The sequence below is a fragment of the Massilia brevitalea genome (assembly GCF_030711405.1).
Taxonomy (GTDB): Bacteria; Pseudomonadota; Gammaproteobacteria; order Burkholderiales; family Burkholderiaceae_D; genus Telluria; species Telluria brevitalea.
The window spans coordinates 1-55701 of the sequence record NZ_JAULSI010000017.1; the positions used below are offsets into that span (position 1 = coordinate 1).

Genomic DNA, 55701 nt, shown 5'->3' on the forward strand with positions numbered 1-55701 from the left:
GGTGGAGTCCATCACATTAGGGTGGGCACTCCGTGCCCACGCGGTGCGCACATATCCGCATTCGCTTGCCGTGATGATCCGCTCGAAACGCCTATGACGGACATCCACGGATGAGGGACCACGCCTGGCTCCACGTTACGAGCGACATTTCACCGTCAACGCAAAACGCATGCGCACGAAACCGCGTGGGCACGGAGTGCCCACCCTACGTCAGCGCCGACGCAGCGAACACGTGAGCGTCGGCTCGAACAGTCGAGTTATCCCCATTCCCTCCCCGCCCTCTTCCGCTATGCAACAAGCCGATACCGTATAATCAGACTTTCACCCCGGATTCACGGGCGAGCATGGCACTCTGGAACCAATGAAGGTATTTCGCGGACTTCCCAATGACCAGGCGCGCGCACCCTGCGCCCTCACGATCGGCAACTTCGACGGTGTCCACCGCGGACACCAGGCGTTGCTCGCGCGCGTGCGGGCGGCTGCCGACGCGCTCGGCCTGGAAGCGGCCGTGATGACCTTCGAGCCGCATCCGCGCGAATACTTCGCGCGCCGCAGCGGCGACCTGAGCCGCGCCCCGGCGCGCATCGCCAACCTGCGCGACAAGCTCGAAGCGCTGGAACACGGCGGCATCGACCGCGTCATCGTCGAGCACTTCAACGAACATTTCGCCGCCATGTCGCCGCAGGAATTCACCGAGCGCGTGCTGGTCGAAGGGCTGCACGTGAAATGGCTGATGGTCGGCGACGACTTTTGCTATGGCGCCAGGCGCGCCGGGAATGTGGCGATGCTGGTCGAAGCGGGCAAACGCTACGGCTTCCAGGTCGAGACCCTGCCCACCGTGCTCGAGGGCGAACAGCGCATCTCGTCCTCGGCGGTGCGCACGACCCTGGCTGCCGGCGACCTCGTGGCAACCGGCGGCCTGCTCGGTCACCCCTACTCGATCTCGGGCCACGTGATCCATGGCGCCAAGCTTGGCCGCACGCTGGGCTTCCCGACCCTGAATTTGCGCGTGATGCACCGCCCGGCCCTGCAAGGCATCTTCGTGGTGCAGGTGCATGGACTGACCGATGCACCGCTGCCTGCGGTCGCCAGCCTGGGCGTGCGCCCGACCGTCGAGGACGCCGGCCGCATGCTGCTGGAAGTGCACATTTTCGACTACGCCCAGTCCTGCTACGGCAAGCTGGTGCGCGTGGAATTCCTGCACAAGCTGCGCGACGAAGAAAAATACGTCGACCTGCCGACCCTCACCGCCGCCATCGACCGCGACGCCGAACAGGCGCGCGCCTGGTTCGCGCGCCGCGCTGCGCGAGGCCAGCAGCTTGGCGGCAGCGAAGCGGCGCGCGCCGGCGCCCTCACCGCCACCGACCGAATTTGACGCGCAAGCTTCCGCTTTGCGCGGCGCGCCGCCAGCCATAACAGCAGCGGCGCAGCCAACACGAATACTCCCTCTGAAAAAGCATATGTCCGAAAACAGCAAACCCGTCCAGAAGCCAGCCCAGGCCGCGCCCGCCCAAAAAGGCGGCAAGAAGCCTGAGAGCAAATACCCGGTCAACATGACCGACACCCCCTTCCCGATGCGCGGCGACCTTGCCAAGCGCGAACCGGGCTGGGTGCAGCAATGGCAAGAGAAAAAGCTCTATCACCGCATCCGCAAGGCGGCCGCCGGCCGTCCGAAGTTCATCCTGCACGACGGTCCGCCGTATGCCAACGGCGACATCCACCTCGGCCACGCCGTGAACAAGATCCTGAAGGACATGGTCGTCAAATCGCGCACCATGGCCGGCTTCGACGCGCCCTATGTGCCGGGCTGGGATTGCCACGGCATGCCGATCGAGATCCAGATCGAAAAGCTGTACGGCAAGAACCTGCCGACCGCCGAAGTCCTGCAAAAGGCCCGTGCCTATGCGCTCGAACAGATCGACCGCCAGCGCGCCGGCTTCATCCGCCTGGGCGTGCTCGGCGAATGGGAAAATCCCTACATGACCATGGCTTACGGTAACGAGGCCGACGAACTGCGCGCCCTCGGCAAGCTGCTGGATAAAGGCTATGTGTACCGCGGCCTGAAGCCGGTCAACTGGTGCTTCGATTGCGGCTCGGCCCTGGCCGAAGCGGAAGTCGAATACCAGGACAAGCGCGACCCGGCGATCGACGTCGGCTTCCCGTTCGCGCAAGGCGACAAACTCGCCGCTGCCTTCGGCCTGCCGCAACTGCCGACCATGAACGGCTTCATCGTGATCTGGACCACGACGCCCTGGACCATCCCGTCGAACCAGGCGCTGAACGTGAACCCGGAAGTCACCTACGCGCTGGTGCAAAGCGAGCGTGACGGCCAGCCGCTGCTGCTGATCCTGGCGCAAGACCTGGTCGCTTCGAACCTGGAGCGCTACAAGCTCGAAGGCACCGTGATTGCCACGACCACGGGCGACAAGCTGGAAGGCATCCGCTTCAAGCACCCGCTGCACGCGCAAGACGCCTTCTACGACCGTACTTCGCCGGTCTACCTGGCCGACTACGTGACGACCGACAGCGGCACCGGCGTGGTCCACTCGGCGCCTGCCTATGGCCTGGAAGACTTTATCTCGTGCAAAGCGCACGGCATGAAGGACGACGAGATCCTGACCCCGGTGATGGGCGACGGCCGCTTCGCCAGCAGCCTGCCGCTGTTCGGCGGCATGACCATCTGGGAAGCCAGTAAACCGATCTGCGACGCCCTGCGCGGCGCCGGCGCCCTGTTCGAACTGAAAATGTTCGACCACAGCTACATGCACTGCTGGCGCCATAAGACCCCGATCGTCTACCGCGCCACCAACCAGTGGTTCGCCGGCATGGACATCACGCCGAAAGACGGCGGCGCTACCTTGCGCGAAACCGCGCTGGCCGGCATCGAGCAAACCCGGTTCTTCCCGGACTGGGGCCAGGCGCGCCTGCACGGCATGATCGAGAACCGTCCGGACTGGACCCTGTCGCGCCAGCGCCAGTGGGGCGTGCCGATGGCGTTCTTCATCCATAAGGAAACCGGCGCCCTGCATCCGCGCACACCGGAACTGCTGGAGCAGGTCGCCAAGCTGATCGAACAGAACGGCATCGACGCCTGGCAGGCGCTGGATGCGCGCGAACTGCTGGGCGATGACGCCGACCTCTACGAGAAGAACAAGGACACGCTGGACGTCTGGTTCGACTCCGGCGCCACCCACCAGACCGTGCTGCGCGGCTCGCACCAGGAGCAGTCCGCCTTCCCGGCCGATTTGTACCTGGAAGGCTCGGACCAGCACCGCGGCTGGTTCCACTCGTCGCTGCTGACTTCGTCGATGCTGAACGGTGTGCCGCCCTACAAGGCGCTGCTGACCCACGGCTTCACGGTCGACGAAAACGGCAAGAAGATGTCCAAGTCGCTGGGCAACACCATGGCGCCGCAAAAAATCTCGGATACCCTCGGCGCCGACATCCTGCGCCTGTGGGTGGCCTCGACCGACTACACCGGCGAACTGTCGATCGGCGAAGAAATCCTCAAGCGCGTGACGGAATCCTACCGCCGCATCCGCAACACCCTGCGCTTCCTGCTGGCGAATACCTCGGACTTCGACCCGGCGGTGAATGCCGTGCCGGTGGCCGAGCTGTTCGAGATCGACCGCTACGCGATTGCCTCGATGGCCCAGCTGCAGGCGGATATCGCCGCCCACTTCGAGCGCTACGAATTCCACCCGGTCGTGTCTCGCCTGCAGAACTACTGCTCGGAAGACCTGGGCGGCTTCTACCTCGACATCCTGAAGGACCGCCTGTACACCACCGGCGTGGATTCGGTCGCGCGCCGCTCGGCCCAGACCGCGCTGTGGCACATCGCCCATTCGCTCTTACGCGTGATGGCGCCGATCCTCTCCTTCACCGCCGAGGAAGCCTGGGCCGTGTTCGCCGGCCAGCAAGCGTTTGCCGAGAGCGACGAGACCATCTTTACGCAGACGCTGTGGACCTTCCCGGAACAGGCGGACGCCGAGGCATTGCTGGTCAAGTATGCGCAACTGCGCGCCGTGCGTGCCGACGTGACCAAGCAGCTGGAAGAACTGCGTGCTTCGGGCGCCATCGGTTCCTCGCTGCAGGCCGAGCTGACCATCAAGGCCGCCGGCGAGAAGCACGACTTGCTGGCCAGCCTGGACGACGACCTGAAGTTCGTCTTCATCACCTCGCAGGCGACCGTCGAACAGGCCGCGAACGAGGAAGAGGAAAGCGTGCAGGTCACGCCATCGGACGCGCAGAAGTGCGAGCGCTGCTGGCACTACCGCCGCGACGTCGGCGTCGACCACGCCCATACCGGCCTGTGCGGCCGCTGTGTGGCGAACCTGTTCGGCAACGGCGAAGCACGCCGTTTCGCGTAAGCTGTCGTCAAGCAACCGCCATGTCATACCCGGCATGGCGGTTTTTTTACATCTGATTCGTTAATCTTTGGCAAACAAGCCCATGGCAACCAAGAAGAAACCAGGCATTTCCACGATCCACAAATCCGGCGCCGGCATGACCCCATGGCTGGGCATCGCTTTCCTCGTCGTGCTGGTCGACCAGCTGACCAAGATCACGATTTCGAAACTCTTCGTCTACGGCGAGACCCTGCCGGTGACGAGCTTCTTCAACCTGGTGCTGGTGTATAACCCGGGTGCGGCGTTTTCCTTCCTGGGCGACCAGGGCGGCTGGCAGCGCTGGTTCTTCACCGCGATTGCGATTGGCGCCATCGGCTTCATCTTGTATCTGCTCAAGCGCAACGCCGGCCAGCGCCTGTTCTGCTGGTCGCTGGCCCTGATCCTGGGCGGCGCCGTGGGCAACGTGATCGACCGCGTCGCATATGGCCACGTGATCGACTTCCTGGATTTCTACTGGCGCGGCTGGGGCCACTTCCCGGCCTTTAACGTCGCCGACATCGGTATCTCGATCGGCGCCGCCCTGTTCATCCTGGACGAACTGCGCCGCGTGAATAAAAACTGATTCAACACAGAAGGAGGCTGACATGAGCATGGACTTGCAAGGCAAGAAAATCGTCCTCGGCCTGTCCGGAGGCGTGGCCTGCTACAAGGCGGCCGAACTGTGCCGCGCACTGGTCAAGCAAGGTGCGAAGGTCCAGGTCGTGATGACCGAGGCCGCGACCCACTTCATCGGCACCGTCACCATGCAGGCGCTCTCGGGCGCCACGGTCTGGACCGACCAATGGGACCCGCGCATGCCGAACAACATGGCGCACATCGACCTCACGCGCGGCGCCGACGCCGTGCTGATCGCGCCCTGCTCGGCCGACTTCATCCGCAAGCTCGCCCACGGCGCCTGCGACGATCTGCTCTCCACCCTGTGCCTGGCGCGTCCACACGGCGTGCCTTTGCTGGTGGCGCCGGCGATGAACGTCGAGATGTGGCAGAACCCGGCAACGCAGCGGAATGTCGCCACCCTGCAAGACGATGGCGTCTGCATCTTCGGCCCGGCCGCCGGCGAGCAGGCCTGCGGTGAAGTCGGCCTTGGCCGCATGCTGGAACCCGAGCAATTGCTTGAAGAATTGGTCGCTTCTTTCCAGCAGAAAGTCCTGGCCGGCAAGCGCGTGCTGATCACGGCTGGACCGACCTTCGAGGCCATCGACCCGGTGCGCGGCATCACCAACCTGTCCTCGGGCAAGATGGGCTATGCCATCGCCCGCGCGGCGCGCGAAGCCGGCGCCGAAGTGACCCTGGTGTCGGGTCCGACGGCACTGGCCACCCCGCATGGCGTGCGCCGCATCGACGTGCTGTCGGCTGCGCAGATGCACGACGCGGTGATGGCGGGCGTGGAAGGCCAGCATGTGTTCATCGGCGTGGCGGCGGTGGCCGACTGGCGCGTGGTGAATGCCAGCGAACAGAAGCTGAAAAAGCAGGAAGGCGGCGCCCCGCCCCAGCTCGAATTCGCGCAGAACCCGGATATCCTGGCCGCGGTCGCTGCGACCACCTCGCTGTCGGGCTGGCCCTACTGCGTCGGCTTTGCCGCGGAGTCGGAAAACCTGGTTGCCTACGGCGCCGCCAAGCGCGAAAAGAAGGGGATTCCCCTGCTGGTCGGCAACATCGGCCACCATACCTTCGGGCAGGATGACAACGCCATCGTCCTGTTCGACGACAGCGGCCACACCGTGCTGCCGCGTGCCGACAAGCTGACGCTGGCGCGCCAGCTCATTTCCGAAATCGGCAAGCGCCTCGAACAGCGCTCGCTGCTGACCTGATCCACCCTGATCCACGAAGTAGAAGAATGAAAACCATCGACGTCAAAATCCTCGACCCGCGCATGCAGGAACTGCTGCCGGCCTATGCAACCCCCGGCAGCGCCGGCCTCGACCTGCGCGCCTGCATCGATGCGCCGCTCGTCATCGAGCCGGGCCAGACCGTGTTGATCCCGACCGGCCTGGCAATCCATGTCGCCGATCCGGGCTATGCGGCAATGATCCTGCCGCGCAGTGGGCTCGGCCATAAGAACGGCATTGTTCTGGGCAATCTGGTAGGCTTGATCGACTCCGACTACCAGGGCCAGCTCATGGTGTCGACCTGGAACCGCGGCAATGCCAGCTTCACGCTGCAGCCGCTCGACCGTCTGGCCCAGCTGGTGATCGTGCCTGTCCTGCAGGTTGGCTTCAACGTGGTAGAGGAGTTCGCATCCAGCGAACGGGGCGCCGGCGGGTTCGGCAGCACCGGAAAACAATAACCCGAGGAGGACCATGATCCGCATCCATCGCCTGCGCCCTGCGGCGCTGGCCGTTACCGTCGCCGCGCTATTGAGCGCTTGCGCCACGCCAGGCCCCGGTGGCCAGACCGGCGGCTTCCCGAACGCCGCCACCGAATCTCCGCAGGCCCAGCCGCTCACCCCACAAATGGCCGCCGCAGCCGACACGCTGACCAAGATGGCGGCGCTGCAGGACCGCCTGTACCGCGTGGCCGCGCCGCTGCTCATCGACAATGCCGAACTGTGCACCCGCCACGCGCGCAACCTGCTCGGCTTCACGGCCAAGAACCGCTACTCCTACCCGGGCGAATACAACGAGGCCGCGCACGTGGCCTTCGGTATGGATGAACGCCTGCAGGTAACCGGCGTGCTGGCCGGCAGCGGCGCGGCGAAAGCCGGCCTGCGCCTGGGCGACGGCCTGGTGTCGGCCGGCGGCAAGCCGCTGCCGACCGGGCCGACCGCGCCGAGCACCGTCGGCGCCGTGTTCGGCCCGCTGGTGGCGGCGCAGACGAACCTGCCGTTCACGATCGAGCGCGACGGCCGTACGCGCGACCTGACCATCCCGGTCACGCGCGCCTGCAGCTTCGCCATCGAACTGGGCAATGCCGACAACGTGAATGCCTACGCCGACGGCGGCCGCGTGATGGTCACGCGCGGCATGATCGCCGTGGCGAAAAGCGACGACGAACTGGCCTACGTGCTGGCGCGCACCATGGCGCACAACATGCTGGGCCATCCAGCGGCGCAGCGCAATTCGGCGACCATCGACAGCGTGATCACGAATCTCACGCGGGTGACGCCGGACCTGTCGATGCTGAACGGTTCCGCCGGCATCAAGGCCATGCCGGCCGGATCGGACGCGGCGGCGGACCGCCTGGCGATTTACCTGCTGGCGCGCGCCGGCTACAACATCGAGGGTGTATCGGCGTTCTGGAAGCGTTTCGCAGCGGCCTACCCGGCGGGCGTGGCGAACGGGCATACCGCCAACCATCCGGGCATGGCGGCGCGTCTTGCAGCGATCGATGCGGCGGTGGCGGATGTGAAGGCGAAACGGGCGGCGAAGAGGACGATTGCGCCTTGATGTGAAGGCCGCGTGGCCTTCTATTGGATGCTGCCGGGTCTTCATCTGGCAGCGTCCAAACGCCGCCAACATGACGCATCGTTCCGCGTGGGCACCCCGTGCCCACGCGGACATCCGCATCACGTTGGCCCCATTCCGGCCGCAAAATAATCGGCCCGCCAGCGTCTCCAGATGCACACCCGCAACGCCCATCCTCCCCGCCGACATCCCATCCGCTTTTTTTGTATGATTGTCATCCATACCCCACCAGCGCCAGCACCCTGAACCATGGACAGCCTCGACCTCGACGTACTGAAAACCGCCGCCAGCTGGATCGCCGCGGGCCACCGCTGCGAACTGGTCACGGTGATCAAGACCTGGGGCTCGAGCCCGCGCCCGATCGGCGCGACGCTGGCCGTGCGCGACGATGGCCGCGTGATCGGTTCGGTCTCCGGCGGCTGCATCGAGGACGACCTGATCGAGAACGTGCGCGCGAAAGGCATCTCGCCCGACCTCAAACCGCACATCGTCAGCTACGGCATCAGCGCCGACGACGCCCACCGCTTCGGCCTGCCCTGCGGCGGCACGATCGAACTGGCCATCGAACCCTTGACGGTTGCCAGCGGCATCGGCGAGCTGCTGCACCGTCTCGAAGGCGGCGAACTGCTGGAACGCCGCATCGACCTGAACAGCGGCGTGGTCACGCTGAGTCAGGCCGCCCCGAATGCCGTCCTGCGCGTCGAGCACGAAGCCCTGGTCACCGTGCACGGCCCGCGCTGGCGCCTGTTCATCATCGGCGCCGGTCCCTTGTCGCGCTTCCTGGCGCAAGTGGCCAGCGGCATGGATTACCGCGTCATCGTGTGCGACCCGCGCGAGGAATACCGCGCCGACTGGAACGTGCCCGGCGTGGAACTGGTGCACGCCATGCCCGACGACCTGGTCATCGAATCGCGCCTCGATGCCCGCTGCGCCGTGGTGGCGCTGACCCACGACCCGAAACTCGACGACCTGGCCCTGATGGAAGCGCTGAAGTCCGACGCCTTTTATGTCGGCGCGATCGGCTCGCGCCTGAACAATGCGCGCCGCCGCGAGCGCCTGAAGCTGTTCGACCTCGACGACGAACAGCTCGACCGACTGCACGGCCCGATCGGCCTCTACATCGGCAGCAAGACACCGGCCGAGATCGCGATTGCCATCCTCGCCGAAATGACCGCCATCAAGAACGGCGTGCCACAGGCGATGCTGGTGCCGCACGCGGCCGCGCCGCAACCAGCCAGCACCGACATCTGCGTCAGCTAATTCAAGCAGCTACAATTCGAGAGCAATAACAGGGATGCGCGGCCACGGCAACGCGCGTCACGATGCGCCTTTGCCCTCGCCTTTGCCGACAAGAAGAACATGAACACCTCGAATTTCCTGCGTCTCCTGCTGCTCGCCGCCATCTGGGGCGGCTCCTTCCTCTTCTTGCGTATCGGCGCTCCTGTGCTCGGGCCCGCCGTGCTGATCGAATACCGGGTGCTGTTCGCCGCCCTGTTCCTGGCCCTGGTCGGCCTGGTCTTGCGCAAGCGCCTCGACATCCGCGCCAACTGGAAGCATTACCTGATGCTGGGCTTCTTCAATTCGGCCCTGCCCTTCCTGCTGTTCGCCTGGGGCGCGCGCACCCTGAGCGCCTCGGTACTGTCGGTGCTGAACGCCACCGCGCCGATGTGGGGCGCCCTGCTCGGCGCGCTCTGGGGACGTGGTGCCATCACGGCGCGCACCGGCCTCGGCCTGGTGCTGGGCACGGCGGGGGTGGCCCTGCTGGTCGGCTTCGACGATGTATCGAGCCGACCTGGCGCGGCGCTGGCCGTCGCGGCGGCGCTGGCGGCGGCGCTGTGCTACGGCATCGCCAGCCTGTATGCCAAGTCGGCCAGGAGCGTCGATCCGTTCGCGAATGCCCATGGGACCATGTGGGCCGCGGCCCTGTTCGTGCTGCCGGCGCTGCCCTTCTTTCCGGCGCCGGCCACGCCCACGCCGGGTGTCTGGGCGGCAGTGCTGGCGCTGGGTGTCGTGTGCAGCGGCATCGCCTACCTGATCTATTTCAAGCTGATCGAGGATGTCGGGCCGACCTCGGCGCTGACGGTGACTTTCCTGAACCCGGTGTTCGGCATCCTGTGGGGCGCGCTGTTCCTGGGTGAAACTGTGGGCTGGCATACGCTGGCCGGGTCCGGCATCGTGCTGGTGGGGACGGCCCTGGTGACCGGCTTCGTACCGCGCCTGGGGCGAGCCGCAGTCGCCGGCGCGGGCAAGTAATGACTGCGCAGACCTTGCTCTTGAGGCTGCCGCCAGGGTACCGGGTGGACGAGGTACTGGCATTCCATGCGCGCGATGCCGAAGGTGTGGCGGAACAGGTGAATGGTCAAACGCTGCGCAAGGCGGTGCTGCTGGGTGGGGTGCCGGTCCTGTTCGCCGTGGACTTTGTGGATGGCGAGGCGCGCTGCAGTGTCGAAGCGGATGGCGAGCTCGATGCAGCCACGCGCGCCCTGGCCGACGAGGCGCTGCGCAGCATGCTGGCCCTGCGCATCGATCCGGCGCCGTTTGCCGATTTCGTGCGCGGCGATGCCTTTTTCGGTCCGCTGGTCGCGCGCCTGCCGGGCTTGCGCATCGTGCAGTCGGCCACGGTGTTCGAGGCGCTGACCTGGGCCATCATCGGCCAGCAGATCAACCTGCCGTTTGCCATCAGCCTGCGCCGCAGCTTCATCGGGCAGGCGGGGCGGCCGCACAGCAGCGGGCTGTGGTGCTATCCGGAAGCTGCGGACGTTGCCCGGCTTGAGCTCGATACGCTTACCAGCCGCAAGTTTTCGCGCGCGAAGGCGGAGACGCTGTTGCGGGTGGCGCGGATGGCGAACGATGGCGAACTCGACCTGCGCTTGAATGACGATCCGCAAAGGAGCGCGGCGCAATTGCTGGCGATCAAGGGTGTCGGGCCCTGGACCGTGAACTACACGCTGCTGCGTGGCTATGGCTATGCGGACTGCTCGCTCGAAGGCGATGTGGCGGTGCGCAGCGCCATCGGACGGGCGCTGGGCATGGCGGAGAAGCCGTCGATTGCGCAGGCGCAGGGCTGGCTGGCGGCGTATGCGCCGCAGCGGACCATGGCGGCGGCGTATTTGTGGGCGAGTTTGTAGGGTGGATGTGTTCGCCGTGCATACGCAGGCCAATTCCAGCACCTATCCGCGGGGACGAGTCCCCACACCACACCAGCCGCATCGTTGTTCAACCGATGAGACCGCGTGGGCACAAGGGCCTTACGCGGCCCGGCCCACCCTACAGCAAAAGCCGACAGACACCTCAGTTCCTCAGCACCAGCGCGGCAGGCCTTCGAGGTGCTGGGCGCCTTCTCCCGAGAACCGGATCAATTGCGACAAGGGTACCGTGGCCAGGTTTTCGCGGCCGTAGTGCCCGCCGAGCGCGCTGGGGATCTTGAGGCAGTAGGTGCGGTCTTCGGTGAGCGGGCCGAGCGTGGACTCGGCGAGGTCCACCAGTTCCGGCATGTACCAGTCGTTCAGGAAATCCTGGTTATAGGACAGGGCGTCGAACGCGGCGCGGTCTTCGGCTACCGGTTCGCAGCACAGGTCTTGCGGGCGCAGGCGCCAGTAGCTGCCGTCGGCGTCGCGGATGATCAAATTGCCGAAGGCGTTGGCGCCCAGCACTTCGACGGCGGTCAGCCCCACCCAGCCCCAGGCCTCGTTGATGTCGTCAACAGTAATCATGGTCGAGTCCGTTGTTTGCTCCAATTAGCATGGAATCACCGGCACGCGCTGCGCTTCTACAGCCGAGCCAGTCTCCAGTTCGACAGTACCGGGCTCGGCAAGTGCCGTGGAAACGCAGGGGGTTTGATCTACATCGAGTGTTTTCCGGCCGGAAAACGAAAAAGCCGCTGATTCCAAGGAATCAACGGCTTCGAATTTGGTTGCGGGGACAGGATTTGAACCTGTGACCTTCGGGTTATGAGCCCGACGAGCTGCCAGACTGCTCCACCCCGCGTCTGTTGGAATGAATTATACGCGGCTCCGGCCGTTTAGGCAAATCCAATGCTGCGCCAATGTGCGATTGCAGCACACAGCGCGTGTTCCATGGCCGGATGCCCCGCCGCTGCCGGGGTGCGCACGCGGCACAGCCGGGCGATTCGGGTGTAAAGTAGGCGCACGTTCATTTTCGTCACTATCTATGAAATTCTGTTCCGAGTGCGCCCACCCGGTCGCGCTGGCCATCCCCGAGGGCGACAACCGGCCGCGCCATGTGTGCTCGCAGTGCGGCACCATCCATTACCAGAACCCGAAGAACGTGATCGGCACCATTCCCGTCTGGGAGCATGAGGGGCAACTCCAGCTCCTGCTGTGCCGGCGCGCCATCGAGCCGCGCTATGGCTACTGGACGCTGCCGGCCGGCTTCATGGAAAACGGCGAAACCACCGGCGAAGCCGCCGCGCGCGAAACCGAGGAAGAAGCCGGCGCCAACATCGAGCTCGGCCCGCTGTTCGCCCTGCTGAACGTGGCGCATGTGCACCAGGTCCATATGTTCTATCTGGCGCGCCTGGTCGACCTCGATTTCCATCCCGGCGAGGAAAGCCTGGAAGTGCAATTGTTCACCGAAGCCGAGATCCCCTGGGACGACCTGGCCTTCCCGACGATCCGCAAGACGCTGGAACTGTTCTTTGCCGACCGCGTCAAAATGCGCGAGGGCGGGGAGAAAGTGGGCCATGGCGTCCACACGCACGACATCGTTCGCCCGATGATCGCACCACGCGAACCCGACTGAGCAGCGAGGCCGCATGATTCCCTGGCTCGAGGCGCATACGCCCTTCCCCGATGTGTCCGAGGCGCTCACCATCGATGCGCCCGGCCTGCTCGCGGCCGGCGCCGACTTGTCTCCGCAGCGCCTGCTGCAAGCCTACCGCAACGGCATCTTTCCCTGGTTTTCCGAAGGCCAGCCCATCCTCTGGTGGAGCACCGATCCGCGCATGGTGCTCTACACCGACCACTTCAAGGTCAGCGACAGCCTGAAGAAAACCCTGCGCCGCGTCGAGCGCAGCCGCACGGGCGGCGGCCCCTGGCAGGTGCGCTTCGACAGCGACTTCGAGGCCGTGATGCGCGCCTGCGCCGCCCCGCGCAAGGACGGGCCCGGCACCTGGATTTCCGAGGACATCATCGCCGGCTATGGCGGCCTGCACGAGATGGGCCATGCGCACTCGGCGGAAGTCTGGCTCGATGGCGAACTGGTCGGCGGCGCGTATGGCGTGTGCATCGGCCGCATGTTCTATGGCGAATCGATGTTCGCGCGCGTCACCGACGCCTCGAAGGTCGCGCTGGCCTACCTGGTGGCCTTCCTGCGCGCGCACGGCGTGCGCATGATCGACTGCCAGCAGGAGACCGGCCACCTGGCCTCGCTGGGCGCGGCGCCGATCGCGCGCAGCGCCTTCTTGCAGCACCTGCGTTCGGCAATCCGCGAACCGGCGATCGAACACTGGGACGTGGCGCCACCGCTGGGCGCATGAGCGCACGGTTGACTGCTTAACCGTGCGCGCCTGCGCTTTCGTTAGAATAGGTCCATCACGCCGTTCCGAGAGTCTTGCATGACGCACCTAAACGACCTGCCCTTCTCCACGCTGCAGTTCTACACGACCGCACCCTATCCGTGCAGCTACCTCGACGCACGCCAGGCGCGCTCGCAAGTGGCCACGCCTTCGCACCTGATCAATGCCGACGTGTACTCCGAACTCGTGAAGAACGGCTTTCGCCGCAGCGGCATCTTCACCTACCGCCCCTACTGCGACGGCTGCCAGGCCTGCATCCCGGTGCGCGTGCGCTGCGCCGAGTTCGCCCCCAGCCGCACCCAACGCCGCGCCTGGAAGCGCCATGGCGACCTGAGCGCGATGGTCGCGAATCTCGCCTTCTCCGACGAGCACTACGCGCTCTACCTGCGCTACCAGACCACGCGCCACGTCGGCGGCGGCATGGATCAGGACAGCCGCGACCAGTACGCCCAGTTCCTGCTGCAAAGCCGGGTCAACACGCGCCTGGTGGAATTCCGCGAGCCCGACGGCACCTTGCGCATGGTGTCGATCATCGATGTGCTGTCTGATGGGCTGTCGTCGGTGTACACCTTCTTCGACCCGGACGTCGTGGGCGCGTCCTTTGGCACCTACAACGTGATGTGGCAGGTCGGCCAGGCGCGCGAGCTGGGACTGCCCTTCGTCTATCTCGGCTACTGGATCGAGCAGAGTCCGAAGATGGCCTACAAGACCAACTTCCGGCCGCTGGAAGCGCGCATCGGCGGTAAATGGGGCTTATTGGAACGTTAAAACATGGTGTTGGCCGATGATATCGTAGGGTGGGCGCCCCGTGCCCACGCGTGAACGGTGAACGGACGCGGCGCCAATCAAGGCCAACACGGCGCATGCTTCACTACGTACGCAACTGCCGCGTGGCGTAATGCAGCCATGTCCGTTCATCGCCTGTAACGCCCTACGATTGTCGGTACGCCCACGGTACAATGCTTGCGACCCTTTCTACGAGCGTTCCATGTCCGACAAACTCCTGTACACCCTCGCCCGTCCCCTGCTGTTCACGCTGCCAGCTGAAACTGCCCACAACCTGACCCTGCCGGCCCTGCGCCGCGCGGCCGAGCGCGGCATGACGGGGATGTTCAAGAAACCCGCGCCCGATCCGCGCACCGTCATGGGGATCGCCTTCCCGAACCCGGTCGGCCTGGCCGCCGGCCTGGACAAGGATGGCGCCTACATCGACGGCCTGGCCGCCCTCGGCTTCGGCTCGATCGAGATCGGCACCGTGACGCCACGCGCCCAGGCCGGCAACCCGAAGCCGCGCATGTTCCGCCTGCCGGCCGCGCAAGGCATCATCAACCGCATGGGGTTCAATAACGGCGGCGTCGACGCCTTCGTGGCCAATGTCCAGGCCTCGAAGTTCCACCAGGAGAAACAGGGCGTGCTCGGCCTGAACATCGGCAAGAACGCCGACACGCCGATCGAGCGCGCGGCCGAGGATTACCTGCACTGCCTGCGCAAGGTCTACCCGTACGCGAGCTATGTCACGGTGAACATCTCCTCGCCGAACACCAAGAACCTGCGCCAGCTGCAGGGTGCTTCCGAACTCGACGATTTGCTGGCCCAGCTGAAGGCCGAGCAGACGCGCCTGGCCGACGAGACTGGCCGCTACGTGCCGCTGGCCCTGAAAATCGCCCCGGACATCGACGCCGACCAGATCCAGAACATCGCCGGCGCCCTCTTGCGCCACAAGATAGACGGCGTGATCGCCACCAACACCACGCTCAGCCGCAACCATGTGGTCGGCCTGCGCCATGGCCAGGAGACCGGCGGCTTGTCGGGCATGCCGGTGTTCGATTTGTCGAACATCGTGGTGCGCGCGATGAAGAAGGAACTGGGCGACGCCATTCCCATCATCGGCGTGGGCGGCATCCTGTCGGGCGCGGACGCCAGGGCGAAGATGGACGCCGGCGCCCAGCTGGTGCAGCTGTACAGCGGCCTGATCTACCGCGGCCCTGCGCTGGTGCGCGAGTGCGCGGATGCCTTGAGGGGATAAACAATGGAACGCAACCGGCTGGGACGCAGCGATCTGAACGTATCGAAGGTCTGCCTGGGCACGATGACCTTCGGCGAACAGAATACCGAGCGCGATGCGCACGCGCAGCTTGACTATGCGGTGGAGCGTGGGATCAACTTCATCGATACCGCGGAGATGTATCCGGTCATGGGCCGCGCGGAAACGCAGGGCTCCACCGAGCGCTTCATCGGCAGCTGGCTGAAGGGGCGCGGGCGGCGCGACGACGTGGTCATCGCCTCGAAGATCGCCGGGCCGAATGCGAACATGGCGTGGATCCGCGGCGCCTCGCACGACCTCGATGCGGCCAACGTGCGCGCGGCGGTGGAGACCAGCTTGCAGCGCCTGCAAACGGATTACATCGACCTCTACCAGGTGCACTGGCCAAGCCGGAACGTGCCGATCTTCGGCTCGAACAGTTTCAACCCGAAGCGCGAACGGCGCAGCGTGCCGATCGAAGAAACCCTGGGTGCGCTGGACGATCTGGTCAAGGCCGGCAAGATCCGCCACATCGGCGTGTCGAACGAAAGCCCTTGGGGTGTGAGCGAGTGGATCAAGCAGGCGGAGATGAAGGGTCTGCCGCGCATCGCCACGATCCAGAATCTGTACAACCTGACGGCGCGTGCTTTCGAGACCACGCTGCTGGACGAGACCTGCTTCCGCGAAGAGGTGAGTTTGCTGGCCTACAGCCCGCTGGCGTTCGGGCAGCTGACCGCCAAGTACATCGACGATCCGAAGGCGCACGGGCGGCTGACGATTTTCCCGCCGAACTGGAGCCCGCGCTATGTGCGGCCCGCCGTGCTGGAAGCGACGCGCGCGTATGCGGCGCTGGCGCGGGCGAATGGCTTGACCCCGGCGCAGATGGCGCTGGCGTGGTGTTATTCGAGGTGGTTCGTGGGAGCGACCATCATCGGGGCGACCAATCTGGCGCAGCTGAAGGAAAACATCGATGCAGCTGAAACCACCTTGTCGCGCGAGGTAACGGACGCCATCGATGCGATCCACGCGAGTATCACGAATCCCGGGCAGTGATCAGGTAGGGTGGGCTCTCGAGCCCACGCGGTACAACACACGCATCCCGACATGCAACCGTACGACCGCGTGGGCACAAGTGCCCACCCTACGAACTCCGCCGCTAACGTAATCAGCTTGCTTCGACTTCCACCTGCAAGGTCCGCTCGATATCCGAGCGCGTAAACCCCGGCGCAAAGCGCTCGATGAAGTGGTAGGCATACGCCCGCAAATAGGCCCCGCGCCGCACGGCGAGGCGCGTCACGTTCGGCGCAAACAGGTGCGATGACTCCACCGCCCGCAGTCCCTTGTCGCGCCCATGGTCGAACGCCATCGAGGCGATGATGCCGACGCCCATCCCCAGCGACACGTACTGCTTGATGACGTCCGAATCCATGGCCGTCAGCACGATGTCCGGCGACAGTCCGGCCGTGCGGAAGGCTTCGTCGATATGGCTGCGCCCCGTGTAGCCGACGTCGTAGGTAATCAAGGGATAATTCGCCAAATCTTCCAGCCGCAATGGGGTACTCGACAGCAGCGGATGCCCATCCGGCGCCACCACCACGTGGCTCCAGCGGTAGCACGGAAAAGACACCAGGTCGGGAAACGCCGACAAGCCCTCGGTGGCGATGCCGATATCGGCCCGCCCCGACAGCACGTATTCGGCGATGTGCTCCGGCGCGCTTTGCTGCAGGGCGATGCGCACGTTCGGGAAGGCGCTGCGGAAGGACTGCACCACCTGCGGCAGCGCATAGCGCGCCTGGGTGTGGGTGACGGCAATCGTCAGCGTGCCGCTGTCTTTTTCCGCATATTCCTGGCTGGCCTGCGCCAGGTTTTCCGCCTCCACCAGCAGGCGCTCGACGATCTTCAGAATTCCCTTGCCCGGTGCGGTGAGCCCGGTCAGGCGCTTGCCGTTGCGCTCGAAGATGACGACGCCGAGTTCTTCCTCGAGTTCGCGGATCTGGCGCGACACGCCCGGCTGCGACGTGAACAGGGCATTGGCCACGTCGGTGAGGTTGAAGTTGCGGCGCGCCGCTTCGCGCACCGAGCGCAGCTGCTGGAAGTTCATATGCCGCCTCCCTGGTCGACGAATACCTCGATGCGGCGCGGACGCACGACCAGGGTCTCGCCTTCCTTCAGGCCCAGGCGCGCAAAGCGCTCGTTCGGAATCACGGCTTCGATCAGCTGGGCATTGTCTTCGCGTTCCAGGTCGAGCTGGGCCAGCGGGCCGATGGCGTGCGCGCGGCGCAGCTTGACCACGATGCCTTCCTGGCCCGGCGTGTAGCGCTCGACGTCCAGGTCGTGCGGACGCACGTAGCCGATGCCGTCGGCATTGCTCACGCCATTCAGTTGCGGCGCGTCGAACAGGGCGTCGCCGCTGGCCAGCACGCCGTCGTGCACGCGGCCATGGAACAGGTTCACATTGCCCAGGAAGCTGTAGACAAAGGGCGAGCTTGGGGCGTTGTACACGCTTTCCGGCGTGCCGAGCTGCTCGATGCGGCCCTTGTTCATGACCACCACCTGGTCGGCCACTTCCAGCGCTTCTTCCTGGTCGTGGGTGACGAAAATCGAGGTCACGTGCAGCTCGTCGTGCAGGCGGCGCAGCCAGCGGCGCAGTTCCTTGCGCACCTTGGCATCCAATGCGCCAAAGGGTTCGTCGAGCAGCAGCACGCGCGGTTCCACGGCCAGCGCGCGCGCCAGGGCGATGCGCTGGCGCTGCCCGCCCGACAGCTGCGGCGGATAGCGGTCGGCGATCCAGTCGAGCTGCACCAGTTCCAGCAGCTTCTTCACCTTGTCGCGGATCTGCGCTTCGCTCGGGCGCTCCTTGCGCGGCTTGACACGCAGGCCGAAGGCCACGTTCTCGAACACGGTCATGTGCTTGAACAGCGCGTAGTGCTGGAACACGAAACCGACCTGGCGCTCGCGCACATGGCGGTGCGAGGCATCCTGGCCGTCGAGCAGCACCGAACCCGAATCCGGATGTTCGAGGCCGGCGATGCAGCGCAGGAGCGTGGTCTTGCCGCAGCCCGAAGGGCCGAGCAAGGCGGTCAATTGGCCGTCGGGGAATTGCAGCGAAACGTCGTCGAGCGCCGTGAACTGGCCGAACTGCTTGCGGATGTGTTGGACTTCGATCGTCATTGCGTGCGCTCCGTGGTGCCGGTGTCTGCACTGCGGGACTGGTGCAGACGCCATTCGATAAAGGACTTGACGGCCAGCGTCACCAGCGCGAGCAGCGCCAGCAAGGATGCGATCGCAAAGGCGGCCGTGAAGTTGTATTCGTTGTAGAGGATTTCGACCTGCAGCGGCATGGTGTTGGTCTCGCCGCGGATGTGGCCCGACACGACGGACACCGCGCCGAACTCGCCCATCGCGCGGGCGTTACACAGGATCACGCCGTACAGCAGGCCCCACTTGATGTTCGGCAGCGTCACACGCCAGAAGGTTTGCCAGCCCGAGGCGCCCAGCACCAGCGCCGCCTCTTCTTCCTCGGTGCCCTGCTGCTGCATCAGCGGAATCAGCTCGCGCGCGACAAACGGGAAGGTAATGAACACGGTCGCCAGCACGATGCCCGGCGCCGCGAACAAAATCTTGATGTCGTGTTCGGCGAGCCATTCGCCGAACCAGCCCTGGGCGCCGAACAGCAGCACGTAGATCAAACCGGCGATCACCGGCGACACCGAGAACGGCAAATCGATCAGGGTCAGCAGCACGCTCTTGCCGCGGAAATCGAACTTGGCGATCGCCCACGACGCCGCCACGCCGAACACCAGGTTCAGCGGCACGGCGATACCGGCCGCGATCAGGGTCAGCTTGATGGCGGAAATCGCATCCGGGTCGATAATGGCTTCGATGTAGGTGTCCCAGCCGCGTTTCAGGGCTTCGGTGAACACGGCCACCAGCGGCACGAACAGGAACAGGGTCAGGAAGGCGAGCGCGATGGCGATCAGCGTCCAGCGCACCCAGCGCGGCTCGAAGGTATTCGTTTGCGGGGCACGCGCGAGACTGCGCGGCGCGACCACGGTTGGCTTGTCCAAGGTGGACGTATCGAATGCGGCGCTCATTTCTTCCCTGCCCGTTTGCGCGTCCATGCCTGGAGCAGATTGATGGTGAGGAGCAGGATGAACGAGAAGATCAGCATCACGACCGCAATCGCAGTGGCGCCGGCGTAATCGTACTGCTCCAGTTTGGTGATGATGAAGAGTGGCGTGATCTCGGACACCATCGGCAGGTTACCGGCGATGAAGATCACCGAGCCGTATTCGCCGGTGGCGCGCGCAAAGGCCAGCGCAAAGCCGGTCAGCAGCGCCGGCACGATGCCCGGCAATACCACGCGAATGAAGGTTTGCAGCGGGCTGGCGCCCAGGCTGGCCGAGGCTTCCTCGAGCTCGCGCTCGGCTTCTTCCAGCACCGGCTGCACCGTGCGCACCACGAAAGGCAGGCCGATGAAGGTCAGCGCTACCACCACGCCCAGCGGCGTAAAGGCCACCTTGATGCCGACTTTATCGAGATACTGGCCGATCCAGCCGTTGGCCGAATACAGGGACGTCAAGGTAATGCCGGCCACGGCGGTCGGCAGCGCGAACGGCAGATCGACCAGGGCGTCGACGAATCGCTTGCCCGGAAAGCGGTAGCGCACCAGCACCCAGGCCACGATGCCGCCGAAGACGACGTTGAAGCTGGCCGCGATCAGCGAGGCGCCGAAGCTGAGTTTGTAGGAAGCGATCACGCGTTCTGAGGTGACGGCGCGCCAGAACGCTTCCCAGCTCATGGTGAAGGTGTTCAGGAACACGGCGGACAGCGGGATCAGCACGATCAATGCGAGATAAAAGATCGTGAACCCGAGCGAGAGCCCGAAGCCGGGAATGACCCGGCCAGGTGCGCGTGTCTGCGAGAAAGTCATGGATGCCTTATTACATTTTCTTCTAATAGGCGTCCATATTCGCACTTGCTACTCATAAAACAAACGAAAGAAACGTCATTTGCATAGATGAATACGCTATTAACCGGGCGCCAACGATTGGGCGCTACCTCGCAAATGTGCTTGCTCTTTGATTATCCAACCAGAAAAATGCCACATGGAAATTAACTTTTTACAACAGAATCAGATTACCCACTTTACTTAATAACAATTTCTTGTATACTTATAGTAAGTGGGAAAACTATCCCACAGTAACAATCCAAAACGCCCTTACTGCGCCTTTGCCGGCACGGGATCGGCTCACGCGCCATTCGGGAGAGACGCATCCATGTCGGAACTGTTGTTTGCAAGGCACTTGCGCGAAGGTGGCGTCGCGCCTGCTATTGTTACCGATACCGGCGTGCGCCTGAGCTACCTGCAACTGGCCGAGGCCGTCGAGGCACAGGCCGCGCGCCTGCCGGCGCCAGCACGCCTGGTCATCCTCGAAGCCGCCAACACCGTCGACTGCGTTGTCGCCTACCTCGCCTGCCTGCATGCGGGCTACCCGGTAGTGCTGGCCGAACCAGGCTCGACCGCCGCCGACCCGCGTACCAGCCTCACCTATGGCGCGGCGCTGGTCTATCGCGAAGGCGAACATGGCTGGGGCTTCGAAGCCTTGCCGGCGGCGCATGCGCCCGCGCTGCACCCTGAGCTGTGTATCCTGCTCTCGACCTCGGGCACGACCGGCAGCCCGAAGCTGGTGCGCCTGTCGCGCGCGAACATCGGGTCGAATGCCGCCGCCATCGCCGACTACCTCGGCATCGATGCGGGCGACCGCGCCATCACCAGCCTGCCGCTGTACTACTCCTACGGCATGTCGGTCCTGAATTCGCATCTGCACGCCGGCGCCACCATCCTGCTCACCGCGCGCTCGGTCGCCGACCCGCAGTTCTGGACCTTTTTCGAGGAAGAAGCGGCAACCAGCCTGTCCGGCGTGCCGTTTACCTTCGACCTGCTGGAGCGCATCGGCTTTCGCGGACAGCATTATCCGTCGCTGCGCTACCTGGCCCAGGCCGGCGGACGCCTGCCGGCCGAGCGCGTGCGCCTGTACGCGCAGTGGGCGGCGGCGGCGCGCAAGCAGGTGTTCGTCATGTACGGCCAGACCGAGGCCAGCCCGCGCATGGCCTATGTGCCGCCGGACCAGCTACTGGACAACATCGATGCCATCGGCATCCCGATCCCCGGCGGCAGCTTCGAGCTGATCGGCGAGGATGGTGAATTGGTGCTGGCCGCCGGCACCCCGGGCGAGTTGGTCTACCGCGGCCCGAACGTGATGATGGGCTATGCCGAATCGGCCGCCGACCTGGCGCTGGGCTGCGGCCCGGACGTCCTGCGTACCGGCGACCTGGCCTGCCGCAAGGAAAACGGCTGCTATGCCATCGTCGGGCGCAAGAGCCGCTTCTCGAAGATCGTCGGCCTGCGCATCAGCCTGGACGAAATCGAACGCTGGGTCCATGCGCGCGGCCTGCAGGGCATCGTCAGCGGCGACGACGCCCTGGTGGTGGTGGCGCTGACCGGCGCCGCCGATCCGGCCAATGTGAAGCAGGCGCTCAGGCAGGAGCTGGCGCAACGCTTCGGCCTGCCGCTGTCGGCGCTGGCCGTGCTGCACCTGGACGCGCTGCCGGTCCTTCCTTCGAACAAGTTCGATTACCGCGCCGTGTTGCGCCTGGGCCATGAAGCCGCGGCGCAGGCACAGGCCCAGCCAGGACAGCAGCGCCTGATCGATGCCTACCGTGAAATCCTCGGCAATCCCGACGTGCGTCCGCAGGACAGTTTCCTCGACCTGGGCGGCGATTCGATCAACCTGGTCGAGCTGTCACTGGCGCTGGAACAGTACCTGGGCGCGGTGCCGGACAACTGGGAAGCGCAGTCGATTGCCTCGCTCGAAGCGCTGAGGGACAAGCCGGTAGCGGCGCCGGGCGGCGCGGCCAACGACGCCGGCTGGCGTTCCAGCGGCCTGCTGCGCGCCGGCCTGGTGGCGCTGGCCCTGCTGGTGGGCGGCGAAGTCTTGCTGCAGGGGCGCGCCTACCTGAAGACCGGGCGCAGCGCGCTCGACCTGGCCACCGGCCAGAGCCGGGTGGCGATGAACGAGCACTACGGCGTCAAGACCTACCGCCCGAATTTGCGCGAGGTCTCGCAAAAAGAGGGCCGCGAATTCAGCACCAACTCGCTGGGCTTTCGCAGCGCCGAGATCACGCCCGAACCAGTCCCCGGCGAATTCCGGCTGGTCGTCGTCGGCGCTTCCACCGTCGCCGGCGCCTATGCCAAGACCAACGACAGCACCTTCCCGGCCCTGCTCGAGCGCCGCCTGCGCCAGGCCATGCCGGGCCGCACGGTGAACGTCATCAATGCCGGCGTCGAGGGCTACACCCTGCGCGAAATCGAGATCCTGGTCGAACGCGGCGTGATTCCGCTGCGCCCGACCGCGGTGCTGGTGTATGCCGGCTTCAACGACATGGCCTATATCTGCCGCAACAGCGCCGGCGTCTCGTCGCCGCTGCAGCCGCTGCCGGCGCCCTCGCTGCCAAGCTGGACCCTGAGCGGCACCATGATTTCCAAGAATACCGTGACGCTGCGCGATTCCCCGGCGCGCGCCGGCATCGTCGACCCCACCGACCGCATCCCCGACTCCTACCGCCAGGGGCTGGACAGCATCATCACCAAGCTCGAGGGCGCCGGCATCGCGCCGGTCCTGCTGACGGTGGCGCGCGGCTTCCGGCCTGAAGACGGCGCGGCCGGCCGCAAGCTGGCCACCAGCGCCCTGTACTACAACCATTGCCTCGACTACGACGGGCTGAACAAGGCCGGCAACCTGTTCAACGGGGTGATCGCCGACGTTGCCCGCAGCCGCAAGGTGCCGCTGGTCGACCTCGGCCAGGCCATGCCGGGCGGGCCCAAGTATTTCGTCGATGCCGCCCACTTCACTGCCGCCGGCGAGGAAGCGGCGTCCGGGCTGATCTACCAGGCGCTGATCAACGACACGCCACTGGTTCGCCCTGCCGGGGTCGTCGCCCAGAATCAAGCTCAACCTCAGGCACAAGCTCAGTTACAACCCGCCGCAGCACACTGAAACCGGAAACGAGACTTCACGCAATGGATATTACCGGCTTCGGCTACCTGGTCTTTCTCACGGCAGTGCTCGCCGTCCACCGCCTGCTGCGGGGGCGGCACGGCGCGCAAAAGCTGCTGCTGACGGCGGCCAGCTATTACTTTTATGCGAGCATCGACTGGCGCTTCTGCGGATTGCTGCTGGCCCTGACTGCCATCAACTACGTGGCCGGCAACGCCGTGGCCCACAACACCGACCGCGGCGCCCAGAAGCGCGCGATCACCGGCGCCGTCGTGCTCAGCCTGAGCCTGCTGGGCTATTTCAAGTACCTGAATTTCTTCGGGACCATGGTCAATTCCCTGTCCGACTGGCTCGGCATGGGCAGCCTGGTGCCCTTCGTGCAGATCCTGCTGCCGGTCGGCATCTCCTTCCTGACCTTCCAGGCGCTCACCTACCCGGTCGCGCTGTATGCCGGCCGCATCGAACGCCCCAGCAGCCTGCTCGATTTCTCGCTGTTCATGGCCTTCTTCCCGCGCCTGCTGTCGGGGCCCATCGTCACGGCCGAATACTTCCTGCCGCAACTGGCGACCCCGCGCGTGGCGACCCAGGCCCAGCAATTCGAAGGGCTGGCGCTGATCATGCGCGGCATCGTCAAGAAGGTACTGATCGCCGACACCCTGGGCGCCTGCCTGGTCGACCCCGCCTTTGCTCGGCCGGGCGACTTTTCCACCGGCTTCCTGTGGCTGGCCCTGTTCGGCTACAGCTTCCAGGTCTACCTCGACCTGAGCGGCTACACCGACATGGCGCGCGGCGCCGCGTCCCTGTTCGGCTACCGCCTGCCTGTGAACTTCAACCGGCCCTACCTGGCCACCAGCATCGCGAACTTCTGGCAGCGCTGGCACATCACCATGTCTTCGTTCTTCCGCAACTACCTGTACGAGCCGCTGTCGAAGTGGCACGTGGTGCCGACCTACGTGAACTTGCTGATCGTGTTCGTGGCGATTGGCCTGTGGCATGGCGCCGGCTGGAAGTTCGTGGTCTACGGCCTGCTGCACGGCTCGATGGTGGCGATCGGCCACCACCGCGACATGGCGCGCGCCCGGCGCGGCGCCCCGCTGGTCTACCGCGGCCGGCGCCTGGCGCTGCAGGTCGCCTTCATCTTCGTGGTGGTGGTGCTGACGCGCCTGCTGTTCCGCAGTACCGACCTGGACGCGGCCGGCGCCTACATGCTGCGCCTGGTGCAGCCGGCGGCCGGCCAGTTCCCGCTGTCGGTGGCCGGCTTCCTGGCCCTGGCCGCCGCCGCCGGCCTGCATTTCACGCCGGTACACTGGCGCGACCGCTTCATGGCCTATGTGACGGCGCAGCCGGCCTGGCTGTTCGGCGTCGGCCTGGTCGCTACCCTGTACATGGTGGCCGCCATGACGCGCGGCCAGAGCGGCTTCATTTATTTTCAGTTCTGATTCAGAAAACCAGCTTGGCGGCGACACCGGTCAGCGTGACCGCCAGCAGCGCGCGCAGGAAGCGTTCCGGCACCTTGCGCGCCAGCATCGAACCCAGGGTGATGCCCGGCAGCGAGCCGATTAGCAGGGTCAGCAGCAACATCCAGTCGATCGAACCCAGCCACCAGTGACCAAGCGCGGCAATCGCCGTCAGCGGCACGGCGTAGGCGATGTCGGTGCCGGCCACCTCGGCCGGGGTCAGCTTCGGATACAGCAGCACCAGCAGGGTCGCGCCGATGGCGCCGGCGCCGATCGAGGACACCGTCACCAGCACGCCGAGGATGGCGCCGGAGACCACAGTGGCCGTTGTCAGTGCCTTGCCCTGCAGCTGGCGTTCGGGATGGGCGCTCATCCAGGCGATCATGCGGCGCCGGAACAGCAATGCGACCACGGTCAGCATCACCGAACCGGCAATCGAGTAGCGAATCACCTGGCCGATATGGGCGTCGAGCGCGCCGAAATGGCGCAGCGCCAGCGTCGACACCAGGGCCGCCGGCAACGCACCCAGGCACAGGCGGCGCACGATGGTCCAGTCGACAGTGTTGTTGAAGCGGTGGGTGATGGTGCCGGCGCCCTTCGTGATCGAGGCAAAGGCCAGGTCGGTGCCCACGGCAACGGTGGGCGAGACGCCGAACAGCAGCGTGAGCAGCGGCGTCATCAGCGAACCGCCGCCAACGCCCGTCATGCCCACCAGCAGGCCAACCGCGAAGCCGGCGGTGATATAGGTGATTAACATGCATGGTCCCTAAGGTGAACCCAAGAGTAAGCGGGGTCAGCCGTGGGACAAACGACAGCTTCCTTATTTGCTTATGCGGAGGCTGTGTTTGGGGTGGGGATTTTGTAGGGTGGGCTCTTGAGCCCACGCGGTCTCATCGTTTGATACCACGCGGCGCAACCAGGACGCCAACGTACGCGACCCTACCGGGATGGGTTTCGACATATTGCCGTGGTACCGCGTGGGCACGAGTGCCCACCCTACGGGTTTCGACCGTTCAACGGCCGAGGATGCCGGCGAACTTACTTGTTCGGCTGCGGCGTCAAACGCAGATACGGCTTCGGCGACGTGAAGCCTTTCGGATATTTTTCAGCCAGCACGGCCGGATCCTGCACCGTCAGCGGAATGATCACGTCGTCGCCATCCTTCCAGTTGCCCGGCGTGGCGACCGTATAGCCGTCGGTCAGCTGCAGGGCGTCGATCACGCGCAGGACTTCGTCGAAGTTGCGGCCGGTGCTCATCGGGTAGGTGATGGTCAGGCGCACTTTTTTCTTCGGATCGATGACGAACAGCGAGCGCACGGTAGCCGTCGCCGATTGTTCCGGGTGGATCATGTCGTACAGCGTGGAGACCGACTTGTCGGCATCGGCGATGATCGGGAAGCCGACCACGGTCTGCTGGGTTTCCTCGATGTCCTTGATCCAGCTCTTGTGCTGTTCGGCAGCGTCGACCGACAGCGCGATCGCCTTGACGTTGCGCTTGTCGAATTCCGGCTTCAGCTTGGCGGTCAGGCCGAGTTCGGTGGTGCAGACCGGGGTGAAGTCGGCAGGGTGCGAGAACAGCACCACCCAGGAGTCGCCTGCCCATTCGTGGAAGCGGATGCGGCCGATGCTGGAATCTTGTTCAAAGTCAGGTGCGGTGTCGCCGAGGCGTAAGCTCATGTTCATCTCCGTGTCAGGACAGTGTTGAGGCGGCGCCACCATGACGCCGCCGAAAGACATCGTGCCTATTGTGGAGCATTTTATATAAGCTTGTCGAGTTATCACCCAAACCGGTTATAAAGAATCGTCGCCCAGGTGATCGCCGCCAATACAACCGTCAGGCCGACGGCCGCGCTGCCGAAGTCCTTGGCGTTCTTCGACAAAGGATGGCGCTCGAGGGAAATGCGGTCGACCACCGCCTCGAAGGCCGAGTTGATGAGTTCGACGATCAGCACCAGCAGCAGTACGCCGATCAGCACCAGCTTCTGGAAGCTCGACACCGGCAGCACGAAGGCGAAGACCACGCCCAGCACGAACACCAGCAATTCCTGGCGGAAGGCGTGCTCGCTGCGCCAGGCCGTGACCAGGCCCTGGATCGAATAATTGGAGGCGTTGATGATGCGCCGGAATCCGCTTTTGCTCTTGAACTCGCTGACTGGCTCTTCCATTTTATTTCCGTCATGACATGCAGAACTGTCATTATGCATTAGACGCCGGGCACTAGCGAATCGGTCGCCGTTTTTCGCATTATGGTATAAAGTAAAGCGATACTGCACTGCACCAACCACATCATGAAAATCGACACCCTTGAACCGGCCAAGACTTCGATCCAGGTGATTGAACGCATGGTCGCGCTGCTCGACGCCCTGGCCACCTATCCGGACCCCGTCAGTTTGAAGGAATTGTCCCGGGTTTCGGGCCTGCATCCGTCGACCGCGCACCGCATCCTGAACGACATGGTGGTCACACGCTTCGTCGACCGCGTCGAGCCCGGCACCTACCGCCTTGGCATGCGCCTGCTGGAACTGGGCAATGTGGTGAAGAGCCGGCTCTCGGTACGCGAGGCGGCGCTCGACTTCATGCGCGCCCTGCACAAGAAAACCCAGCAGACCGTGAATTTGTCGGTGCGCCAGGGCGACGAGATCGTCTACATCGACCGCGCGTTTTCCGAGCGCTCGGGCATGCAGGTGGTGCGCGCCATCGGCGGACGCGGTCCGCTGCACCTGACCTCCACCGGGAAACTTTTCCTGTCGGTGGACGAAGCGAAAGCCATCCGCGCCTATGCCACCCGCACCGGGCTGGCCGGCCACAACAAGAATTCGATCACGGATCTCAGCAAGCTCGAACGCGAGCTGGGCCTGGTGCGCGCGCGCGGCTATGCGCGCGACAACGAGGAGCTGGAACTGGGCGTGCGCTGCATGGCCGCCGGCATCTACGACGACGGCGGCAAGCTGGTGGCGGGCTTGTCGATCTCGGCCCCGGCCGACCGCCTGCAGGAAGACTGGCTCGACGACCTGGTGCAGACCGCCGGGCAGATTTCGTCCACACTCGGCTTCCGCCCCGCATCAGCAGCCTGAGCTTTGCACAGAGCTCCGATAAAAATTTCTTAACGCTTCTGCAGCACCGTCGCCGCCGACACCGTCGAGAACGAGGTCGGATTACCGGCTGCCGGCGCGGCGGCATGCACGGGCGGCACGATGCTGTCCGGCGTCAGCGCTTCCAGCCAGCGGCGCATGCGGCCGGCGTCGGCGGTACGCGACATCTTGCCCTTCGAATCCAGGAACACCATGATCACGTTGCGGCCCTGGATCATGGCCTGCATCACCAGGCAGCGCCCCGCTTCGTTGATGAAGCCGGTCTTTTGCAGGCCGATGTTCCAGTCCGGCAGCGCCACCAGGTAATTCGTGTTCGAGTAGCGCATCGGCCGGCCGCTCGCTTCCACCACCCAGTTCGGGTCGGTCGAATACTGGCGCAGCAGCGGCTTCTGGTGGGCAAAGGCCACCAGCTTGGCCAGGTCGCGCGCGCTCGACACGTTCTGGCTCGACAGGCCGCTGGAATCGACGTAGCGCGTATCGTTCATGCCCAGCTCTTTTGCCTTGGCATTCATCGCGGCGACAAAGGCCTGGGTGCCGCCCGGGTAGTTACGCCCCAGCGCGGCGGCGGCGCGGTTCTCGGAACTCATCAGGGCGATGTGCAGCAGGTTGTTGCGGGTCATGCGTGCGCCGACCGGCAGGCGCGAGCTGCTGTACTTCAGGCGGTCGACGTCGGCGGTGGTGACGGTCAGGGTTTCGTCCAGGCTCTGGCCGGCTTCGACCACGACCAGGCCGGTCATCAGCTTGGTGATCGAGGCGATCGGCAGCGCCACGTTGGCGTTCTTTTCGAACAGCACCTCGGAACTGTTCTGGTCGAGCACGAAGGCGACGTTCGAGCGCAGCGACAGCGGATCGTCGGTCTTGTGCAGGCCGGCGATATCGCCGGCGGTGCGCAGCGCAGCCACGGCCGGGGCCGCCTTGCGTACGCCCTGGTAAGTCACACGGCGCTTGCCGTTGACCACCTCGACGCGGCGCACCAGGCGCCCGCGCTTGTTCTCGGCCACCGCCACATCCTTGCGCGCGCGCTGGGACCTGGCCACCGCCTTTTTCTTTGCCGGTTTCTTGGCAGCCTGGCGCTTTTGCTTGGCCTGCCTGGCTTTCGACCCGGCTTGCGACCCGGCCTGCGCTCCTGCGCCCGCTCCCGCCGCGGAGACCGGCTCCACCATCAGGAACAGCGATACGAGCATCGCCAATGCAAGCTTGATCATTTCGACTTTACCTTTCAACCGCTGACCGGACTGCCCCCAGCAGTACGCTGCGTATTGCTGAGGTACGACTCAAGTGTAGCCTGCCCAGCCCGCGGCACAAGCAGAATTCACGTTTTCGTGACCATTTTGCCGCACTTCAACGCAAAACGGCGCACGCACACGTAACAAAAGCGCCTTTTGATTCAAGTATTTACACGAAATGTGTCATTCCAGGAAATGCACGAAGCCGGCCAGCGGCTCGCGTTCGGTGACCAGCGAGTTTTCAATCTTGCCAGGGTCGGCCCAGCCCAGCGCCATGCCGCAGACCACGGTTTCGTTGGCGGGCAATTGCAGCTGCTCGGCAATGATGCGGTGGTACTGGGTGAACGCGGCCTGCGGGCAGGTGTCGAGCCCGCGTCCGCGCGCCGCAACCATGATGTTCTGCAAGAACATGCCATAGTCGAGCCAGGAGCCCTGCTCCATCACGCGGTCGATGGTGAAGATCAGGCCGACCGGGGCGTCGAAGAAAGCAAAGTTGCGCGCATGCTGGGCCGCCATGCCGGCCTTGTTCTCGCGCGTCAGGCCGAGCAGGCTGTACAGGTCCCAGCCGACCTTGCGCCGGCGGTCGATAAAGGGAGACACCCACTCGCGCGGGTAATAGGCGTATTCCTCGGTATGCTGGCGCGATTGTTCCGGGTCCGTGTGCACGGCCAGGATGGCGTCGGACAAGTCCTGGCGCGCCTGGCCGGTCAGCACATACACCTTCCAGGGCTGGGTATTCGTGCCGGAGGGCGCGCGCGCCGCCACTTCCAGGATCCGTTCCAGGTCCTCGCGCGCGACCGGCTTGTCGAGGAAGGCGCGGATCGAACGGCGCGAGGTGATGGCGGCATCGACGGCTTCCTGCGCCGCTTTTTTTACTTCTGCTTGCTTGGGCTGGGACATCATGGTTTCTCCTTCTTGACGACGAATGCGACGCCGGCCACCGCCACCGCCATGCCTGCCAGCCCAAGTGGGCCGAGGGCCTCGCCGAACAGCAGCCAGGCCATGATGGCGGTGGTGGGCGGGGTCAGGTAGAGCAGGCTCGTGACTTCGGTGGCGGCGCTGCGGCTGATCAGGCGAAATAGCAGGAAGATGGCGCCGATCGACAGCGCGAATACCGACCACAGCAAGGCGCCGACGAACTGCGCGGTCCAGCTGACCGTCGACAGGGCCAGGTCGAAGTCTTCGAGCAGCAGCGCCAGCGGCAGCAGGGCCGCCACCGTGGCGCCGAACTGGATCACGGTGCCGGTGCGCAGATCGAACTGCGGACAAAACCGCTTCTGGTACATGGTGCCGGCCGTGATCGACAGCAAGGCCAGCACACAATACACGATCGGCAGGGCCGACAGATGGGCCATGTCCAGCTTGGCATATACGACCAGGGCCACGCCGGCCAGGCCCAGCGCCAGGCCCAGCCACTGGCGCGGACGCACCCGTTCGCCGATCAGCGGCGCGGCCACGGCGGTGAGGATGGGCTGCATGCCGACGATCAGGGCCGACAACCCGGCCGGCATGCCGATCTTGATCGCGCTCCAGACGCCGCCCAGGTAGCCCGCCTGCAGCAGCAGCCCGGCCACGGCCACGTGCGCGATGCGCCCCGTGGGCCAGGGCGCGCGCCAGATCAGTACGATGGGCACCAGCACCAGCAATACGCCCAGGCAGCGCAGGATCAGGAAAGTGAGCGGCGGCGCGAACGGCAAGCCGTATTTGGCGACGATGAAACCGGTGCTCCACAAGACCACGAAAAACAGCGGCAACGGCGCCAGCCAGCGCTGGGCTTGGGGCGGAGCGCCCGGATTGGCGGTAGTCTCGTGCATGGGAAGCGCCGCAAATGGCTGGATGGCATGAATGGCAAGTCTAGCATGAGTGCCTGTGCATGTTTGCATGACGGCAAAAATGCAGCACGCATGGAAAGGGATGGCAGAGCCATACCTTTTCTTGTTGAGAAGTATTTCATTCGATGCAAGGACACAACAAACCCGACCATGATGGTGCGTCGCACCAAAAACGCTTGACCTGATCGCCAAAGTGAGGAAAACTTCGCTCTGTTGCGGTGCACAATCATTCAGATGCACCGGCCAGCTTTCTGCGTCACCGGTCCAGTAGCATTCCTAGCAGCATTCTTAAGCAGCATTCAATCCTATAACGTCTTGTTTGGAGAACCCCATGTTTGCAATCCCAGAGCAGTTCTCGAATGCCACCAAAGCAAACCTCGAATCGCAATTCGCCCTGCTGTCGTCGCTGACTTCGAAAACCTTCGAAAGCATGGAGAAGCTGGTTGAACTGAACATCAACACGGCACGCGCCACCCTGTCGGACAGCTCGAGCGCCGCCCGCCAGCTGCTGTCGGCCAAGGACCCGCAGGAATTCTTCCAGCTGTCCGCCGCCCAGGCCCAGCCGAGCGCCGAAAAGGCCCTGACCTACAGCCGCCAGCTGGCCTCGATCGCCAGCGGCACCGGCGCCGAGTTCTCGAAAGCCGCCGAAGGCCAGATCGTCGAAGCCAACCGCAAGGTCATCGCCCTGGTCGACGAAGTGAGCAAGAACGCCCCTGCCGGTTCGGAAACCTTCGTCGCCGCCGTCAAGACCGCGATCAGCAACGCCAACGCCGGCTACGAGCAGTTCAGCAAGACCACCAAGCAAGCCGTGGAAGCGATCGAAAGCAACATGAACGCCGCCATCTCGCAGTACTCGAACGTGGCCGCCAAGGCGCCAGCCGCCGCTGCCAACACCGCAGCCGCTGCCGCAGCGTAAGCATCAGGCCGCAGTAAAAAGCGGGGCCGGTTCGACGATGTCGACCGGCCCCGTTCTTGTTTACCGTCGATCTACCGTACCGTGGCCAAGGTTGTTGGCGTGTCCCGTACGGTGGGCACCTGTGCCCACGCGAATGCGTGCCCCTCGTTGGCGTCGAAACGCGGCGTTAACGCATGCGACCCAAAACCAGCGTTCGCGGCATGCCCCGGGACGCATTTGCGACACGCAGCCTTTCGGGTTTGAACGCAGCCAACACGACGCCACATTCCGCGTGGGCACAGCGTGCCCACCGTACGGTCCAAGCCGCAGGCCATCATCATCGGCCGCAGTGCATCATCACCAGCCGCAGGCCATATCCCCCCGCACCCCATGTCCATCAGCCGCGGGTCGAAATTATTCGCCCAGATACGCCGCCTGCACGCGCGGGTCGTGCAGCATGTCCTGCGCATTCCCCGTCATCGTGATCGATCCCGACTCCATCACATACCCCCGGTGCGCCGCCTGCAGCGCCAGCTTGGCGTTCTGCTCGACCAGCAACATCGTGATCCCCTGCCGAGACACGTCGCGGATCACCTCGAAGATCTTCTCGACCATGATCGGCGCCAGCCCCATCGAGGGCTCGTCCAGCAGCAGCAGGGTCGGGTGGCACATCAGCGCGCGCGCCATGGCCAGCATCTGCTGCTCGCCGCCCGACAAGGTCCCGGCCAGCTGTGCCGAGCGCTCCTTCAGGCGCGGAAACACCGTGTACCACTTCTCGATATCCGCCTCGATCCCCGCCTTGTCGTTGCGCGTATACGCGCCCATCAGCAAGTTCTCGTGGATCGTCATGCGCGTGAACACGCCGCGCCCTTCCGGTACCATGGCCAGCTTGCGCTGCACCAGGCGGAAGGACTGGCTGCCGCTCAATGGCTCACCGAGGTAGGAAATCCGACCCTCGACCTTGGCCGTCGGCAGCGTGCCGGTGATGGCTTTGAGGGTCGTGGTCTTGCCGGCGCCGTTCGCGCCAATCAGGGTCACCAGTTCGCCCTTGCCTACTTCCAGGTCGACGCCCTTGACCGCCTTGATGCCGCCATAGGCCACCTGCAGGCCCTCGATTTTCAGGATGCTGCCGCTCATCAGTGCGCCCCTCCCAGGTAGGCCGCGATCACCGCCGGATTCTTCTGGATCTCGGCCGGCAAGCCTTCGGCGATGCGCTTGCCATACTCGAGCACGGTAATCCGGTCGCACAGGCCCATCATCAGTTTCACGTCGTGCTCGATCAGGAGCACGGTCTTGCCTTCGTTCTTGATCTTCACCAGCAGCTCGCGCAGGGCCAGCTTTTCGGTGGCGTTCATGCCGGCCGCCGGTTCGTCCAGCGCGAGCAGTTGCGGATCGGTGGCCAGGGCGCGCGCGATTTCCAGGCGGCGCTGGTCCCCGTACGACAGGAACCTCGCCGTGCGATGCGCAAAGCGGCCGATGCCGACGAAATCGAGCAGTTCCTGGGCCCGGGCCCGGATCGCCGCTTCTTCCGCGCGCGCCGCCTTGTGGCGGAAGATGGCGCCGAACACGCCCTGTTTTGTCCGCACGTGGCGCCCCACCATTACGTTTTCCAGCGCGCTCATTTCGCCGAACAGGCGGATGTTCTGGAAGGTGCGCGCGATCCCCGCCCTGGCCACCGCATGCGGCGCCGATGGCGAGTAGGGCTTGCCGCCCAGCTCGAAGGTGCCGCTGTCCGGCTGGTACAGCCCGGTGATGACGTTGAAGAAGGTGGTCTTGCCGGCGCCGTTCGGGCCGATCAGGCCGACGATCTGGCCGCGTTCGATGCGGATCGCCACGTCGGTCAACGCCTGCAGGCCGCCGAAGCGCTTGTTCACGCCGGAGATATTCAGCAGGATCTCGCTCATGCCTTGGCCTCTTGTTCTTCGTCGCGCGCCAGGGCAGCGTTCGGGCGTTCTTCCTTGTTCGGCGAGGGCCACAGGCCGGCCGGGCGGACCAGCATGATCAGCACCAGGGCCAGGCCGTACAACGCCTGGCGCAATACCTCGGCCTCGACCAGCTTTTCGCCGAACAGGGCAATCTGCGCCGGTTCCACCACGTGGCGCAGGATTTCCGGCAAGGCCGCCAGCAGCACGCCGCCCAGCACCACGCCCGGGATGTGGCCGATACCGCCCAGCACCACCATCGCCAGCACGGCGATCGACTCGGTCAGCGAGAACGATTCCGGCGACACAAAGCCCTGGAAGGCGGCGAACATGGCGCCGGCCACGCCGCCGAACGAGGCGCCCATCGAGAACGCCAGCAACTTCACGTTGCGGGTATTGATGCCCATTGCCTTGGCCGCGATCTCGTCTTCGCGGATCGCCACCCAGGCCCGCCCCAGGCGCGAATGCTGCAGGCGGCTGGTGATGAAGATGGTGGCGATGCACAAGCCGAGGAACAGGAAATAGTAGGCGTTCACCGAAGGCATGCCGTAACCGCCGATGAACACCGTCGATTGCGAACCGGCCTCCCCCGCCAGCGACACGCCGAAGATACGGATCGGATCGACCATGTTGATGCCCTGCGGGCCGTTGGTGAAATTGATCGGGTCGATCAGGTTATTCATGAAGATACGGATGATCTCGCCGAAGCCGAGCGTCACGATGGCGAGATAGTCGCCGCGCAATTTCAGCGTCGGCGCGCCGAGCAGTGCGCCGAAGAAAGCCGCCACCAGGGCCGCCAGCGGCACGATCGCCCACACCGACAAATGGATGCCGTTCTGCCGGATCTCTTCGCCGAACAGTGTCACCAGCCATTCGCCCAGTACCGGGTAGTTATAGACCAGCGATTCGAGCAGGGCCGCGAACTGCGGCGAGGCGAACAGCCCGGTGAGATAGGCGCCGACGGCAAAGAAGGCGATGTAGCCGAGGTCGAGCAGGCCGGCAAAGCCGACCACGATGTTCAGGCCCAGGGCCAGCATGATGTAGAGCAGCGCCAGGTCGATGATGCGGACCCAGGAATTGCCGTACTGCGAGGCAAAGAAGGGGAAGGCGATCATCAGGGCCAGCAGTAGGGCCATGTTGATGCGCGCCTTGTGCGGCTGGTGCTGGAGGTCGAACGTGATCAGGGACATGGTCGGCTCCTTAAGCGCGGTCGGCAACGCGCTCGCCCATGATCCCGGACGGACGCACGGTGAGCACCAGGATCAGCACCACGAAGGCGAAGATGTCCTGGTAATGGCTGCCCAGCAAGCCGCCGGTGAGGTCGCCGATGTAGCCGGCGCCCAGCGCTTCGATGATGCCGAGCAGCAGGCCGCCGATCATGGCGCCGTAGATGTTGCCGATGCCGCCCAGCACGGCGGCGCAGAAGGCCTTCAGGCCCGGCAGCACGCCCATGGTGAAGGAAATCGTGGCGTAGTTCGCGCCCCACATCACGCCGGCCACGGCGGCCAGTGCCGCGCCGATGGCGAAGGTGGCGACGATCACGCGGTTCGAGTCCACGCCCATCAGCCCGGCCACGCGCGGGTTTTCCGCCACGGCGCGCATTGCACGCCCCATCTTGGTGCGCTCGATCAGCAGCACGAGTGCAAACATGGCAATGGCCGCCAGCGCCAGCAGCAGCACCTGGGTCTGCGAAATCATGGCGCCGCCGATCATGATCGGTTCCGACGGCAGCACTTGCGGGAAAGGCAGCGGGTTGCGGCCCCAGAACGGCATGGCCATCACGAAGGTCTGGAGCAGGATCGAGACGCCGATGGCGGTGATCAGCGGCGCCAGGCGCGGTGCATTGCGCAGGCGGCGGTAAGCTACGCGCTCGATCAGCACGTTGACCAGGATCGCCACCGGGATCGCGCCGAGGATGGCGATGGCCAGCTGCAAGTAGCCGGGCAAGCCAGGGAAATAACTTTCCAGGGCATGCAGGATCGACAGGCCGACCATGGCGCCGATCATCAACACGTCGCCGTGGGCGAAGTTAATCAGGTTCAGTACCCCGTAGACCATCGTGTACCCGAGCGCGACCAGTGCGTACATGCTGCCTAGCACCAGTCCGTTGAGTATCTGCTGGACAAAAGTCTCCATCGTTTCGCTGTCTCTTTCTTGGATAACAAAAACGGCACTTCGGAATCCCGAAGTGCCGCTCCATGGCTTGACGTCGTTTCACTGGCAAAGACACTGCAATCTTTATGCCAGCAGGGTCAAACAGTTGCCACGACAAAAATTCCGAGCGTCGCCATCATAGCCAGCTTTTTGAAAAACCAACAACGGAAAATTGTCGTGCTGCGTTTGTTATCGAAAGAAAGCTTATGCCACCTCGGCGCGCACGCCGTCCAGGCCCTTCGGCAGCGGGAAGGTGACGTTCTCTTCCACGCCTTCCAGCGCGCGCACGCTGGCCGCGCCCAGCGCCTTCAGGCGGTCGATGACGGCCTGCACCAGCACCTCGGGCGCCGAGGCGCCGGCCGTGACGCCGATGCGCTTCTTGCCTTCGATCCAGGATGGCTCGATCTTGGTGGCGTCGTCGACCATGTAGGCCGGCGTGCCCATCTTCTCGGCCACTTCGCGCAGGCGGTTCGAGTTCGAGCTGTTCGGGCTGCCGACCACGACCACCACTTCTACCTGCGGCGCCATGAACTTCACCGCTTCCTGGCGGTTGGTGGTGGCGTAGCAGATGTCGCCCTTCTTCGGCTCGATGATGTTCGGGAAGCGGCGCTTCAGGGCGGCGATGATTTCCAGGGTGTCGTCGACCGACAGCGTGGTTTGCGACACGTACGCCAGCGACTCGGGATTGGCCACCTGCAGCTTGTCCACGTCCTCGACGGTCTCGACCAGGTGCATGCCCTCTTCCGCCTGGCCCATGGTGCCTTCGACTTCCGGATGGCCGTCGTGGCCGATCATGATGATCTCGGCGCCCTGCTTGCGCATTTTCGACACTTCCACGTGCACCTTGGTCACCAGTGGGCAGGTGGCATCGAAAATCTTCAGGCCGCGCACCTCGGCTTCGGCGCGCACGGCTTTCGACACGCCATGGGCCGAGAACACCAGGGTGTTGCCGGCCGGGACGTCATCGAGCTCCTCGATGAAGATCGCGCCCTTGTTGCGCAAATCGGCCACCACATAGGCGTTGTGGACGATTTCGTGGCGCACATAGATGGGCGCGCCGAACTGCGCCAGGGCGCGTTCGACGATCTCGATGGCACGGTCGACGCCGGCGCAAAAGCCGCGCGGCTGGGCAAGCAGAATCTCGTTTTCCATAACTTTCCTTTTACAGGACCGACAGCAGTTTCACTTCGAATTGCAGGGACTGGCCAGCCAGCGGGTGGTTGAAGTCGAACAGCGCGGCATCCTCGCCCATCTCGCGCAGCATGCCGGCAAAGCGGCCGCCGCCGGGCGCGGCGAAGTCGACCAGGTCGCCCGCCTTGTAGTCGGCGTCGGGCACCGAGTTTTCGTCTAGCGTGGCTTTCGAGACCCACTGGATCAGTTCCGGGTTGCGCTCGCCGAACCCATCCGCGGCGCTGAGGGTGAAGGTCTTGTGCTCGCCTTCCGCCATGCCGAGCAGGCGTTCTTCGAGGAAGGGCGCCAGCTGGTTCTGGCCCAGCATCAGGGTCGCGGGATTGGTGCCGAAGGTGGTGACGATGTCGGTGCCATCGGCGCTGGAAAGACGGTAGTGCAGGGTCAGGTAAGCCGATTCGGTAACGACGGCCGGGGAAGCGTTGGACATGTTCTTGGAAGTGACGGACACGATGACGGACAAGGCGCTATTGTAAGGCACTGCCGCCCTTCCCGCCGCCGGGCGCTGCTTTTTTCGGCAGCAAGACCGGTGCATGACGTCGTTTTGATCCTGCGTGCCGCTCCTGCGCATCGACATGATGACGCACAAACATTCAAATTTTCATGCGCTCGAATAGGGATGCCAAGGTGCTGTCGCTGCTATCGTCGAATCCATTTCTAAGAGGCAATTTTATTATGGAGGAAGCGTCATGGCATCGAATGAATCGGATCTGGTATATGCGGGATTTTGGCAGCGCTTTGGCGCCTTGTTTCTGGACAGTTTACTCATTTACATTTTGTTGTTCGTGATCCTGTTGATTTTCTTCGACATTGGCGACATCGCCAATCCGGAAGCCAGCCCCGGCCTTGCCGGCGTGCTGGTCCTGTATGCGCTTCCGCCGGCGTTGATCATGACGTTCTGGATCAAGAAATCGGCGACACCGGGCAAGATGGCCATTGCTGCCGTCATCGTCGACGCAAGAACAGGCGGCAAGCCCACCACGAAACAATTTCTCATCCGTTATCTCGGTTATGGACTATCCACGCTGCCCTGTTTTCTTGGCTACCTCTGGATTGTGTTCGACGCCCGTAAGCAAAGCTGGCACGACAAACTTGCCGATACCGTAGTGGTAAGGCGCAAGGCCGGCATGTCGGAACAAGTCCGTTTCGACAAGCCGCTGAATGAACCAGCCAGCTGAGGGCGCAGCGACATCGGCAGGGCGCTATGCGTTGTATTGCGTCTTGCCGATCATGATGCTACCGTTGCTCCGCACGGCCACCCGGCCGCTTTCCATGGAGCCAGCTGGTGCTTGATGAAACGCAATATGAATACGCCGGCTTCTGGATTCGCGTTGCCGCCGCCGTGATCGATTCCATCCTGGTGATGTTCATCGCCATTCCCTTGCTGATGGCCGTGTACGGCAGCGACTACTGGATGAGCGACCGCCTGATCCAGGGACCGGCCGACTTTCTCATTTCCTATGTACTACCGGCGATCGCGGTGATCGCCTTCTGGATCGCACGCGGCGCCACGCCGGGCAAGATGCTGCTCTCGACCCAGGTGGTCGATGCGAAAACCGGGCTGAAACCGACGCCCGGCCAGTCGATCGGCCGCTACTTCGGCTATTACGTGTCGACGATCCCGCTTGGGCTGGGCCTGCTGTGGGTGGCCCTCGATCCGAAAAAGCAAGGATGGCACGACAAGCTGGCGGGTACGGTCGTGATCCGGCGCAAGCAAATAACGCAGCCGGTGTCGTTTACACGCCAGTCCTGACGCGCGCTGCGCCCCGCACACATCAGCGCCAGATCAGCACCGCCTTTTCCATGCTGCCCATAATCCTTGGCGGCGAGCCGTTCCGTGCCGTGCGCTGCAGCGCCGGGCGCCGGCCGCCTCCCCTTCCTTCATGATCCAAGGAGCAACATGGGTATCAACGACTGGCCGGAACAGGACCGGCCGCGCGAACGGCTGGCGCGCGAAGGCGCGGTGGCATTGTCGAATGCGGAACTGCTGGCGATCTTCCTGCGCGTGGGCGTGCGTGGACGTAACGCGGTGGAACTTGGCCAGCACATGCTGGAACACTTCGGCTCGCTGCAGCGCCTGCTGCACGCCACGCCGCAGGAATTTTCAGAAGTAAATGGCCTGGGCATGGCCAAGTACGCGCAATTGCAGGCGGTAATGGAACTGTCGCGCCGGGCCATCGCCGAACAATTCTTCCGCCAGGCCCTGTGCTCGCCCGATGTGGTGAAGAACTATCTGCGCGGCAAGTTCGGATTGCAGGCCTACGAATCGTTCGTGGTGCTGTTTGTCGACGTCAAGAACCGCCTCATCGATGCACAGGAAATGTTTCGCGGCACACTGACGCATACCAGCGTGTATCCACGCGAAGTGGTCAAGGCGGCGCTACGCCGGAATGCCGCCGGCGTGATGCTGGCCCATAACCACCCGTCCGGCGAATGCGCACCCAGCGAGGCCGACCTCAGCCTGACCCATGCCCTGAGCCAGGCGCTGGCCCTGATCGACGTGCGCGTGCTCGACCATTTCGTAGTGGCAGGCACCCAGGTCCATTCGTTTGCCGAACACGGGCAGCTGTAACGGCGCGGCGCGGCTCAGACCGGCTTACTTACGCAGCAGGGCTTCGAACTTCCCCTGATCGAGGAACTTCGTGTAGCCACTGATCGTGGCGGACACCTCGGCGTTGGACATCAGTTCCATCATCGCCACTTCGCCCAGCGAGCGGAAGGCCGACAGCATGCCCTGGCCGCCTTCGGCCTGCATGACCGCGCGCGATTGTTCGGCACAATTGTCGATCAGCAGGCGGGTCACCAGTTGGGCCATGCCCCTGTCGGCCTCGGTGCGGATGGCCGGGGTGATCGTGGTCAGCTTGCTCATTTCCGGATGGGCCGACATCGAAATGAAGATCCAGCGCGCCAGGTCGGTACGGTCCTTGCCGTTAGTGTTGCTTTTGAGGCATTCACCAAGTTGGTTAGTTACAGGATTAGCCATGGCAGCTTGGGAAGTGATGAGTGCCAGACCCAGGAACAGACTTGGAAGGATGCGCATATGCCGCTTTCTTTATCAAAAAGGAATTTAAAAGTGGCATTACTTTAACATTTTGCGTTTTGGAAATACAAGCCGTGTTGCTTGTCGTTGACAACAGGCGATGCTGGCAATTGTCTGTTAACTGTTCAGTTAACCGCGTGAAAACAAGGCGCTAGCCCTGTTTTCACAATTGTTAAATTTAAGTCGGACCGCAAGACACCATTGTTTTTCGCAAGTGATTGATTCCGCGATGGTTTTCACGCTATACTCTCGTTTTTCCGAATTCGGAAGTTTATTCTTAAGGAGTGCGCTATGGCACGTGTCTGCCAAGTTACTGGCAAGGGAGTTATGGTTGGCAACAACGTCTCCCACGCAAACAACAAAACGAAACGCCGTTTCCTGCCTAACCTGCAGAACCGTCGCATCTACGTCGAATCCGAAAACCGTTGGGTCTCGCTGCGTTTGTCGAACGCCGGCCTGCGCGTTATCGACAAGCTGGGCATCGACGCCGTTCTGGCCGACATGCGCGCTCGTGGCGAAAAAGTCTAATTAGGGAGCTATCATGGCAAAAACTGGCCGCGACAAAATCAAGCTGGAATCGACCGCAGGTACCGGTCACTTCTACACCACCACCAAGAACAAGCGCACGATGCCGGCGAAGATGGAAATCATCAAATTCGACCCGAAAGCACGCAAGCACGTTCCGTACAAGGAAACCAAGATCAAGTAATTGGTCCTGTTTCAGTACACGAAAAGCCGTCCACGCAAATGGGCGGCTTTTTTATTGCCTGTTCCAGCCGCTACAACGGGCAGGGACGAAAAAAAAGCGGGCAATGCCCGCTCTTCTGTTGACCGCTTGCGCAGCGTTTATGCCTTGTTGGCACGCTTGCGTGCCGCGACGCCGGCGCCCAGCATGGCGATGCCGAACAGGGCCAGCGAACCCGGCTCCGGCACTTCGGTTGCCAGCTTGAACTGGCCATTGTTTGAGAACAGGAAGTATTGGCCCGACTTGTTCGCGTAGGTCGTGTTCTTCTTGCAGCCATTGCCTTTGAAGCCGGAGAACTCGCACACCAGCTCATTGACCAGGGTCTGGGTCGGCTTGCCGATGTTGTTGGCGTTGGTAAAGGCAAACGACAGGATGGATTCCGTCGACAGATCCTTCCCTTTGCTGTTGAAGAAATAACCTTCTTTCAATGCGCCGACTTCGGCCGACGCCAGCACGCTGACCTGGCCATTCGAGGTCGGCTTGCCGCTTGCATCCACCAGGCCGCCGCCGCCGGCGAGCACGTTGAACTTGGCGATCGCCGTACCCTGGTCGGCGCCATAGATGCCCACGGTCGAGGCGTATTGCTTGACCGGATTCTGGTACATGGTAATGGTGCCGCCCGTGAACGTGAAGGCGCCATTGAAGGTGCCGGTGCCGGTAGCCTGAAAGACCGCGCTGATGTTGCCGCCGGCATAGTTTGACGCAAACGAAGAGCCATTGCTGTCGGCCTGCATCAGGTTGAAGACGGCGTGTTCGACGAACGAGAAGGAATTCGTACCGGTCGGGGTCAGCTGGATGAAGGCGTTGCCGTTGACGTCCAGGTATTCATTGATGGTCTGGCCCTTGGCAAAGCCGCCGCCATTAGGATTGAAGACCCAATCATTCATGACTGCGCTGTTTGCGGCAGCGTTGGCGTTGGCGAACGAAAAGGCCAGGGCGGCAACACAGGTCAGCTTGCTCAGGAGTTTCATCATTAGCTCTTTATTAGTGGAAAACGATTTTGCGGATACGAAACTATAAGCAATTCCTGTGCCTAAAAATTATTTATCATTGGAATCAGTTACTTAAAGGAATCTCGGATGTATTGACATCAGGTGGTGTAAGAAAACTCGACAGTACCCATGCAGCTCGCATGACTTACCTGCCTGCTAATAAAAAAACGGCTCCCGAAGGAGCCGCTTTCTCAACGTGAAGCGCGCTTATGCGTAGCTGCGCAGACGCAACGAGAACTCCTGCAGCGACTTAATGCCCGAGGCTTCGGCACGGGCGCACCAGTCCTGCAATTGCTGCAGCAGCTGGTCGCGGGTCGAGTGCGAACGCTCCCAGATGGCGCCGAGTTCCACGCGCATCTGGTGCATGGTCTCCAGTGCCTTGCTGTGCTTGAACAGTTCGATCAGTTGGGCTTTTTGCGACAGTTCCAGCTTGCCCGGCTCGCGTTGCAACAGCTTGCGCGAGGATTTCAGGAAGCGCGCTTCGAGTTCGGCCTTGTGCTTCAGGTGCTCGAATTCCTCGTGGAAGGCGTGCTTGACCGACTTGGCATACTTGGCCATCACGTCGTAGCGGTTGGTGATCACCGACTGCAGGGTTTCCAGGTCGGCTACCGCTTTGTCCTTGGCCAGCCTCGGCTTTGGCGCAACTTTCTTCACTTTTGCCAGTCCAACCATTTCCATGGCGCGGATATAGGCCCAGCCAAGGTCGATTTCGTACCACTTGCTCGACAGCTTGGCCGAGGTGGCATAGGTGTGGTGGTTGTTGTGCAGCTCTTCGCCGCCGATCAGGATGCCCCACGGGAAGATGTTGGTGGCCGCATCGTTGCAATCGTAGTTGCGGTAACCCCACCAGTGGCCCAGGCCATTGATGATGCCGGCCGCGGTAATCGGGATCCACAGCATCTGGATGGCCCAGATGCTGATGCCGATCACGCCGAACAGGATGAAATTAATCACCAGCAGAGCCGAGACGCCGGCCCAGCTGTAGCGGGTGTACACATTGCGCTCCATCCAGTCGTCCGGCGTGCCGTGACCGTACTTCTCCATCGTTTCCTTGTTCTTGCTCTCGACGCGATACAGCTCGGCGCCTTCCAGCAGCACTTTCTTGATGCCGCGGGTTTGCGGGCTGTGCGGATCTTCCTCGGTATCGCACTTGGCGTGGTGCTTGCGGTGGATGGCAGCCCATTCCTTGGTCACCTGGCCCGTGGTCAGCCACAGCCAGAAGCGGAAGAAGTGGCTCGGAATCGCATGCAGTTCCAGCGCGCGGTGCGCCTGGTGACGGTGCAGGTAGATGGTGACGCCGGCGATGGTGATATGGGTCACCACCAGCGTGTAGATCACGACTTCCCAGGCGCTCAGGCCGACGAGGCCGGTCGTCATGAATTCCAGCACCGAATGCAGGATATTGCTAAAGGTCATTACTGCTCCAAGTTAAGGTCAGACTGTACTGCGCGCCGATCTTTCTGTGAGGCAGTCGCGCGAGGCAGCGCGCACGCGCCGGCCAAACAACCCCGCATTCTACGCACTTCTCATGACGCACGGCACGAACGGCGCACATAAATGCGCTTCTGTGCGAAACGTGCGCCATCTCGTTAATGAATATGCACTAGGTTGATTGCGGTGCAGGCGGATTCTGCGGTGGCAGTCCGAGACGGATGGCGCCGGCATGTACCAGCGCATAGATGTTCCGGTTCACGGCCGAGATCACGCCGCCGCTGCCCTTCTCCGGATCGACGATCGAAAAGCCCAGTTCGAGCTCATAGCCATGCGGTCCGAAGGCGTTCAGCTGTACCGAAGGCGCCGGCTCGGCCACCACGCGCTCGACCTCGTCGGCCTGGCGCGCCAGCAGCGCCATCACCTCGTTCAGGTCGCTGTCGTAGGCCACCGTGATCCTGGTGTTCAGGCGCACCGCCTTATTCGTTCCCGACTGGTTTGTTACGACCCCGGTGATCAGCATCTCGTTCGGCAGCAGGGTCTGCGTACCGTCAAGCGCCTGCAGCACGGTGTAGCGGGTATTGATGCGCGCTACCCGGCCCGCATACTTGTCGACGGCGATCGGATCGCCGATCGACAAACTGCGCTCGAACAGGATGATGAAGCCGGACACATAGTTACTGGCAATACGTTGCATGCCGAGACCAAGGCCGACACCGAGCGCACCGCCGAAGACCGACAACACCGTCAGGTCGAGCCCGACCAGGCCCAGGCTGACCAGCACCGATACCAGGATCAATATCGCCCGCCCCATGCGCGCCAGCACCACGCGCAGCGAGCTGTGCATGCCATCGAGGCGCATCAGGCGCTCCTCCAGCGTGGCGCCGGCCCACAGCGCCAGCATCATCAGGACGACGACGGAGGCGACTGCCTGTAGGATCGCCAGCAAGGACGCATGGTTCTTGCCAAGCGGGATTTGCCGGTATTCGAGGAAATGCAGGATGTCGGGCCATTGCCCTGTGAGATACAGCGCAACGCCGACCCAGACCACCAGCGCCAGCACCTTCTCGAAGGTCTGCAGCGCGGTGCCGAGCGGGCCACGCCGCGCAAACACGCGCCGCAGCAGGTAGAACACCATGCGGATCAGGGCCATCGACGCAAACAGCGGCAAGGCCACGGCCAGCAGGTGCACGTTCTGGTACTGGGACAGGATGCCCTTGGCCAGCCACACGCCGCCGGTAATCAGGAGCGGCGCCAGTACGCGGCCGAAGCCTTCCACGCCGATACGGCGGATGGCCCCGGCGTTGTCGTCCTCGTGCAGCCAGTTGCGCCGGATCAGGCGCGCCAGCAGCAGGCCGACCAGCACCGCGGCAACAATCGCCAGCGCCTGCCACAGGATGCGCGGGTTACTGATGTCCTCGAGCAGGTCCTGCAGCAGGTCGGTCAGCGGCATGTTGCGCACGGTGGGGCTTACTCCGCTTCAGCTTCTGATTCGGCCTTCGGCGCTTTCGCAGCCATCGGCTTGCGCTCCAGCACGGCAGCGAAGAAACCATCGGTTTGATGCTTGTGCGGCAACAGCTTCAGGTAATCGCCCATCTCGAGGTCGATCTTTTGCTCGGCCAAGACCTTGTTCATCGGCACCAGCTCGAAGTCCGGATGCGAGGCCAGGAATTGCTCGACGATGAAGTCGTTCTCTTCGTTCAGCAGCGAGCAGGTGGCGTACACCAGGCGGCCGCCGCCCTTCAGCAGGCGCGCGGCGCCGTCCAGGATCGCCGCCTGCTTTTCCTGCATCTCGGCCACGGCGCCCTCCGGCTGGCGCCATTTCACGTCCGGGTTGCGGCGCAGCGTACCCAGGCCCGAGCACGGGGCGTCCACCAGCACGCGGTCGATCTTGCCGGCCAGGCGCTTGATCTTGGCATCGCGCTCGTGCGCGATCAGCACCGGGTGCACGTTCGACAGGCCGCTGCGCGCCAGGCGCGGCTTCAGCTTCGACAGGCGCTTTTCCGACACGTCAAACGCGTACAGGCGGCCGGTGTTGCGCATGGTCGCGCCCAGGGCCAGGGTCTTGCCGCCGGCGCCGGCGCAGAAGTCGACCACCATCTCGCCCCGGCGCGCGGCCAGGATCTGGGCCAGCACCTGGCTGCCCTCATCCTGCACCTCGATCGCGCCATCCTTGAACAGCGGCAGGCTTTGCAGGTTCGGCTTTTTCTGGACGCGCAGGCCCAGCGGCGAATACGGCGTCGGCTCGGCCACGATCGGCGCTTCGGCCAGCTTGGCAATCACCTCGTCGCGATTGGCCTTGATGGCGTTCACGCGCAGGTCGAGCGGGGCCGGGGTGTTCAGCACGGCGGCCAGTTCCTGGGCATCGGCTTCGCCATACTGGGCGACCAGCTTGTCGAACAGCCACTTCGGCATGTTGGCGCGCGCCAGCGGCGGCAGCAGGCTACGGTCGATTTCCTTGATGCGGGTCAGGAAGGCGGTTTCGTCTTCGTGCAGGCCGCCGAGAGCGTCGATGCCGACGGTTTCCGACAGGCCCAGCAGGGCCAGGCGGCGCATCGACGGCGTGCCGCCGGTGCCGCCGAACTCGGTAAAGAAGGTTTTATTGCGCAGTACGGCGTACACCGCTTCGGCAACCACGCCGCGTTCGCGCGGGCCGAGACGCTGATGGTCCTTGAAGTAACGCGACAGGGTAACGTCGGCCGGGGCCGTAAAGCGCAAGATCTCGCGCAGCACCTCTTCGGTGTTGCCGAGAATTGCTGGTGGCAATCTCATGGAATTCCTTGAATCAGATACGTATAAAAATCAGGCGGGCTGTGCGATGCGCACGTCGCCTTGTTCGATGCTCAGCCTGTCCTCGATGAACAGGCGAACGGCGTAGGGGTACAGCTTGTGTTCTTCCAGCAGCACGCGCGCTGCCAGGCTGGCTTCGGTGTCGCCGGGCAGCACGGGTACGCGCGCCTGGGCCACCACCGGACCGTGATCGAGCTCGGCGGTGACGAAATGCACCGTCGCGCCATGCTCGCGCTCGCCGGCTTCCAGACACTTGCGGTGCGTGTCGAGCCCGGGATGGGCCGGCAACAGCGAAGGATGGATGTTCAGCATGCGCCCTTCGTAATGGGCCACGAAAGGCGCGGTCAGGATGCGCATGAAGCCGGCCAGCACCACCAGGTCGGGGGCAAAGCGGTCGATTTCATGCTGCAGGGCGGCGTCGAAGCTGGCGCGGTCCGGATAATTCTTGCTGGGCACCACGGCAGTCGGGATACCGTGGGCCTGGGCAAACGCGAGACCGCCTGCGTCGGCCCGGTTGCTGATCACTGCCGCCACCCGCGCCGGCCAGCCTTCCGACCGGGCCGTCCGCACGACCGCTTCCATGTTGCTTCCGCGGCCAGAGATGAGGATGACGATGTTTTTCATAGCGCGCATTGTACCGTATGCGCGTGGCGCAACTGTGGTATGGAAAAGCCGAAATCCGCCTTGACCGGCTGACTAGAGGCTGGCTACAGGCTGGATGAGGGGCCGGATTCGAGGCCGGCCGCGTCGATTTCGAAGGAATAGAAAACGCGGAAGGGAACCCGCTTCTCGGCCCAGAATTCGGCCGCGTCGCGGAACACGTCGAGCAGGGTCTCGCGTGCTTCCTTGTCGAACTTTTGCGTATTGGGCAATTGCTCCAGCACGACGAGGAAGCCGGGCTGGGGACCCGCGCCGTGGATCGTCTCGGTCAGCGTGGTACGTAAAGCGTCGAAATTCTTGCTGGAGGGTTTAGGGAAGTAAAATTGTTCGCCGATGCGGGCGCACACTTGCTGCTTGGTCAACGCGTTGGCGCAATGCGCATACAGGAAATGGTGGCCCATGCGCGCCGCCTCTTCCTGCAGTTCCGGCACCCGATAGGCCCGAATGGACTGCACAAGATTGGACGGCACTCTCATCAACAAACTCATTTTTCCCTCAAGTCGACCTGGTGTAGTGGTTCGAATCGCCGGGGACTGCTCACCATGCACGCCCGGGCGGCAACGCTGCTCTCCTAAATCGTTTCCACGCGCCAATAAACCCTAATTTGTGTAAGGGTAACGTTTTGTACCTAGCGAAGCAACCCGAATGTGACTTTGCAGCAGAAAATTGCATAAAACTGGTGCATGACGGTCGGAATCCGCGTAATTTGGCGTGTTTTGTCATTCTGGCTCGCCACGGTTGCGCTGCCGCTGGCTGTTACATTTTGTTGCCACGTAGATTGGTTTTACGCGGCCAGCGGGATTAACATACATCCGTGGATGAAAAAAAATCCGCTCTTACCAACAGCACCGGACGAACGAGGTTCAGCATGAACATGACAAGCAAACTGATGATTTCCGCCCTGGGCCTGTGCGCGCTGCCGCTCGCCCAGGCTGCCGACTTCGAGGATTTCGGCCGCGTGGTGCGGGTACAACCGCGCGTCGAACAGATCCGCCAGCCGCGCCAGGAATGCCGCACCGAATACGTGCAGGTGCCGGTACAGCAGCAGCGCGGCGCCGGCGGCTCAGTGGTCGGCGGCATTGCCGGCGCCCTGCTGGGCAGCCAGGTCGGCAGCGGCAACGGTAAAGTCGCGGCCGCCGCAGCCGGTGCGATTGCCGGCGCCATGGTCGGCGACCGTGTGGAAAACAACGGCCGTAACTATGACCAGGGCGTGCAGGAACAGGCCGTGCGCCAGTGCCGCAACGTCGATTCCTTCGAATCGCGCACCACTGGCTACGACGTGACCTACGAATACCGCGGCCAGAACCACACCGCCTTCATGAGCCGCGACCCGGGCAACCGTATCCGCCTGCGCGTGTCGGTGGAGCCGGACCAGCAGTATTAATCAGGCCCACTTGCCTGGTGTAGTCTAGTTGTTACGGCTCGGAGGACGCCCCCTCCTTCTCCGCGCCGCCTCTTCAATCCCGTTGCGCTTGCGCAGCGGGAACCCCTCCCCCGATAATAGGCCGATTCAACAGGTCGTCCTATGCTCATCAAACGTAAATCCATCGAACTCGCCGAATCCTCGCGCCGCCCCGCGCGCAAACCGAAATTCGCGCCCGTGACGCTGTCCGAACAGGACGGCGTACGCTATCTCCACTTCGGCACCGAATGGGTGCAGGGCGCCATGCGCATCCGCAAGCCCGATTGGCCGGAACTCGAATACGCCCAGCAAATGATGGCCTGGATGCTGTTCATCGAAACGCCGCGCCGCATCGCCCAACTGGGCCTGGGCGCCGCCACGCTGACCAAAGCCTGCTATCGCCAGTTCCCGCAAGCGCAGGTCACCGCTGTCGAACTCAATCCATCGGTCATCGCCATTTGTCACACCATGTTCAAATTGCCGCCCGAGGACGAGCGTTTCAACGTGCTGGAAATGGATGCGCTGGATTTCGTCGAAGACCCGGAAAACCACGGCGCCTTCGACGTGCTGCAATGCGATCTGTACGACGCCACCGCCAAGGGCCCGGTACTCGACACGCCCGAGTTCTACCGCGCCTGCAACGATTGCCTGGCGCCGGGCGGCATCATGACGGTGAATCTGTTCGGCGACCATCCAAGCTATAACAAGAACCTGAAGGCGATGAAATTCGCTTTCGACCAGGTGATCTGCCTGCCCGAAGTCCACGATGGCAATGTGGTGGCGCTGTGCTTCAAGACGGCGCCGCAACTCGACAGCGCGGCACTGGCTGTGCGCGCGGCGCAGATCGTGGCCGCCACCAAGCTGCCGGCCAAATCATGGGTCAAGGGTATCGAAGCATCGCGCTGACAGCGCAATCCATAGAGGGATCGATGAACGCCAACGCACCGCCAACCGCTTCCCTCCCCCGCCCGTCCCAGCGGCCGCGGCGCCTGGACCTGCAGGCGATCTTTTCCTGGCTGCTGGCCGATGGCATCGTCGAAAAAGACAAGGTCAAGGCCCATTTCGCCCAGGCCCAGGGCATACTGAAAAACGCGGCCGGCTCGATGCATCCGCTGACCGCCGTCGCGCAATGCAAGCTGCTGTCGCACCAGCCACCGCACCGCCTGCTTACCCTCGACATTCTCAGCGAATGGTGCGCGGCCAAGGTCGGCCTGCCCTTCATTCGCATCGACCCCCTGAAAATCGATTTCACCCGCGTGGCGGACGTGATGTCGGCCAGCTACGCGGCGCGCTTCAATATCTTGCCGGTCGACATGAGCGCCACGACCCTGACCGTGGCCACGGCCGATCCGTTTGCCATCGAATGGGAAAACGAGATCGCCAGGATTTCGCGCCGGCGCATCGAACTGGTACTGGCCAATCCCCTGGATATTGCCCAGTACATTTCCCAGTTCTTCAGCCTGGCCAAGTCGATCCGGGACGCGAGCAAGACGAATGCCCAGGATGTCGCACTGCGCAACAATTTCGAGCAACTGGTCGAACTGGGCAAGGCAAATAAACAGTTCGATGCCAACGACCAGCACATCGTCAACATCGTCGACTGGCTGTGGGGCTATGCCTTCGAGCAGCGTGCTTCCGATATTCACCTGGAACCGAAACGCGAATTCGCCGCGGTCCGTTTCCGCATCGATGGGGTGCTGCACCAGGTATACCAGGTGCCGGCTGCCGTGATGCTGGCCATGACCGCGCGCATCAAGCTGCTGGGCCGCATGGATGTGATCGAAAAGCGCCGCCCGCAGGATGGCCGCATCAAGACCCGCACCCATGCCGGCCAGGAAGTCGAGCTGCGCCTGTCGACCATGCCGACCGCGTTTGGCGAAAAACTGGTAATGCGGATTTTCGATCCGGAAGTGGTGGTCAAAACCTTGCCCGAACTCGGTTTTCCGCCCGCCGATGCCCAGCGCTGGGATGCGCTGACCAATCGTCCGCACGGCATCATTCTCGTGACCGGTCCGACCGGCTCAGGCAAGACCACCACGCTGTACACGACCCTGAAAGCGCTGGCGACCAACGAGGTGAACGTGTGCACGGTGGAAGACCCCATCGAAATGGTCGAGGCTTCGTTCAACCAGATGCAGGTGCAGCCGGGCATCGATCTGTCGTTTGCCGACGGCGTGCGCGCGCTGATGCGGCAAGATCCCGACATCATCATGGTTGGCGAGATCCGCGACCTGGCCACCGCCGAGATGGCGATCCAGGCCGCGCTGACCGGGCACCTGGTGCTGTCGACCCTGCATACCAACGACGCGCCCTCGGCCATCATGCGCTTGCTGGAACTGGGCGTGCCGGATTATCTGCTGGAAGCGACCATGATCGGCGTGATGGCGCAGCGCCTGGTGCGCACGCTCTGTTCGGCGTGCAAGGCGCCAGATGGCGAGCTGAGCGACGACGTCTGGCAAAGTATCGGCGGCACGTGGAACTTGCCGAAGCCGGAAACGGTCTATCGGCCTATAGGCTGCCCGGAATGCCGGCAGACGGGGTATCGCGGGCGGACTGGCCTGTACGAATTGCTGACGGTAACGGAAGCATTCACGCAGCGGATCGGCGCATCGGCGGATCTGGCGGCCTTGCGCCAGCAGAGTGTGGCCGACGGCATGAAGCCGCTGCGCATTGCCGGGGCGATGAAGATCATGGAGGGTGTGACCACGGCGGAGGAAGTGCTGAAGGTGACGTCGGCCCTGTCTGGCGGGTGACGCAACTTACCTCTGGCGCAAATCCGAATCGCCGGCTATAATACTGCCTCTTTCGGGTCGTTAGCTCAGCTGGTAGAGCAGCGGACTTTTAATCCGTTGGTCGCAGGTTCGAATCCCGCACGGCCTACCACGAATTTAGCAGCAGCATTGAAGGCGTCATGAGTGATCATGACGCCTTTTTTGTTTTTCTTCACTCGCCGTTATGCAACGTTGGAGTCGCTGTCCATAACTGATCCACCCGAATCCAGTTTTGCGTACAGGAGTTTGGTATCGCCGCCTACAAAGACAGCTCGCGGATCGGACGGAAGCGTAGCGTCTTTGGCAAACCCTGCCAGTGAGTTATGCACGTAGTGATCAAAAAATCGAATAATTTCCTCGTCCTTCAATCCCTTATTGTGTTCGAATTCATCTTCCCAGGCCTCGATTAAGGCCCTGTATTGAGGACGCAAGTCTCTCCTATTCTGCAGCCATTCTGCTCTTCTTCCAACCGGCTGCATTTCTTTCTGAATCGCCGCCACATCCGCCATTAATTGATTATCATACAGATCGACGAATGTCTGGAGTCTTGTCATATCCGGGATTGTGTTCTGTTTTGCCTCGGCTTTGATTCTCTCCCAACGTGCAACATTATATTTTCGGCGCGCAAGGGCTATATCGTTATCACTAACGCCTCCCACTTTCCTATTTAGTTCATCCAAAGGCAACGAAATCTCCTCTCGATCTTCTAACTCGCGTGTATTGATCAAATGATTTAAAGAAGAATTCTCTTGAATTTCTTTTTTCCGAGCCTCCATTACCTCTGAAGACATGGCATTTCTACGCTGCGCAAAACGAACATCATGATGCCGAATCGCCTCCGCTTCAGTTGTATCGCCTGCCAGTTTCTTTTTAATAGCTCTGAATCGCCATGCGAAATATAGCCGCCGGTGATGATTCATCAGGTCGCCAATACTACTTGCACCTGCTATGGATTTCATGTAATGATTATACGAATTTACTAACGCCGGATGTATGCTGAAGTCTTCGACGTTAGCTGTCGAGTCCCGTTTGATCATAAACGCGTTTAACGAATAATTCTGGCCGTTTCTGCTGCCATTCCTTGAGCGCCAGGATCGGCGTTTTTGCGTCGAGTGCGCGCTGCGGAATGTGGTGGTTGTACAGCTTCAGATAGTTCATCAATGTGGCCTGCAGATCGGCACGGCTGTCGAAGCGGGTCTGCTGCAGCAATTCGTTGATGCGGCCGTTGAAACGCTCGGCCATGCCATTCGTTTGCGGGTGCCGCGGTGGCGCCAGGCGGTGCTCGGCAGGCAGTGCGGCGCAAGCCACGTCGAAGGCGTGCTGGCCGCTCGGCTTCTTGTCCTTGGTTGCAAAACGGTCGGTAAATTGCGAGCCGTTGTCGGTCAGGATCTTGCTGATCCTGATGGGCGAGGCCAGCTTCAGGCGGCGCAGGAAATCGACGCTGCTTTTCTCGGTCATGTCGCCGTAGATGTGCATAAAGACCCAGCGGGTAGCGCGGTCGATGGCGACGAACAAGTAGCGACGTGAGGTCTCGTCCGGCATCTGCGGCAGGTACTTGATATCGATGTGAACAAAGCCTGGCTCGTAGTCCTTGAAGGTCTTCTTGGGTTGAACCGTTTCGCCTTCGGCCTTCGGGATCACGTCTTCCAGACGCGACATGCCTTCGCGCTTGAGCAGACGTGCGATGCCTGAGCGGGATACGTCGGGATTGATGTGCTGCCGTGTGACGAACAACAGGTCGTCAAGGGGAAGATAGAGTGACTGGCGAAGTGCCAGGACGATGGCTTCCTGCGCTGCGCTCAAGGTCGTATGCAGCGTGTGGGCACGATGGGAACGGTCCTGTACGTCCTCGCGCTTGAGCCATTTGCGCGCGGTGGCGCGGCTGATGTTGAAGACCTTGGCGGCCTGCCTATCCGAGAGGCCCGAATCCTTGATTTCCTGCCGGATTTTCGGGGTGGTACGCGCTTGCGGGTGAATGCGTGAACTCATGCTGCCAACTGCTCCTGGTGCGATTGAATGCCGGGACTGCTGAACCCAGCAATCAAGTCGCCCAGCATAGCCTTTGCACGGAACAAAGGCCAGCTACGGCGAGGCAAATGATCGCACGAAACTAAACAGTTAGCTTCCTTGAACTCTGCAACCATAGGAACGCCACTACGAACAGCGCACTTATACATGAAGTTCAGCGGAATCAGGCAAAAGTTTTGCGATGGAAGTAATGCACGGCCACCTTCCCCTGGCGTATATCCACCACCTACATCAGAGTGTACGCCTGGGTAGATGGTTTCGTAAAAGTGCGATGGCTTGACAAATCTTCCCTTGTCAAAAAAGCTGATGCTATCGACTGGGAACGAATTTCGAATTTCATGTCCAGCAATAAAATGCCTAACGTGCTCGACTGTTTCATGGATCCTCATTTTTGCTCCCCAGCTATCGTGTCCAGTATAGCTCCCCGTGGCTGGATCTGCGCCCGGAGTACCGCTTCTAGAGAAAGCCAGTTCTATCGGGCGCGTGCGAGGATAATCCTTATGTCTTTCATTAATCATTCCTTTAACATCCGAGATCGCAGGATTATAATAGTCCATATTATTCCTGCTCATGGTATTACCAACAGAAGCAACGGTGTCAAACAATCCCATGAACCGGAACCGGACATGGGAGCTACTGCTTTTTAATTTCCACTTCCCTTCGCGCAATTCGCAGCGCTCGCGCATGAGGTTATTACTGAACGCGCGAGCCAGCGCTGCGCCACGACTGAAACCGAAAATTGCTATATTTATTTCTAGTACAGCATTTGTTGGTGCCATTCCGTTTGCTAAAGATTTCGCAAGAAGCCTGTCGAATTCTTGAAGTGCAAATGCAAGCCGTGCATCTCCCCCAGCCCCGGAAATGAGATCCAGCATCTTTCCCTCGTCTCCAATTGCAGGAAAGTTTGTTCCCAAGCCAGGAATATAAACCCGCCAAATTCCAGCGATCGGATCTTCTTCTACATGCGCACGATAGAGTCGCGCCACGCTGCTGTGCTTACCCAGGCCAAGATCCGCTTCCATATTATTGCCAGTACCGTCGAAAAAGTAGGAAATCCAAAGGTTTCGTCTACAGCTTCCCATCACACCTTTTTGAAGGCTGGCATTTTTGAATCCCGATGCTGTCCCAGAGAAACTCACGGGCTGGCACTTTCGCGGAGTTTCATCGACTGGAACACTTTCAGACTGTATAACAGCGGCTCGAAGCGCGTTTTCGGCAGGTTTGAACGAAGGAGAGATCGAATCTCCCACACTTTTATCATTCTGGCTGCTGGTCATCTTTACACCTCGGAAAGAGCGAACGATCTGGTCGTTTCTTGTCCAGCGCGAGTGCAGGCAGGGATGAATATTCGGTTAGGCGAACTTGAGGTCGACCATTCGGATAAAAATGCGTTTCCAAATACGCAATAGTTTTGCCAGGGGGTATAGTGACGCTTACTTCTTCCTCTCGATAGAAAAAGTGTCTCGCCGCCTCAGAATTTCCATCGAGGTCCTTGATCAGATATCGACATCCATCCACTTGCCAACGTACCTTGACCTGGACCGTTCCGTTAAGTTCTTTTAACAAGCGCACACAACATGTGGTTCCACCTCCTCCACTAGTAGGTGAACTCTTTCGTATCTGTCCCCCGCCAACACCGTCAATACTATAATCTTCAATTTCACGATCGGTATAATTGTACCCAACCAGACCTAACAGCCACTCGCTATTTTCCCGGCTTTCTGGATTTTGCGCGGCGCTTGATACTGACGACACCCAACACCAAAAAATCAGAATACAAATTTTCCTGAGCAGAAATGGCTTGCAGTGATGAATATTATTTTTCATACAAGCTCCAAAAATAAATCCTCAATCAAATCATCGAGTCTTGTCATATCTCCTGCTCCGCTTTTCAGTTCTTTCATGACGTCGATCCATAATGGTGAATCCAAAACGTTGGAGCCACCTCGCAAGAAAATGCTGCAAAAAATCGAATAACCTAAAATAGACTCAACTCCTTCAAATTTTGCTTTGGACACCAAATCCTTTACTAAGAAAAATTGCTCAGGGACAGAAAACTCCCTCATTTTTCGAGGAATGACTGTACGAAGCAAGTCCAAGACTTGATCTACCTCAGAAGCTTCTAAGAACGCGAATTCTTGATTTGCATGAAGCTTTAACGGCGCGACGAATTTATCATCAAGATTGAACACTGTTCTGATTGTCTCCAGCTGACCCGACCGATCTGGATAGATCCAGGCACTTCCCAAGCCAAAGAACGCCGCTCGTTCAACCTCGTCGAAAATACTTGTGAGAGCCATTAAAATCCTCGAGTCGTAATATCGAAATATCGCGCTCATCTTCTCCGACAACTCAGCCTCCAGTCGCAAACTCAGCCTTATTTTCATTGCCTCTATAGGAAGTGGTGAGATTATGAAAATAGTTGAAAAGGTGTCGCTGGCATATTTGGAAAGCCAGTGATAAAGACGTTTTTTCGCTATTAGCATGCCGTGCTCTGCAGCCAGAATCAAAACTGGCGCAATGGCCAAGGCAGACTTTTCTGTTGTGTCTTCAAACAAGGCGATCCGAGGTACAGAATGTTTTTGCAGTTCCTGGTAAACGCCAGGCAAGCCCGCCTGATCCAGCAGCAGATAGACGTTTTGCT

At 62.5% G+C, this 55701-nt stretch carries 55 protein-coding genes and 2 tRNA genes (1 of these 57 only partly in view); 27 read left to right on the forward strand and 30 right to left on the reverse strand.

Annotated elements, in window-relative coordinates; genetic code table 11:
- The first annotated feature begins 361 nt into the window (after window positions 1-361).
- The 9 genes from QWL29_RS12390 to QWL29_RS12430 all read left to right on the forward strand — a co-directional run bounded on the left by QWL29_RS12390 (window position 362) and on the right by QWL29_RS12430 (window position 10941).
- Window positions 362-1375, forward strand: a complete 1014-nt coding sequence (locus tag QWL29_RS12390; RefSeq protein WP_305823201.1) for a bifunctional riboflavin kinase/FAD synthetase — start codon at window positions 362-364, stop codon at window positions 1373-1375.
- A gap of 85 nt (window positions 1376-1460) precedes the next feature.
- Window positions 1461-4370: an isoleucine--tRNA ligase gene (gene ileS / locus QWL29_RS12395; protein ID WP_305823202.1), complete on the forward strand. Its 2910-nt coding sequence runs from the start codon at window positions 1461-1463 to the stop codon at window positions 4368-4370.
- Window positions 4371-4452: 82 nt separating this feature from the next.
- On the forward strand, window positions 4453-4971 hold the full coding sequence (gene lspA, locus QWL29_RS12400; protein ID WP_305823203.1) for a signal peptidase II: 519 nt from the start codon (window positions 4453-4455) through the stop codon (window positions 4969-4971).
- Between the two features lie 28 nt (window positions 4972-4999).
- A complete protein-coding gene (gene coaBC, locus QWL29_RS12405) occupies window positions 5000-6220 on the forward strand; it encodes a bifunctional phosphopantothenoylcysteine decarboxylase/phosphopantothenate--cysteine ligase CoaBC (protein WP_305823301.1) in 1221 nt (406 codons plus the stop codon).
- A gap of 26 nt (window positions 6221-6246) precedes the next feature.
- Entirely contained in the window at window positions 6247-6696 is a 450-nt protein-coding gene (gene dut, locus QWL29_RS12410) for a dUTP diphosphatase (RefSeq protein WP_305823204.1), read from the forward strand.
- A 13-nt stretch (window positions 6697-6709) separates the two neighbouring features.
- The gene (locus tag QWL29_RS12415; RefSeq protein WP_305823205.1) at window positions 6710-7795 is read left to right on the forward strand and encodes a M48 family metallopeptidase; all 1086 of its coding nucleotides are present in this window, start codon (window positions 6710-6712) and stop codon (window positions 7793-7795) included.
- Between the two features lie 267 nt (window positions 7796-8062).
- Complete coding sequence (locus QWL29_RS12420) at window positions 8063-9073, forward strand: XdhC family protein (protein WP_305823206.1); 1011 nt, start codon at window positions 8063-8065, stop codon at window positions 9071-9073.
- A gap of 99 nt (window positions 9074-9172) precedes the next feature.
- Entirely contained in the window at window positions 9173-10066 is an 894-nt protein-coding gene (locus tag QWL29_RS12425; RefSeq protein WP_305823207.1) for a DMT family transporter, read from the forward strand.
- The gene (locus QWL29_RS12430; RefSeq protein ID WP_305823208.1) at window positions 10066-10941 is read left to right on the forward strand and encodes a DNA-3-methyladenine glycosylase family protein; all 876 of its coding nucleotides are present in this window, start codon (window positions 10066-10068) and stop codon (window positions 10939-10941) included. Before QWL29_RS12425 ends, QWL29_RS12430 begins: the two co-directional genes overlap by 1 nt.
- Window positions 10942-11112: 171 nt before the next feature.
- Here QWL29_RS12430 and QWL29_RS12435 read toward each other — a convergent pair whose 3' ends face one another.
- On the reverse strand, window positions 11113-11526 hold the full coding sequence (locus tag QWL29_RS12435; RefSeq protein ID WP_229438298.1) for a T6SS immunity protein Tdi1 domain-containing protein: 414 nt from the start codon (window positions 11524-11526) through the stop codon (window positions 11113-11115).
- 197 nt (window positions 11527-11723) lie between these two features.
- Window positions 11724-11800, reverse strand: a tRNA-Met gene (locus QWL29_RS12440).
- A 183-nt stretch (window positions 11801-11983) separates the two neighbouring features.
- On the opposite strand from QWL29_RS12440, the gene QWL29_RS12445 reads away from it, so the two are divergent.
- The 5 genes from QWL29_RS12445 to QWL29_RS12465 all read left to right on the forward strand — a co-directional run bounded on the left by QWL29_RS12445 (window position 11984) and on the right by QWL29_RS12465 (window position 16425).
- Window positions 11984-12574 carry an NUDIX hydrolase gene (locus QWL29_RS12445; protein WP_305823209.1) on the forward strand — a complete coding sequence of 197 codons (591 nt, stop codon included), beginning with the start codon at window positions 11984-11986 and terminating at the stop codon, window positions 12572-12574.
- Window positions 12575-12587: 13 nt separating this feature from the next.
- Window positions 12588-13310, forward strand: coding sequence for a leucyl/phenylalanyl-tRNA--protein transferase (gene aat / locus QWL29_RS12450; protein WP_305823210.1), 723 nt, complete (start codon window positions 12588-12590; stop codon window positions 13308-13310).
- 78 nt (window positions 13311-13388) lie between these two features.
- Complete coding sequence (locus tag QWL29_RS12455) at window positions 13389-14117, forward strand: arginyltransferase (RefSeq protein WP_305823211.1); 729 nt, start codon at window positions 13389-13391, stop codon at window positions 14115-14117.
- 220 nt (window positions 14118-14337) lie between these two features.
- Window positions 14338-15375 carry a quinone-dependent dihydroorotate dehydrogenase gene (locus QWL29_RS12460; protein ID WP_305823212.1) on the forward strand — a complete coding sequence of 346 codons (1038 nt, stop codon included), beginning with the start codon at window positions 14338-14340 and terminating at the stop codon, window positions 15373-15375.
- Window positions 15376-15378: 3 nt separating this feature from the next.
- On the forward strand, window positions 15379-16425 hold the full coding sequence (locus QWL29_RS12465; RefSeq protein ID WP_305823213.1) for an aldo/keto reductase: 1047 nt from the start codon (window positions 15379-15381) through the stop codon (window positions 16423-16425).
- Between the two features lie 112 nt (window positions 16426-16537).
- Here the strand turns inward: QWL29_RS12465 and QWL29_RS12470 are convergent, their stop codons facing one another.
- The 4 genes from QWL29_RS12470 to cysT are packed head-to-tail and all read right to left on the reverse strand — an operon-like array spanning window position 16538 to window position 20305.
- Window positions 16538-17473 (reverse strand): CysB family HTH-type transcriptional regulator, encoded by a 936-nt coding sequence (locus QWL29_RS12470; protein WP_305823214.1) that lies wholly within the window; start codon window positions 17471-17473, stop codon window positions 16538-16540.
- Window positions 17470-18543 (reverse strand): sulfate/molybdate ABC transporter ATP-binding protein, encoded by a 1074-nt coding sequence (locus QWL29_RS12475; protein WP_305823215.1) that lies wholly within the window; start codon window positions 18541-18543, stop codon window positions 17470-17472. Before QWL29_RS12475 ends, QWL29_RS12470 begins: the two co-directional genes overlap by 4 nt.
- Entirely contained in the window at window positions 18540-19466 is a 927-nt protein-coding gene (gene cysW / locus QWL29_RS12480; protein WP_305823216.1) for a sulfate ABC transporter permease subunit CysW, read from the reverse strand. The genes QWL29_RS12475 and cysW overlap by 4 nt, the downstream gene beginning before the upstream one ends.
- Window positions 19463-20305 carry a sulfate ABC transporter permease subunit CysT gene (cysT, locus tag QWL29_RS12485; protein ID WP_305823217.1) on the reverse strand — a complete coding sequence of 281 codons (843 nt, stop codon included), beginning with the start codon at window positions 20303-20305 and terminating at the stop codon, window positions 19463-19465. Before cysT ends, cysW begins: the two co-directional genes overlap by 4 nt.
- Window positions 20306-20651: 346 nt before the next feature.
- Here cysT and QWL29_RS12490 point away from each other — a divergent pair, with 346 nt between their 5' ends.
- Both QWL29_RS12490 and QWL29_RS12495 read left to right on the forward strand, forming a co-directional pair.
- Window positions 20652-23432, forward strand: a complete 2781-nt coding sequence (locus QWL29_RS12490; RefSeq protein WP_305823218.1) for an AMP-binding protein — start codon at window positions 20652-20654, stop codon at window positions 23430-23432.
- Window positions 23433-23455: 23 nt separating this feature from the next.
- Entirely contained in the window at window positions 23456-24871 is a 1416-nt protein-coding gene (locus QWL29_RS12495) for an MBOAT family O-acyltransferase (protein WP_305823219.1), read from the forward strand.
- A gap of 1 nt (window position 24872) precedes the next feature.
- Here the strand turns inward: QWL29_RS12495 and QWL29_RS12500 are convergent, their stop codons facing one another.
- From QWL29_RS12500 to QWL29_RS12510, 3 genes are all read right to left on the reverse strand, one after another.
- Window positions 24873-25646, reverse strand: coding sequence for a sulfite exporter TauE/SafE family protein (locus tag QWL29_RS12500; protein ID WP_305823220.1), 774 nt, complete (start codon window positions 25644-25646; stop codon window positions 24873-24875).
- 281 nt (window positions 25647-25927) lie between these two features.
- Window positions 25928-26566, reverse strand: a complete 639-nt coding sequence (locus tag QWL29_RS12505) for a peroxiredoxin (RefSeq protein WP_305823221.1) — start codon at window positions 26564-26566, stop codon at window positions 25928-25930.
- 101 nt (window positions 26567-26667) lie between these two features.
- A complete protein-coding gene (locus QWL29_RS12510) occupies window positions 26668-27054 on the reverse strand; it encodes a diacylglycerol kinase (protein WP_305823222.1) in 387 nt (128 codons plus the stop codon).
- 123 nt (window positions 27055-27177) lie between these two features.
- On the opposite strand from QWL29_RS12510, the gene QWL29_RS12515 reads away from it, so the two are divergent.
- Window positions 27178-27963 carry an IclR family transcriptional regulator gene (locus tag QWL29_RS12515; protein WP_305823223.1) on the forward strand — a complete coding sequence of 262 codons (786 nt, stop codon included), beginning with the start codon at window positions 27178-27180 and terminating at the stop codon, window positions 27961-27963.
- A gap of 29 nt (window positions 27964-27992) precedes the next feature.
- On the opposite strand, the gene pbpG is transcribed toward QWL29_RS12515, so the two are convergent.
- The 3 genes from pbpG to QWL29_RS12530 form a co-directional block, all read right to left on the reverse strand.
- Window positions 27993-29186, reverse strand: a complete 1194-nt coding sequence (pbpG, locus tag QWL29_RS12520) for a D-alanyl-D-alanine endopeptidase (RefSeq protein ID WP_305823224.1) — start codon at window positions 29184-29186, stop codon at window positions 27993-27995.
- Window positions 29187-29390: 204 nt separating this feature from the next.
- Complete coding sequence (locus QWL29_RS12525) at window positions 29391-30110, reverse strand: nitroreductase (protein ID WP_305823225.1); 720 nt, start codon at window positions 30108-30110, stop codon at window positions 29391-29393.
- Window positions 30107-31021 (reverse strand): DMT family transporter, encoded by a 915-nt coding sequence (locus QWL29_RS12530; protein ID WP_305823226.1) that lies wholly within the window; start codon window positions 31019-31021, stop codon window positions 30107-30109. The genes QWL29_RS12525 and QWL29_RS12530 overlap by 4 nt, the downstream gene beginning before the upstream one ends.
- 349 nt (window positions 31022-31370) lie before the next feature.
- Between QWL29_RS12530 and phaP the strand changes: the two genes are divergently transcribed.
- Complete coding sequence (phaP, locus tag QWL29_RS12535; protein ID WP_305823227.1) at window positions 31371-31955, forward strand: TIGR01841 family phasin; 585 nt, start codon at window positions 31371-31373, stop codon at window positions 31953-31955.
- A gap of 393 nt (window positions 31956-32348) precedes the next feature.
- On the opposite strand, the gene QWL29_RS12540 is transcribed toward phaP, so the two are convergent.
- The 6 genes from QWL29_RS12540 to QWL29_RS12565 form a co-directional block, all read right to left on the reverse strand.
- Complete coding sequence (locus QWL29_RS12540; RefSeq protein ID WP_305823228.1) at window positions 32349-33071, reverse strand: ABC transporter ATP-binding protein; 723 nt, start codon at window positions 33069-33071, stop codon at window positions 32349-32351.
- Window positions 33071-33838 carry an ABC transporter ATP-binding protein gene (locus tag QWL29_RS12545; RefSeq protein WP_305823229.1) on the reverse strand — a complete coding sequence of 256 codons (768 nt, stop codon included), beginning with the start codon at window positions 33836-33838 and terminating at the stop codon, window positions 33071-33073. Before QWL29_RS12545 ends, QWL29_RS12540 begins: the two co-directional genes overlap by 1 nt.
- A complete protein-coding gene (locus tag QWL29_RS12550; protein WP_305823230.1) occupies window positions 33835-35046 on the reverse strand; it encodes an ABC transporter permease subunit in 1212 nt (403 codons plus the stop codon). Before QWL29_RS12550 ends, QWL29_RS12545 begins: the two co-directional genes overlap by 4 nt.
- Before the next feature lie 10 nt (window positions 35047-35056).
- Window positions 35057-35992: a branched-chain amino acid ABC transporter permease gene (locus QWL29_RS12555; protein ID WP_305823231.1), complete on the reverse strand. Its 936-nt coding sequence runs from the start codon at window positions 35990-35992 to the stop codon at window positions 35057-35059.
- A gap of 222 nt (window positions 35993-36214) precedes the next feature.
- On the reverse strand, window positions 36215-37162 hold the full coding sequence (ispH, locus tag QWL29_RS12560) for a 4-hydroxy-3-methylbut-2-enyl diphosphate reductase (protein ID WP_305823232.1): 948 nt from the start codon (window positions 37160-37162) through the stop codon (window positions 36215-36217).
- Between the two features lie 10 nt (window positions 37163-37172).
- The gene (locus QWL29_RS12565) at window positions 37173-37628 is read right to left on the reverse strand and encodes an FKBP-type peptidyl-prolyl cis-trans isomerase (protein WP_305823233.1); all 456 of its coding nucleotides are present in this window, start codon (window positions 37626-37628) and stop codon (window positions 37173-37175) included.
- A 259-nt stretch (window positions 37629-37887) separates the two neighbouring features.
- On the opposite strand from QWL29_RS12565, the gene QWL29_RS12570 reads away from it, so the two are divergent.
- The 3 genes from QWL29_RS12570 to radC all read left to right on the forward strand — a co-directional run bounded on the left by QWL29_RS12570 (window position 37888) and on the right by radC (window position 39770).
- Window positions 37888-38376, forward strand: coding sequence for an RDD family protein (locus QWL29_RS12570; protein WP_305823234.1), 489 nt, complete (start codon window positions 37888-37890; stop codon window positions 38374-38376).
- A gap of 107 nt (window positions 38377-38483) precedes the next feature.
- Entirely contained in the window at window positions 38484-38951 is a 468-nt protein-coding gene (locus QWL29_RS12575) for an RDD family protein (RefSeq protein ID WP_305823235.1), read from the forward strand.
- Between the two features lie 147 nt (window positions 38952-39098).
- Window positions 39099-39770: a RadC family protein gene (radC, locus tag QWL29_RS12580; RefSeq protein ID WP_305823236.1), complete on the forward strand. Its 672-nt coding sequence runs from the start codon at window positions 39099-39101 to the stop codon at window positions 39768-39770.
- 24 nt (window positions 39771-39794) lie between these two features.
- Here radC and QWL29_RS12585 read toward each other — a convergent pair whose 3' ends face one another.
- A complete protein-coding gene (locus tag QWL29_RS12585; protein WP_305823237.1) occupies window positions 39795-40238 on the reverse strand; it encodes a hypothetical protein in 444 nt (147 codons plus the stop codon).
- Between the two features lie 291 nt (window positions 40239-40529).
- Between QWL29_RS12585 and rpmB the strand changes: the two genes are divergently transcribed.
- Together rpmB and rpmG are read left to right on the forward strand one after the other, a co-directional pair.
- Complete coding sequence (gene rpmB / locus QWL29_RS12590; protein ID WP_005665737.1) at window positions 40530-40766, forward strand: 50S ribosomal protein L28; 237 nt, start codon at window positions 40530-40532, stop codon at window positions 40764-40766.
- A 10-nt stretch (window positions 40767-40776) separates the two neighbouring features.
- Window positions 40777-40947, forward strand: coding sequence for a 50S ribosomal protein L33 (gene rpmG / locus QWL29_RS12595; protein ID WP_182991897.1), 171 nt, complete (start codon window positions 40777-40779; stop codon window positions 40945-40947).
- A 137-nt stretch (window positions 40948-41084) separates the two neighbouring features.
- Here the strand turns inward: rpmG and pepA are convergent, their stop codons facing one another.
- From pepA to QWL29_RS12625, 6 genes are all read right to left on the reverse strand, one after another.
- Complete coding sequence (gene pepA, locus QWL29_RS12600; RefSeq protein WP_305823238.1) at window positions 41085-41954, reverse strand: flocculation-associated PEP-CTERM protein PepA; 870 nt, start codon at window positions 41952-41954, stop codon at window positions 41085-41087.
- A gap of 228 nt (window positions 41955-42182) precedes the next feature.
- Window positions 42183-43352, reverse strand: coding sequence for a DesA family fatty acid desaturase (locus tag QWL29_RS12605; protein ID WP_441295507.1), 1170 nt, complete (start codon window positions 43350-43352; stop codon window positions 42183-42185).
- Between the two features lie 226 nt (window positions 43353-43578).
- Complete coding sequence (locus QWL29_RS12610; protein WP_305823302.1) at window positions 43579-44859, reverse strand: mechanosensitive ion channel family protein; 1281 nt, start codon at window positions 44857-44859, stop codon at window positions 43579-43581.
- Window positions 44860-44876: 17 nt separating this feature from the next.
- Window positions 44877-46178, reverse strand: a complete 1302-nt coding sequence (locus QWL29_RS12615; RefSeq protein ID WP_305823240.1) for an RsmB/NOP family class I SAM-dependent RNA methyltransferase — start codon at window positions 46176-46178, stop codon at window positions 44877-44879.
- 30 nt (window positions 46179-46208) lie between these two features.
- Entirely contained in the window at window positions 46209-46820 is a 612-nt protein-coding gene (purN, locus tag QWL29_RS12620; protein ID WP_305823303.1) for a phosphoribosylglycinamide formyltransferase, read from the reverse strand.
- Between the two features lie 83 nt (window positions 46821-46903).
- Entirely contained in the window at window positions 46904-47344 is a 441-nt protein-coding gene (locus tag QWL29_RS12625) for a barstar family protein (protein ID WP_305823241.1), read from the reverse strand.
- A 380-nt stretch (window positions 47345-47724) separates the two neighbouring features.
- Between QWL29_RS12625 and QWL29_RS12630 the strand changes: the two genes are divergently transcribed.
- From QWL29_RS12630 to QWL29_RS12645, 4 genes are all read left to right on the forward strand, one after another.
- Entirely contained in the window at window positions 47725-48240 is a 516-nt protein-coding gene (locus tag QWL29_RS12630) for a glycine zipper 2TM domain-containing protein (RefSeq protein WP_305823242.1), read from the forward strand.
- A 141-nt stretch (window positions 48241-48381) separates the two neighbouring features.
- The gene (locus QWL29_RS12635) at window positions 48382-49164 is read left to right on the forward strand and encodes a fused MFS/spermidine synthase (RefSeq protein ID WP_305823243.1); all 783 of its coding nucleotides are present in this window, start codon (window positions 48382-48384) and stop codon (window positions 49162-49164) included.
- A 23-nt stretch (window positions 49165-49187) separates the two neighbouring features.
- Entirely contained in the window at window positions 49188-51011 is a 1824-nt protein-coding gene (tfpB, locus tag QWL29_RS12640) for a type IV pilus assembly ATPase TfpB (protein WP_305823244.1), read from the forward strand.
- A 54-nt stretch (window positions 51012-51065) separates the two neighbouring features.
- Window positions 51066-51141: transfer RNA gene (locus QWL29_RS12645), tRNA-Lys, on the forward strand.
- A gap of 70 nt (window positions 51142-51211) precedes the next feature.
- Here the strand turns inward: QWL29_RS12645 and QWL29_RS12650 are convergent.
- The 5 genes in view from QWL29_RS12650 to QWL29_RS12670 are tightly spaced (at most 52 nt apart) and all read right to left on the reverse strand, a layout consistent with a single transcriptional unit that may run on beyond the window.
- A complete protein-coding gene (locus QWL29_RS12650; RefSeq protein ID WP_305823245.1) occupies window positions 51212-51988 on the reverse strand; it encodes a hypothetical protein in 777 nt (258 codons plus the stop codon).
- A 52-nt stretch (window positions 51989-52040) separates the two neighbouring features.
- Window positions 52041-53018 (reverse strand): IS481 family transposase, encoded by a 978-nt coding sequence (locus QWL29_RS12655; protein WP_305823246.1) that lies wholly within the window; start codon window positions 53016-53018, stop codon window positions 52041-52043.
- Entirely contained in the window at window positions 53015-54334 is a 1320-nt protein-coding gene (locus QWL29_RS12660) for a T6SS phospholipase effector Tle1-like catalytic domain-containing protein (RefSeq protein WP_305823247.1), read from the reverse strand. The genes QWL29_RS12655 and QWL29_RS12660 overlap by 4 nt, the downstream gene beginning before the upstream one ends.
- Entirely contained in the window at window positions 54315-54884 is a 570-nt protein-coding gene (locus QWL29_RS12665; protein ID WP_305823248.1) for a DUF3304 domain-containing protein, read from the reverse strand. Before QWL29_RS12665 ends, QWL29_RS12660 begins: the two co-directional genes overlap by 20 nt.
- Window positions 54881-55701: the 3' portion of a DUF4123 domain-containing protein gene (locus QWL29_RS12670; protein WP_305823249.1), read on the reverse strand. It continues 55 nt past the right edge of the window; 821 of the gene's 876 nt are visible here — the last part of the coding sequence; the start codon falls outside the window, past its right edge; the stop codon is at window positions 54881-54883. Before QWL29_RS12670 ends, QWL29_RS12665 begins: the two co-directional genes overlap by 4 nt.

Coding starts and splice junctions, on each gene's coding strand:
- QWL29_RS12540 (WP_305823228.1), bottom strand. CDS start 33,071: ATGAGCGGCAGCATCCTGAAAATCGAGGGCCTGCAGGTGGCCTATGGC.
- dut (WP_305823204.1), top strand. CDS start 6,247: ATGAAAACCATCGACGTCAAAATCCTCGACCCGCGCATGCAGGAACTG.
- QWL29_RS12660 (WP_305823247.1), bottom strand. CDS start 54,334: ATGACCAGCAGCCAGAATGATAAAAGTGTGGGAGATTCGATCTCTCCT.
- QWL29_RS12635 (WP_305823243.1), top strand. CDS start 48,382: ATGCTCATCAAACGTAAATCCATCGAACTCGCCGAATCCTCGCGCCGC.
- QWL29_RS12510 (WP_305823222.1), bottom strand. CDS start 27,054: ATGGAAGAGCCAGTCAGCGAGTTCAAGAGCAAAAGCGGATTCCGGCGC.
- QWL29_RS12505 (WP_305823221.1), bottom strand. CDS start 26,566: ATGAGCTTACGCCTCGGCGACACCGCACCTGACTTTGAACAAGATTCC.
- QWL29_RS12610 (WP_305823302.1), bottom strand. CDS start 44,859: ATGCCGCTGACCGACCTGCTGCAGGACCTGCTCGAGGACATCAGTAAC.
- QWL29_RS12495 (WP_305823219.1), top strand. CDS start 23,456: ATGGATATTACCGGCTTCGGCTACCTGGTCTTTCTCACGGCAGTGCTC.
- QWL29_RS12475 (WP_305823215.1), bottom strand. CDS start 18,543: ATGACGATCGAAGTCCAACACATCCGCAAGCAGTTCGGCCAGTTCACG.
- QWL29_RS12455 (WP_305823211.1), top strand. CDS start 13,389: ATGACGCACCTAAACGACCTGCCCTTCTCCACGCTGCAGTTCTACACG.
- radC (WP_305823236.1), top strand. CDS start 39,099: ATGGGTATCAACGACTGGCCGGAACAGGACCGGCCGCGCGAACGGCTG.
- QWL29_RS12430 (WP_305823208.1), top strand. CDS start 10,066: ATGACTGCGCAGACCTTGCTCTTGAGGCTGCCGCCAGGGTACCGGGTG.
- QWL29_RS12460 (WP_305823212.1), top strand. CDS start 14,338: ATGTCCGACAAACTCCTGTACACCCTCGCCCGTCCCCTGCTGTTCACG.
- QWL29_RS12435 (WP_229438298.1), bottom strand. CDS start 11,526: ATGATTACTGTTGACGACATCAACGAGGCCTGGGGCTGGGTGGGGCTG.
- QWL29_RS12650 (WP_305823245.1), bottom strand. CDS start 51,988: ATGAAATCCATAGCAGGTGCAAGTAGTATTGGCGACCTGATGAATCAT.
- lspA (WP_305823203.1), top strand. CDS start 4,453: ATGGCAACCAAGAAGAAACCAGGCATTTCCACGATCCACAAATCCGGC.
- phaP (WP_305823227.1), top strand. CDS start 31,371: ATGTTTGCAATCCCAGAGCAGTTCTCGAATGCCACCAAAGCAAACCTC.
- QWL29_RS12415 (WP_305823205.1), top strand. CDS start 6,710: ATGATCCGCATCCATCGCCTGCGCCCTGCGGCGCTGGCCGTTACCGTC.
- QWL29_RS12555 (WP_305823231.1), bottom strand. CDS start 35,992: ATGGAGACTTTTGTCCAGCAGATACTCAACGGACTGGTGCTAGGCAGC.
- QWL29_RS12545 (WP_305823229.1), bottom strand. CDS start 33,838: ATGAGCGAGATCCTGCTGAATATCTCCGGCGTGAACAAGCGCTTCGGC.
- QWL29_RS12500 (WP_305823220.1), bottom strand. CDS start 25,646: ATGTTAATCACCTATATCACCGCCGGCTTCGCGGTTGGCCTGCTGGTG.
- QWL29_RS12515 (WP_305823223.1), top strand. CDS start 27,178: ATGAAAATCGACACCCTTGAACCGGCCAAGACTTCGATCCAGGTGATT.
- pbpG (WP_305823224.1), bottom strand. CDS start 29,186: ATGATCAAGCTTGCATTGGCGATGCTCGTATCGCTGTTCCTGATGGTG.
- QWL29_RS12605 (WP_441295507.1), bottom strand. CDS start 43,352: ATGACGACCGGCCTCGTCGGCCTGAGCGCCTGGGAAGTCGTGATCTAC.
- QWL29_RS12445 (WP_305823209.1), top strand. CDS start 11,984: ATGAAATTCTGTTCCGAGTGCGCCCACCCGGTCGCGCTGGCCATCCCC.
- QWL29_RS12490 (WP_305823218.1), top strand. CDS start 20,652: ATGTCGGAACTGTTGTTTGCAAGGCACTTGCGCGAAGGTGGCGTCGCG.
- QWL29_RS12550 (WP_305823230.1), bottom strand. CDS start 35,046: ATGTCCCTGATCACGTTCGACCTCCAGCACCAGCCGCACAAGGCGCGC.
- QWL29_RS12390 (WP_305823201.1), top strand. CDS start 362: ATGAAGGTATTTCGCGGACTTCCCAATGACCAGGCGCGCGCACCCTGC.
- aat (WP_305823210.1), top strand. CDS start 12,588: ATGATTCCCTGGCTCGAGGCGCATACGCCCTTCCCCGATGTGTCCGAG.
- cysT (WP_305823217.1), bottom strand. CDS start 20,305: ATGACTTTCTCGCAGACACGCGCACCTGGCCGGGTCATTCCCGGCTTC.
- QWL29_RS12420 (WP_305823206.1), top strand. CDS start 8,063: ATGGACAGCCTCGACCTCGACGTACTGAAAACCGCCGCCAGCTGGATC.
- pepA (WP_305823238.1), bottom strand. CDS start 41,954: ATGAAACTCCTGAGCAAGCTGACCTGTGTTGCCGCCCTGGCCTTTTCG.
- QWL29_RS12565 (WP_305823233.1), bottom strand. CDS start 37,628: ATGTCCAACGCTTCCCCGGCCGTCGTTACCGAATCGGCTTACCTGACC.
- purN (WP_305823303.1), bottom strand. CDS start 46,820: ATGAAAAACATCGTCATCCTCATCTCTGGCCGCGGAAGCAACATGGAA.
- QWL29_RS12525 (WP_305823225.1), bottom strand. CDS start 30,110: ATGATGTCCCAGCCCAAGCAAGCAGAAGTAAAAAAAGCGGCGCAGGAA.
- coaBC (WP_305823301.1), top strand. CDS start 5,000: ATGGACTTGCAAGGCAAGAAAATCGTCCTCGGCCTGTCCGGAGGCGTG.
- cysW (WP_305823216.1), bottom strand. CDS start 19,466: ATGAGCGCCGCATTCGATACGTCCACCTTGGACAAGCCAACCGTGGTC.
- rpmB (WP_005665737.1), top strand. CDS start 40,530: ATGGCACGTGTCTGCCAAGTTACTGGCAAGGGAGTTATGGTTGGCAAC.
- QWL29_RS12530 (WP_305823226.1), bottom strand. CDS start 31,021: ATGCACGAGACTACCGCCAATCCGGGCGCTCCGCCCCAAGCCCAGCGC.
- QWL29_RS12465 (WP_305823213.1), top strand. CDS start 15,379: ATGGAACGCAACCGGCTGGGACGCAGCGATCTGAACGTATCGAAGGTC.
- tfpB (WP_305823244.1), top strand. CDS start 49,188: ATGAACGCCAACGCACCGCCAACCGCTTCCCTCCCCCGCCCGTCCCAG.
- QWL29_RS12625 (WP_305823241.1), bottom strand. CDS start 47,344: ATGAGTTTGTTGATGAGAGTGCCGTCCAATCTTGTGCAGTCCATTCGG.
- QWL29_RS12655 (WP_305823246.1), bottom strand. CDS start 53,018: ATGAGTTCACGCATTCACCCGCAAGCGCGTACCACCCCGAAAATCCGG.
- QWL29_RS12425 (WP_305823207.1), top strand. CDS start 9,173: ATGAACACCTCGAATTTCCTGCGTCTCCTGCTGCTCGCCGCCATCTGG.
- ispH (WP_305823232.1), bottom strand. CDS start 37,162: ATGGAAAACGAGATTCTGCTTGCCCAGCCGCGCGGCTTTTGCGCCGGC.
- QWL29_RS12570 (WP_305823234.1), top strand. CDS start 37,888: ATGGCATCGAATGAATCGGATCTGGTATATGCGGGATTTTGGCAGCGC.
- QWL29_RS12615 (WP_305823240.1), bottom strand. CDS start 46,178: ATGAGATTGCCACCAGCAATTCTCGGCAACACCGAAGAGGTGCTGCGC.
- ileS (WP_305823202.1), top strand. CDS start 1,461: ATGTCCGAAAACAGCAAACCCGTCCAGAAGCCAGCCCAGGCCGCGCCC.
- QWL29_RS12665 (WP_305823248.1), bottom strand. CDS start 54,884: ATGAAAAATAATATTCATCACTGCAAGCCATTTCTGCTCAGGAAAATT.
- QWL29_RS12470 (WP_305823214.1), bottom strand. CDS start 17,473: ATGAACTTCCAGCAGCTGCGCTCGGTGCGCGAAGCGGCGCGCCGCAAC.
- QWL29_RS12585 (WP_305823237.1), bottom strand. CDS start 40,238: ATGCGCATCCTTCCAAGTCTGTTCCTGGGTCTGGCACTCATCACTTCC.
- QWL29_RS12630 (WP_305823242.1), top strand. CDS start 47,725: ATGAACATGACAAGCAAACTGATGATTTCCGCCCTGGGCCTGTGCGCG.